At 66.6% G+C, this 55,004-nt stretch carries 51 protein-coding genes and 1 tRNA gene (2 of these 52 only partly in view); 24 read left to right on the plus strand and 28 right to left on the minus strand.

From position 1 onward, the window contains the following. Together ACSX1C_RS02485 and ACSX1C_RS02490 are read left to right on the plus strand one after the other, a co-directional pair. Positions 1-150 carry the final stretch of a class II glutamine amidotransferase gene (locus tag ACSX1C_RS02485; RefSeq protein ID WP_318642257.1) on the plus strand. It extends 624 nt beyond the left edge of the window, so the window shows 150 of its 774 coding nt (coding positions 625-774); its start codon lies off the left edge, out of view; its stop codon occupies positions 148-150. A 30-nt stretch (positions 151-180) separates the two neighbouring features. After that, positions 181-705, plus strand: a complete 525-nt coding sequence (locus ACSX1C_RS02490) for a DUF2937 family protein (protein ID WP_439888090.1) — start codon at positions 181-183, stop codon at positions 703-705. Between the two features lie 10 nt (positions 706-715). On the opposite strand, the gene ACSX1C_RS02495 is transcribed toward ACSX1C_RS02490, so the two are convergent. The 6 genes from ACSX1C_RS02495 to ACSX1C_RS02520 form a co-directional block, all read right to left on the minus strand. Further along, positions 716-2,047, minus strand: a complete 1,332-nt coding sequence (locus ACSX1C_RS02495) for a TolC family outer membrane protein (RefSeq protein WP_439888091.1) — start codon at positions 2,045-2,047, stop codon at positions 716-718. 1 nt (position 2,048) lies between these two features. Beyond that, entirely contained in the window at positions 2,049-3,392 is a 1,344-nt protein-coding gene (locus tag ACSX1C_RS02500) for an HlyD family type I secretion periplasmic adaptor subunit (RefSeq protein WP_439888092.1), read from the minus strand. 6 nt (positions 3,393-3,398) lie between these two features. Further along, positions 3,399-5,138, minus strand: coding sequence for a type I secretion system permease/ATPase (locus ACSX1C_RS02505; protein ID WP_439888093.1), 1,740 nt, complete (start codon positions 5,136-5,138; stop codon positions 3,399-3,401). A gap of 481 nt (positions 5,139-5,619) precedes the next feature. Further along, on the minus strand, positions 5,620-6,798 hold the full coding sequence (locus ACSX1C_RS02510) for a vWA domain-containing protein (RefSeq protein ID WP_439888094.1): 1,179 nt from the start codon (positions 6,796-6,798) through the stop codon (positions 5,620-5,622). Positions 6,799-6,812: 14 nt separating this feature from the next. Beyond that, positions 6,813-7,220 carry a GFA family protein gene (locus ACSX1C_RS02515; RefSeq protein ID WP_439888095.1) on the minus strand — a complete coding sequence of 136 codons (408 nt, stop codon included), beginning with the start codon at positions 7,218-7,220 and terminating at the stop codon, positions 6,813-6,815. Positions 7,221-7,244: 24 nt separating this feature from the next. After that, positions 7,245-8,090, minus strand: a complete 846-nt coding sequence (locus tag ACSX1C_RS02520) for an AAA family ATPase (RefSeq protein WP_318642242.1) — start codon at positions 8,088-8,090, stop codon at positions 7,245-7,247. A 257-nt stretch (positions 8,091-8,347) separates the two neighbouring features. On the opposite strand from ACSX1C_RS02520, the gene cysK reads away from it, so the two are divergent. Then, positions 8,348-9,322 (plus strand): cysteine synthase A, encoded by a 975-nt coding sequence (cysK, locus tag ACSX1C_RS02525; RefSeq protein ID WP_439888096.1) that lies wholly within the window; start codon positions 8,348-8,350, stop codon positions 9,320-9,322. A gap of 95 nt (positions 9,323-9,417) precedes the next feature. On the opposite strand, the gene rpoS is transcribed toward cysK, so the two are convergent. Beyond that, a complete protein-coding gene (gene rpoS, locus ACSX1C_RS02530; protein WP_439889357.1) occupies positions 9,418-10,356 on the minus strand; it encodes an RNA polymerase sigma factor RpoS in 939 nt (312 codons plus the stop codon). Between the two features lie 359 nt (positions 10,357-10,715). Between rpoS and ACSX1C_RS02535 the strand changes: the two genes are divergently transcribed. Beyond that, entirely contained in the window at positions 10,716-11,426 is a 711-nt protein-coding gene (locus ACSX1C_RS02535; protein ID WP_439888097.1) for a response regulator, read from the plus strand. 7 nt (positions 11,427-11,433) lie between these two features. Here ACSX1C_RS02535 and ACSX1C_RS02540 read toward each other — a convergent pair whose 3' ends face one another. After that, positions 11,434-12,945: a sensor histidine kinase gene (locus tag ACSX1C_RS02540; RefSeq protein WP_439888098.1), complete on the minus strand. Its 1,512-nt coding sequence runs from the start codon at positions 12,943-12,945 to the stop codon at positions 11,434-11,436. 357 nt (positions 12,946-13,302) lie between these two features. Between ACSX1C_RS02540 and ACSX1C_RS02545 the strand changes: the two genes are divergently transcribed. Beyond that, positions 13,303-14,250: an IS481 family transposase gene (locus ACSX1C_RS02545; RefSeq protein WP_439888099.1), complete on the plus strand. Its 948-nt coding sequence runs from the start codon at positions 13,303-13,305 to the stop codon at positions 14,248-14,250. Here the strand turns inward: ACSX1C_RS02545 and ACSX1C_RS02550 are convergent. The 3 genes from ACSX1C_RS02550 to ACSX1C_RS02560 form a co-directional block, all read right to left on the minus strand. After that, the gene (locus tag ACSX1C_RS02550) at positions 14,247-15,155 is read right to left on the minus strand and encodes a DMT family transporter (RefSeq protein WP_439888100.1); all 909 of its coding nucleotides are present in this window, start codon (positions 15,153-15,155) and stop codon (positions 14,247-14,249) included. The genes ACSX1C_RS02545 and ACSX1C_RS02550 overlap by 4 nt on opposite strands. 89 nt (positions 15,156-15,244) lie before the next feature. After that, positions 15,245-15,985: a TorF family putative porin gene (locus tag ACSX1C_RS02555; protein ID WP_439888101.1), complete on the minus strand. Its 741-nt coding sequence runs from the start codon at positions 15,983-15,985 to the stop codon at positions 15,245-15,247. Between the two features lie 104 nt (positions 15,986-16,089). Beyond that, positions 16,090-17,832 (minus strand): amidohydrolase, encoded by a 1,743-nt coding sequence (locus ACSX1C_RS02560; protein ID WP_439888102.1) that lies wholly within the window; start codon positions 17,830-17,832, stop codon positions 16,090-16,092. Positions 17,833-17,935: 103 nt separating this feature from the next. Here ACSX1C_RS02560 and ACSX1C_RS02565 point away from each other — a divergent pair, with 103 nt between their 5' ends. The 3 genes from ACSX1C_RS02565 (at position 17,936) to ACSX1C_RS02575 (ending at position 20,956) form a co-directional block, all read left to right on the plus strand. After that, the gene (locus tag ACSX1C_RS02565) at positions 17,936-18,850 is read left to right on the plus strand and encodes a LysR family transcriptional regulator (protein WP_439888103.1); all 915 of its coding nucleotides are present in this window, start codon (positions 17,936-17,938) and stop codon (positions 18,848-18,850) included. A 71-nt stretch (positions 18,851-18,921) separates the two neighbouring features. Further along, positions 18,922-20,643, plus strand: a complete 1,722-nt coding sequence (gene aceK, locus ACSX1C_RS02570) for a bifunctional isocitrate dehydrogenase kinase/phosphatase (protein ID WP_439888104.1) — start codon at positions 18,922-18,924, stop codon at positions 20,641-20,643. A gap of 178 nt (positions 20,644-20,821) precedes the next feature. Further along, a complete protein-coding gene (locus ACSX1C_RS02575; protein WP_439888105.1) occupies positions 20,822-20,956 on the plus strand; it encodes a PA1414 family protein in 135 nt (44 codons plus the stop codon). 10 nt (positions 20,957-20,966) lie between these two features. Here ACSX1C_RS02575 and ACSX1C_RS02580 read toward each other — a convergent pair whose 3' ends face one another. The 4 genes from ACSX1C_RS02580 to speB form a co-directional block, all read right to left on the minus strand. After that, positions 20,967-21,692, minus strand: coding sequence for an MBL fold metallo-hydrolase (locus tag ACSX1C_RS02580; protein ID WP_439888106.1), 726 nt, complete (start codon positions 21,690-21,692; stop codon positions 20,967-20,969). Between the two features lie 108 nt (positions 21,693-21,800). Continuing rightward, positions 21,801-23,402 (minus strand): 5-guanidino-2-oxopentanoate decarboxylase, encoded by a 1,602-nt coding sequence (locus tag ACSX1C_RS02585; protein ID WP_439888107.1) that lies wholly within the window; start codon positions 23,400-23,402, stop codon positions 21,801-21,803. A gap of 58 nt (positions 23,403-23,460) precedes the next feature. After that, complete coding sequence (locus ACSX1C_RS02590) at positions 23,461-24,855, minus strand: YjiH family protein (RefSeq protein WP_439888108.1); 1,395 nt, start codon at positions 24,853-24,855, stop codon at positions 23,461-23,463. Positions 24,856-24,930: 75 nt separating this feature from the next. Then, positions 24,931-25,890, minus strand: a complete 960-nt coding sequence (gene speB / locus ACSX1C_RS02595) for an agmatinase (RefSeq protein WP_439888109.1) — start codon at positions 25,888-25,890, stop codon at positions 24,931-24,933. Between the two features lie 224 nt (positions 25,891-26,114). Between speB and ACSX1C_RS02600 the strand changes: the two genes are divergently transcribed. The 3 genes from ACSX1C_RS02600 to ACSX1C_RS02610 all read left to right on the plus strand — a co-directional run bounded on the left by ACSX1C_RS02600 (position 26,115) and on the right by ACSX1C_RS02610 (position 29,406). Next, the gene (locus ACSX1C_RS02600) at positions 26,115-27,008 is read left to right on the plus strand and encodes a LysR family transcriptional regulator (RefSeq protein WP_439888110.1); all 894 of its coding nucleotides are present in this window, start codon (positions 26,115-26,117) and stop codon (positions 27,006-27,008) included. 133 nt (positions 27,009-27,141) lie between these two features. Further along, positions 27,142-28,707, plus strand: coding sequence for a methyl-accepting chemotaxis protein (locus ACSX1C_RS02605; RefSeq protein ID WP_439888111.1), 1,566 nt, complete (start codon positions 27,142-27,144; stop codon positions 28,705-28,707). 96 nt (positions 28,708-28,803) lie between these two features. Next, positions 28,804-29,406: a tRNA-uridine aminocarboxypropyltransferase gene (locus tag ACSX1C_RS02610; protein ID WP_439888112.1), complete on the plus strand. Its 603-nt coding sequence runs from the start codon at positions 28,804-28,806 to the stop codon at positions 29,404-29,406. A 30-nt stretch (positions 29,407-29,436) separates the two neighbouring features. Here ACSX1C_RS02610 and ACSX1C_RS02615 read toward each other — a convergent pair whose 3' ends face one another. The 4 genes from ACSX1C_RS02615 to ACSX1C_RS02630 form a co-directional block, all read right to left on the minus strand. Then, a complete protein-coding gene (locus ACSX1C_RS02615; protein ID WP_439888113.1) occupies positions 29,437-30,030 on the minus strand; it encodes a DUF5666 domain-containing protein in 594 nt (197 codons plus the stop codon). A 92-nt stretch (positions 30,031-30,122) separates the two neighbouring features. After that, positions 30,123-30,461: a hypothetical protein gene (locus tag ACSX1C_RS02620; RefSeq protein WP_439888114.1), complete on the minus strand. Its 339-nt coding sequence runs from the start codon at positions 30,459-30,461 to the stop codon at positions 30,123-30,125. After that, the gene (locus ACSX1C_RS02625; protein WP_439888115.1) at positions 30,458-30,853 is read right to left on the minus strand and encodes a phage holin family protein; all 396 of its coding nucleotides are present in this window, start codon (positions 30,851-30,853) and stop codon (positions 30,458-30,460) included. The genes ACSX1C_RS02620 and ACSX1C_RS02625 overlap by 4 nt, the downstream gene beginning before the upstream one ends. Further along, complete coding sequence (locus tag ACSX1C_RS02630; RefSeq protein ID WP_318642209.1) at positions 30,853-31,170, minus strand: DUF883 family protein; 318 nt, start codon at positions 31,168-31,170, stop codon at positions 30,853-30,855. The genes ACSX1C_RS02625 and ACSX1C_RS02630 overlap by 1 nt, the downstream gene beginning before the upstream one ends. Positions 31,171-31,518: 348 nt before the next feature. Here ACSX1C_RS02630 and ACSX1C_RS02635 point away from each other — a divergent pair, with 348 nt between their 5' ends. Beyond that, on the plus strand, positions 31,519-32,727 hold the full coding sequence (locus ACSX1C_RS02635) for an ammonium transporter (RefSeq protein WP_439888116.1): 1,209 nt from the start codon (positions 31,519-31,521) through the stop codon (positions 32,725-32,727). Between the two features lie 104 nt (positions 32,728-32,831). On the opposite strand, the gene ACSX1C_RS02640 is transcribed toward ACSX1C_RS02635, so the two are convergent. Further along, positions 32,832-34,100, minus strand: coding sequence for an OprD family porin (locus ACSX1C_RS02640; protein WP_439888117.1), 1,269 nt, complete (start codon positions 34,098-34,100; stop codon positions 32,832-32,834). A 320-nt stretch (positions 34,101-34,420) separates the two neighbouring features. Between ACSX1C_RS02640 and ACSX1C_RS02645 the strand changes: the two genes are divergently transcribed. Next, complete coding sequence (locus ACSX1C_RS02645) at positions 34,421-34,657, plus strand: glutaredoxin family protein (protein WP_439888118.1); 237 nt, start codon at positions 34,421-34,423, stop codon at positions 34,655-34,657. 101 nt (positions 34,658-34,758) lie between these two features. Here the strand turns inward: ACSX1C_RS02645 and ACSX1C_RS02650 are convergent. The 3 genes from ACSX1C_RS02650 to mobA form a co-directional block, all read right to left on the minus strand. Beyond that, positions 34,759-34,835, minus strand: a tRNA-Pro gene (locus tag ACSX1C_RS02650). Positions 34,836-34,983: 148 nt separating this feature from the next. Continuing rightward, positions 34,984-35,205, minus strand: coding sequence for a YgdI/YgdR family lipoprotein (locus ACSX1C_RS02655; RefSeq protein WP_318642201.1), 222 nt, complete (start codon positions 35,203-35,205; stop codon positions 34,984-34,986). 76 nt (positions 35,206-35,281) lie between these two features. Continuing rightward, entirely contained in the window at positions 35,282-35,854 is a 573-nt protein-coding gene (gene mobA, locus ACSX1C_RS02660) for a molybdenum cofactor guanylyltransferase MobA (RefSeq protein ID WP_439888119.1), read from the minus strand. A gap of 68 nt (positions 35,855-35,922) precedes the next feature. On the opposite strand from mobA, the gene moaB reads away from it, so the two are divergent. Then, positions 35,923-36,462, plus strand: coding sequence for a molybdenum cofactor biosynthesis protein B (moaB, locus tag ACSX1C_RS02665; protein WP_439888120.1), 540 nt, complete (start codon positions 35,923-35,925; stop codon positions 36,460-36,462). Next, positions 36,459-37,673, plus strand: a complete 1,215-nt coding sequence (locus tag ACSX1C_RS02670; RefSeq protein WP_439888121.1) for a molybdopterin molybdotransferase MoeA — start codon at positions 36,459-36,461, stop codon at positions 37,671-37,673. Before moaB ends, ACSX1C_RS02670 begins: the two co-directional genes overlap by 4 nt. Before the next feature lie 39 nt (positions 37,674-37,712). Here the strand turns inward: ACSX1C_RS02670 and gliR are convergent, their stop codons facing one another. After that, positions 37,713-38,750 carry an AraC family transcriptional regulator GliR gene (gene gliR / locus ACSX1C_RS02675; RefSeq protein WP_439888122.1) on the minus strand — a complete coding sequence of 346 codons (1,038 nt, stop codon included), beginning with the start codon at positions 38,748-38,750 and terminating at the stop codon, positions 37,713-37,715. A 123-nt stretch (positions 38,751-38,873) separates the two neighbouring features. Between gliR and ACSX1C_RS02680 the strand changes: the two genes are divergently transcribed. From ACSX1C_RS02680 to ACSX1C_RS02695, 4 genes are all read left to right on the plus strand, one after another. After that, a complete protein-coding gene (locus ACSX1C_RS02680; protein WP_439888123.1) occupies positions 38,874-40,469 on the plus strand; it encodes an FAD-binding oxidoreductase in 1,596 nt (531 codons plus the stop codon). 2 nt (positions 40,470-40,471) lie between these two features. Continuing rightward, the gene (locus tag ACSX1C_RS02685) at positions 40,472-42,073 is read left to right on the plus strand and encodes a glycerol-3-phosphate dehydrogenase/oxidase (protein WP_439888124.1); all 1,602 of its coding nucleotides are present in this window, start codon (positions 40,472-40,474) and stop codon (positions 42,071-42,073) included. 16 nt (positions 42,074-42,089) lie between these two features. Continuing rightward, a complete protein-coding gene (locus tag ACSX1C_RS02690; protein WP_439888125.1) occupies positions 42,090-43,649 on the plus strand; it encodes an FGGY-family carbohydrate kinase in 1,560 nt (519 codons plus the stop codon). Positions 43,650-43,881: 232 nt separating this feature from the next. After that, positions 43,882-44,817: a chemotaxis protein CheV gene (locus tag ACSX1C_RS02695; RefSeq protein ID WP_439888126.1), complete on the plus strand. Its 936-nt coding sequence runs from the start codon at positions 43,882-43,884 to the stop codon at positions 44,815-44,817. Here the strand turns inward: ACSX1C_RS02695 and ACSX1C_RS02700 are convergent. Further along, positions 44,814-45,212: a DUF1499 domain-containing protein gene (locus ACSX1C_RS02700; RefSeq protein ID WP_439888127.1), complete on the minus strand. Its 399-nt coding sequence runs from the start codon at positions 45,210-45,212 to the stop codon at positions 44,814-44,816. The two genes, ACSX1C_RS02695 and ACSX1C_RS02700, sit on opposite strands and share 4 nt — an antisense overlap. 82 nt (positions 45,213-45,294) lie before the next feature. Here ACSX1C_RS02700 and ACSX1C_RS02705 point away from each other — a divergent pair, with 82 nt between their 5' ends. Next, positions 45,295-46,101 carry an MOSC domain-containing protein gene (locus ACSX1C_RS02705; RefSeq protein ID WP_439888128.1) on the plus strand — a complete coding sequence of 269 codons (807 nt, stop codon included), beginning with the start codon at positions 45,295-45,297 and terminating at the stop codon, positions 46,099-46,101. A gap of 16 nt (positions 46,102-46,117) precedes the next feature. On the opposite strand, the gene ACSX1C_RS02710 is transcribed toward ACSX1C_RS02705, so the two are convergent. Continuing rightward, complete coding sequence (locus ACSX1C_RS02710) at positions 46,118-48,046, minus strand: transglycosylase SLT domain-containing protein (RefSeq protein WP_439888129.1); 1,929 nt, start codon at positions 48,044-48,046, stop codon at positions 46,118-46,120. Between the two features lie 300 nt (positions 48,047-48,346). On the opposite strand from ACSX1C_RS02710, the gene ACSX1C_RS02715 reads away from it, so the two are divergent. After that, a complete protein-coding gene (locus ACSX1C_RS02715) occupies positions 48,347-50,266 on the plus strand; it encodes an ATP-binding cassette domain-containing protein (protein WP_439888130.1) in 1,920 nt (639 codons plus the stop codon). Between the two features lie 63 nt (positions 50,267-50,329). After that, complete coding sequence (locus ACSX1C_RS02720) at positions 50,330-51,016, plus strand: DUF6901 family protein (RefSeq protein WP_439888131.1); 687 nt, start codon at positions 50,330-50,332, stop codon at positions 51,014-51,016. 45 nt (positions 51,017-51,061) lie between these two features. Here ACSX1C_RS02720 and ACSX1C_RS02725 read toward each other — a convergent pair whose 3' ends face one another. Further along, positions 51,062-51,502 carry a universal stress protein gene (locus tag ACSX1C_RS02725; RefSeq protein ID WP_318642182.1) on the minus strand — a complete coding sequence of 147 codons (441 nt, stop codon included), beginning with the start codon at positions 51,500-51,502 and terminating at the stop codon, positions 51,062-51,064. Between the two features lie 88 nt (positions 51,503-51,590). On the opposite strand from ACSX1C_RS02725, the gene ACSX1C_RS02730 reads away from it, so the two are divergent. Beyond that, the gene (locus ACSX1C_RS02730) at positions 51,591-52,028 is read left to right on the plus strand and encodes a hypothetical protein (RefSeq protein WP_439888132.1); all 438 of its coding nucleotides are present in this window, start codon (positions 51,591-51,593) and stop codon (positions 52,026-52,028) included. Positions 52,029-52,109: 81 nt separating this feature from the next. Here the strand turns inward: ACSX1C_RS02730 and ACSX1C_RS02735 are convergent, their stop codons facing one another. Beyond that, positions 52,110-52,928 (minus strand): hypothetical protein, encoded by an 819-nt coding sequence (locus ACSX1C_RS02735; RefSeq protein WP_439888133.1) that lies wholly within the window; start codon positions 52,926-52,928, stop codon positions 52,110-52,112. 479 nt (positions 52,929-53,407) lie between these two features. Here ACSX1C_RS02735 and fadB point away from each other — a divergent pair, with 479 nt between their 5' ends. After that, on the plus strand, positions 53,408-55,004 hold the 5' portion of the coding sequence (gene fadB, locus ACSX1C_RS02740) for a fatty acid oxidation complex subunit alpha FadB (protein ID WP_439888134.1). Its footprint extends 551 nt past the window's final position; the window shows 1,597 of its 2,148 coding nt (coding positions 1-1,597); the start codon lies at positions 53,408-53,410; the stop codon falls past the right edge of the window.

Below are 55,004 nucleotides of genomic sequence, written 5' to 3' on the forward strand. Positions count from 1 at the left end.
GTGGATTTTCAGGCCGAAACCACGCCCAACGATGTGGTGACGGTGCTGGCCACCGAGCCGCTCACCGACAACGAGAATTGGGGCCGCTACCAGCCGGGCGAGTGGCGCCTGTGGCGGGCCGGCGAATGTCGGGCACAGGGCGTGGCCTGAGGCCGGAAGGATGGCAAGGAGGTTGGGGACATGCTGAGAAGTTATCTGCGTTTGGCGCTGTTCGCCCTGGGCCTGCTGGTCGGGGTGCAGGTGCCGGGCTTCATCGACGACTACGGCAAGCGCGTGGAGGCCCATCGCCTGGAGTCCGAGCAGGGCCTGAAGGGGTTCCGCGAAACCGCTCGGCGTTTCTTCAAGGACGACCTCCAGGCCCTGGTCGCGCATTATCGGGTGAGCGATGACCCGGTGATGCGCAGCGACGCCCGCAGCGTGGGCGATCTGGTCGAGCGCGCGCGCTTTCTCGAGCGGGAGCAGCGGGCGATGCACGGGGCCTGGTATGCGCAGGTCTGGCACCTGGCCACGGCGGCGGACGGCGAGTTGCTGGAGGAGACCTACCAGGCCTATCGCTATCAGGTGCTGCTGGCGCCGCAGGCCATTGCCTGGGGCATCGCCTGTGCCTTGTTGCTGGCCTGGCTGATCGAGGGCGGGCTGCTGATGCTCGCCTGGATGTTCGGCGCCGGCCAGGACAGCCGAGCGCGGCAGCGCCACTGGCGCTGAGCCGTTTGGCTCAGTAGTTGAGCACCAGTTCCGGCCCGAGGTAGGCGTTGGCCTGACGGATGTCGTCGTCGCCCAGCAGGCCCACGGCGGCGGCCAGTTGCAGACGTGAGATCAGGTAGCGCAGCTTGGCTTCCAGCAGGTCGCGCCGGGCGAGGAATACTTGTTCCTCGGCGTTGAGGATGTCGACGTTGGTGGCCGAGCCGGCGAGAAACCCCTTCTTCGCCGAGTCCTGAGCCCGCTCGCTGGAGGCCACGGCCTGCTGCAGCGCACTGATGCGCGCCGGGCCGCTCTGCACGCCGCGGAACTCGCGGGTGGTGGCCGAGAACACTTCCTCGCGGGTGGCGTTGAGGTCCTCGCCGGCCTGCTCGCGGCTGGCCGTGGCCTGGCGCACCCGGGCGCTGACCGCGCCGCCGGAGAACAGCGGCATGTTGAATTCCAGGCCGACCGAGGCGTAGCGGTTCTTCTGGTCGATGGTGGTGATGGAGTCGCTCTCGCTGTTGGTGTAGCCGAGGACGAAATCGAGGGTCGGCCAGTGGCCGCTGCTGGCACGGTTGACTTCCTCTTCCGCGACCCGGCGATTGTAGTGGCGCGCCCGTAGCGCCGGGTTGTTCGCCTGGGCCTTGCTCAGCCAGGCCTGCAGGTTGTTGGGGTGCAGGCCGGGGGTGGGGAAGTCGCCGCGCAGGGTGGCGACCTGCCGCGGCATCTCGCCGAGCATCTCCTGCAGCAGGCGCAGGGCGATCGCCAGGTTGTCCCGTGCCTCGATCTGCTCGGCCAGGGCGAGGTCGCGCCGGGCGGTGGCCTGGTCGACGTCGGTGATGGTGCCGTCGCCCAGGTCGAAGCGCCGCTTGGCGGCCGCCACCTGTTGCTCGAAGGCCTTGAGCTTGGCGTCGGCCAGGTCGATGGTTTCCCGGGTCAGCAGCACATCGAAATAGCGGCTGGCCAGACGTACCGCGACGTTCTGGGTCTTGGCATCGAACACCGCCTCGCTGTACTCGGCACGTTGCTTGCCCTGGCGGTACTCGGCCATCTTCTGGCGGTTGAACAGCGGCTGGCGCAGCTGTACCGCCAGGTTCTGCGAGTCGTAGTCCAGGTCGTTGTCCGCCGAGCTGCCGAGTTCCTGGGTGCCGTTGACCTTGCTTCTGCTGGCGCTGGCATTGATCTGTGGCAGCAGGCCGGCCCGGCCCAGGGCCCGGTTCTCGGCGCCGGCGTCGCGCTCATGGGCGGCGGAACGATATACCGGCCCCTGCAGGCGCAGGGTATTCCACGCCTCCTGCAGGTCCAGGGCCGCCGCGGGCAGGCTGGCCATCCCGGCCAGGCAAACGAGAGCTAAACGGATCGCCATATCACTGCTCCTTGAAGGCACTGTCGATCCGGTCAAGCATAGGCTTCATCAGGTAACTCATCAGGTTGCGTTCGCCGGTTTTTATCGTCACGGTGGCCGGCATGCCCGGGCGGATGCGATTGCTGCCGAGCTTGTCCATACCCTCCGGGGTCACCTCGACCTGCGCCAGGTAGTAGGGCTGCTTGTTGGCCTCATCGACCAGGCGGTCGGCCGAGACGGTCAGCACCCGCCCGGGAATGTTGGGCGTCTGGGCGTGGTTGAAGGCCGGGAAGGCGATATCCACCGGCAGCCCCGGGGCCATCTTGTCGATGGCCTGGACCGGCACCCTGGCGTCCACCTGCAGCGGCTCGTTGGCCGGCACCACGTCCATGATGGTCGAGCCCGGCTGAATCACCCCGCCGATGGTCGAGACGTTGAGCCCAAGCACCACGCCGTCTATCGGCGAGCGGATCACCGTGTTGGTGACCTCATGGTCCAGTGAGCGCAGACGGTCGGCCAGGGCCGAGGCCTCCTTCTGCGCGTCGGTCAGCTGCGACTGCACCTCCTTCTGGAAATTTTGCTCGAGTTGCAGGATGCGCAGCTTGAGTTCGGCGATCTGGTTGCGCACGCCGCCGACCTCGGCGATGTTCTGCGCCAGCTCTGCGTTCAGTTGCGCCGCGTTGCGCTCGAGCTCCAGCATGCGGTTGCGGGCGACATAGCCCTCGGCGGCCAGGCTGCGCACGCCGTCGAGTTCCTGGCGCAGGAACTTGATCTGCGCGTAGCGCGAGCCCTGCACCTGGCGCAGGCCCTTGAGCTGCTCCTCGGCGCCGCGAATGTTCTCCTGGAGGATGCCGGCCTCGCCGGTCAGGGCCGCTCGTCGGGTGATGAACAGACGCCGCTGCAGGGTGATCGAGGCGTCCAGGCGCGGGTCGCCGGCGAAGCGTTCGAGCAGCGCCGGATCGAAGGTCACCTCGGGCATGCCGTCGCGCTCGGCTTGCAGGCGGTTTTCGACGGATTTCATCACGATGTACTGGCCGCTGACCACGCCCTGTTCGGCGATGGCGCGGGTGGCGTCGAGCTCGACCAGGATCTGGCCGCGTTCGACCATCTGCCCTTCGCGTACCGCGATGGTCTTGATCCAGCCGCCGTCCAGGTGCTGGATGGTCTTGCGGTTGTCGGTGACGTTGACCGTGGCGTTGGCCACTACGCCGGCATCCAGGGGGGCGAGGATGGCCCACAGCACGAAGCCTCCGAAGCCGGCGAGCACCAGCCCCAGCCCCCAGCGCCCGGGGCGCCGGTCATCGACGTCGACGGCCTCCTGGTTGTCAGGGATGAGGCTCTTGCGTTCGAACTCTAGATTCGACATGACGCATCACTCCTTGGTCTTGACCGAGGCCAGGGTCGCGCCGCCCATGGTGGTGGGCATGACGCTGGCCTGGCGCAGGGCGTTGAAGACTTCGTCGCGGCTGCCGAACATGTGCACCGTGCCTTCGCGCAGTACCAGGACCTTGTCCACTATGTTCAGCACCGTCGGCCGATGCGAGATCAGCACCAGGGACTTGCCGCGGCTCTTGAGGTCGGCGAGGGCCTTGACCAGGGCGGCCTCGCCGATGTCGTCGAGGCTGGCGTTCGGCTCGTCGAGGACGATCAGCGAGGGGTCTCCGTAGAGCGCGCGGGCCAGGCCGATGCGTTGTTTCTGGCCGCCGGACAACGAGCCGCCGTCGGCGCTCAGGGGGCTGTCGTAGCCCTGCGGCAGGCGCAGGATCATGTCATGCACCCCGGCCTGCTGGGCGGCGAGGATGACCGCCTCGCCGTCGACCTCGCCGAAGCGCGCGATGTTCTCGGCGATGGTGCCTTCGAACAGCTCGACGTCCTGGGGCAGATAGCCGAGCCAGGGGCCCAGCTCGTCCTTGTTCCACTGGAAGATGTCGGCACCGTCCAGGCGCACCTTGCCGGCGTGGGCCGGCCAGACGCCGACCAGCAGGCGCGCCAGGGTCGATTTGCCCGAGGCCGAGGGGCCGATGATGCCCAGGGCTTCGCCGGGGGCGAGGTTGAAGCTGATGTTGCGCAGAATGGTCAGCGGGGTGCCGGGGGCGTTGGCGAATGCCCCTTCCACATTGACCTGACCGGCCGGCTTGGGCAGCGGCATGGAGGGCTTGCGTGCCGGGAAGTCGCTCAGCAAGGTGGACAGGCGGCCCCAGGCCGCGCGGCTGGTGAGCAGCTGCTTCCAGGTGGAAATCGCCAGTTCGACCGGGGCCAGGGCGCGCCCGGCGAGGATCGAGCAGGCGATCATCATGCCCGGGGTAATCTTGCCCTCGATCGCCAGCAGGGCACCGGTGCCGAGAATCAGCGACTGCAGGGTGACGCGCAGGAAGCGCGTGGTGCCGTTGATGTAGGCGGCCCGGTCGGAGGCCAGGGTCTGCTTCTCGAGAATCTGCTGATGGTTGCCGAACCAGCGTTCGCGGATGGCCGGCAACATGCCCATGGCCTCGATCACCTCGGCATTGCGCAGGTTGTTGTTGGCGAAGGTGCCGGAGGCCACCGAGGCCTGGTTGGCTTCGGCCAGCGGCTTGCGGGTGCTGACTTCGGTCAGGTAGGCCAGGGCGACCAGCAGCAGCGAGCCGATCAGGGTGATCAGGCCCAGCAGCGGGTGGACCAGATAGATGACGAACAGGTAGATCGGCGTCCAGGGCGAATCGAAGAAGGCGAACAGGCCGTTGCCGGTGAGAAACTGGCGGACCTGGGCCATGTCCTGCAGCGCCTGGGCCGGGTTGCCGCCGGCGCGGTTCAGGTTGCGTTCGAAGGCTGCGGTGAACACGCGCTTGTTGAGCATCATGTCCAGACGGTTGCCGACGCGGATCAGCACGGTCGAGCGAACCATCTCCAGCAGCCCCATCAGCACATAGAGGCCGACCACCAGGAGGGTCAGCATCAGCAGGGTGGTGACGTTGCTGCTGACCAGCGCCCGGTCATAGACCTGCAGCATGTACACCGCCGGCGTCAGCATCAGCAGGTTGATCACGCCGCTGAAGGCCGCCAGGGCGAGAAAGGTCCGGCGTAGACGGAACAACACTTCCGCCAGTTCGGAGCGGGGAGACTTCAAGGTGTCCATGGAATTCCTCCAGTACTGCTGCTCGCTGATCGCTCAGCCGTGGCTGATGCCCGTTTAGCGTCCGTCCTTGGAGGTGAAATTCCTGTGCAAAAAAATCCTCGCCACAAGCAAAAGGGGGCCTTGTCATCTAGGTATAGGTGCAGTGCCGCGTTTCACGCAAGGCACGTTTTTGGTACAGCGGTGCCGCTTGACGCTTGAATAATTCTCTTTTGTAGCAGTGACTTATGATTTTTAAGGGCTTTTTGTCGGTGGGTAGCCGGGTTCTTGACAGGTGCAGATCGTGAGACTTAAGTCTTACTCAGGCGTGAAGCCTGACGAGCCGAACGGCGCAGGAGAGGGCGCGGTGACAGCCGTGGCGATCCGCCGGGAAGTGAGGGAAAAGCAGGGTCTGCGCTAGGGCATGTGCAGCAGCAAGACGCCGCGTCTACCGAAAGGCAGACGCGGCGTCTTTTTCTGTGGGCCTGCGCCTAGCGGCGGGGCGCTATTTCGACAGGAACCGCATGCCGTCTTCCAGGCCCTGCAGGGTCAGCGGGTACATCTGCTCCTCGACCAGTTCGCGGATGAGGTTGGTCGAGGCGGTGTAGCCCCAGGTGTCCTTGGGATAGGGGTTGATCCAGATGAGCTTCTTGTACTTCTCCATGAAGCGTTTGATCCAGACGTAGCCCGGCTCCTCGTTCCAGTGCTCGACGCTGCCGCCGGCCTGGGTGATCTCGTAGGGCGCCATGGCCGCGTCGCCGACGAACACCACCTTGTAGTCCGGGCCGTACTTGTGCAGCAGGTCGTGGGTGGCGAAGCGCTCGGAGGTGCGGCGCAGGTTGTTCTTCCACACCGACTCGTACACGCAGTTGTGGAAGTAGTAGTACTCCAGGTGCTTGAACTCGGTCTTGCAGGCGGAGAACAGCTCCTCGCAGACCTTGACGTGGGCGTCCATGGAGCCGCCGATGTCGAACAGGATCAGCAACTTGACCGCGTTGCGCCGCTCCGGACGCATCTGGATGTTGAGCAGGCCGCCGTCCTTGGCGGTGTGGTCGATGGTGCCGTCCAGGTCCAGTTCGTCCTGGGCGCCCTGGCGGGCGAACTTGCGCAGGCGGCGCAGGGCGATCTTGATGTTGCGCGTGCCCAGTTCGACCTGGTCGTCGAGGTTCTTGTACTCGCGCTGGTCCCACACCTTGACTGCGCGGCCCTGACGCTTGCCGGCGTCGCCGACGCGGATGCCCTCGGGGTTGTAGCCGCCGGAGCCGAAGGGGCTGGTGCCGCCGGTGCCGATCCAGCGGTTGCCGCCGGCGTGGCGTTCCTTCTGCTCCTCCAGGCGCTTCTTGAACTCCTCGATCAGCTTGTCCAGGCCGCCGAGGGACTCGATCCTGGCGCGTTCCTCGTCGGTCAGCGAGCGCTCGAACTCCTTGCGCAGCCACTCGTCGGGGATCAGCGCCTCGATGTGCCGGTCGAGGTTCTCCAGCCCCTTGAAGTAGGCGCCGAAGGCCCGGTCGAACTTGTCGAAGTGGCGTTCGTCCTTGACCAGGATGGCGCGGGCGAGGAAGTAGAACTCGTCCATGTCGGCGAACGCCAGGTTGTGCTGCAATGCATTGATCAGGTCGAGCAGCTCGCGCACCGACACCGGCACCTTGGCCGCGCGCATTTCATTGAACAGGTTGAGCAGCATGGCTGCGCCCTCGTTTATTCGTCTGGTCCAGAGCGGTGCTCCTGGGGGAGCCCGTCGGCTATGGCGTACCAGTCGGCCTTGGACTCCACGTAGATGTGTTTCTGCGGTATCTCACCCAGCGGCGAGTCCAGCGTGCCCAGGGCTACCGATACCCAGTCGGGGTAGGGGTGATCGGCGAACCACTGCAGGTTGGAGCCGCACTGCCGGCAGAAGGTCCGGGTCACCCCGGGGGACGAGTGGAACTCGGCCACCGCGTCCAGCCCCGCGACAAAGTGGAAATGCACGCGACGCACATTGCCGTAGCTGGCGAACGCCGCCCCGTGGCCCTTGCGGCATTGGCCGCAGTGGCAATGGGTGGCGGACTCGATGGGCGCGTCGATCGCGTATTTCACCGTGCCGCACAGGCAGCTGCCGTTATGCATGGTCGGATACCTCGCTGGAAGGCTTCAGCGACTGGCGCGGCGGCTCATGAAGGCCAGGCGCTCGAGCAACTGCACATCCTGTTCGTTCTTCACCAGGGCCCCGGCCAGCGGCGGGATGGCCTTGGTCGGGTCGCGCTCGCGCAGTACCGCCTCGCCGATGTTGTCGGCCATCAGCAGCTTGAGCCAGTCCACCAGTTCGCTGGTCGAGGGCTTCTTCTTCAGGCCCGGCACCTTGCGCACGTCGAAGAACACGTCCAGCGCCTCGGCTACCAGGTCGCGCTTGATGCCGGGGTAGTGCACGTCGACGATCTTCTGCAGGGTGTCGCGGTCGGGGAAGGCGATGTAGTGGAAGAAGCAGCGGCGCAGGAAGGCGTCCGGCAGCTCCTTCTCGTTGTTCGAGGTGATGATGATGATCGGCCGCTGCTTGGCCTTGATGGTCTCGTCGGTCTCGTAGACGTAGAACTCCATCTTGTCGAGTTCCTGCAGCAGGTCGTTGGGGAACTCGATGTCGGCCTTGTCGATCTCGTCGATCAGCAGGATCACCCGTTCCTCGGACTCGAAGGCCTCCCACAGCTTGCCCTTCTTGATGTAGTTGCGCACATCGTGGACCTTGTCCGAGTCCAGCTGCGAGTCGCGCAGTCGGCTCACCGCGTCGTACTCGTACAGGCCCTGGTGGGCCTTGGTGGTGGACTTGATGTGCCAGGTGATCAGGCGGGCAGAGAAGGCCTCGGCCAGTTGCTCGGCGAGCATGGTCTTGCCGGTACCCGGTTCGCCCTTGACCAGCAGCGGGCGCTGCAGGGTGATGGCGGCGTTGACCGCGAGCTTGAGGTCGTCGGTGGCGACGTAGGACTGGGTGCCTTCGAACTTCATCGGAAAATCCTCGAACGGTAACGGCCGGGGCAGTACCCGCCGGTTCAGTATTGAGGCTCGACTATAACGCGGGGCCCCGTCGACTGTGAACGCAGACCCGTCATTCAGTCACTGAATGGCGGGTCATGCCGGCGCTGTTCCGGCCGTCCCCGCCCCGCCCCTGTTTCGCCGGGCAACGCAGTGCCGGGCTGGACGCCCGGCCGAACGGGTCTTAGGCTGGCAATCTTTTTCGGCAGAACTCGCACAAGGACCTCGCCATGAGCCGCATCTTCGCTGACAACGCGCAAACCATCGGCAATACCCCGCTGGTGATGATCAACCGCCTGGGGCCGGCCGGGGTGACCCTCCTGGCCAAGATCGAGGGACGCAACCCGGCCTATTCGGTGAAGTGCCGGATCGGTGCCAGCATGGTCTGGGATGCCGAGGAACGCGGCGTGCTCAAGCCGGGCATGACCCTGGTCGAGCCCACCTCCGGCAACACCGGCATCGGCCTGGCGTTCGTCGCCGCCGCCCGTGGCTACAAGCTGTTGCTGACCATGCCGGCCTCGATGAGTCTGGAGCGGCGCAAGGTGCTCAAGGCCCTGGGCGCCGAGTTGGTGCTGACCGAGCCGGCCAAGGGCATGAAGGGGGCCATCGACAAGGCGGCGGAGATCGCCGCTTCCGACCCCGCCACCTACTATATGCCGCAGCAGTTCGATAACCCGGCCAATCCGGCGATTCACGAGAAGACCACCGGTCCGGAGATCTGGAAGGACACCGAAGGCGGCATCGACGTGCTGGTCTCGGGCGTCGGCACCGGCGGCACCATCACCGGGGTGTCGCGCTACATCAAGCGGACCTGCGGCAAGCCGATACTCTCGGTGGCGGTGGAACCGGTCGGTTCACCGGTGATCAGTCAGACTCTCGCCGGTGCCGAGGTCAAGCCCAGCCCGCACAAGATCCAGGGCATCGGTGCCGGCTTCGTGCCGAAGAACCTCGACCTGGAGCTGGTCGACCGGGTCGAGCAGGTGAGCGACGAGGAGGCCAAGGCCATGGCCCTGCGCCTGATGCGCGAGGAAGGGATTCTCTGCGGCATTTCCTGCGGCGCGGCCATGGCGGTGGCCGTGCGTCTGGCCGAGCAGCCGGAGATGCAGGGCAAGACCCTGGTGGTGATACTGCCGGACTCCGGCGAGCGTTACCTGTCGAGCATGCTGTTCAGCGATCTGTTCAGCGAGCAGGAGCTGGTGCAGTAAATCCGGCAAGGACCCCGGTCAGCATGCGAGAGGACATGATGCAGCCCAGGTGCGAGCGGTCGCACCTGGGCTGAGGGTCACCCGGCGTCGTTGGCCTACTCGAGCAGGGTGTCGCTGGAGAGGCCATTCTTCTCGAGAATACGGCGCAGGCGCTTGAGCGCCTCGGCCTGGATCTGCCTGACCCGTTCGCGGGTCAGTCCGATGGATCGGCCCATTTCCTCCAGGGTGCAGCCTTCCTCGCCTTGCAAGCCGAAGCGGCGGATCACCACTTCGCTCTGCCGCTCGGTGAGCTCCGCCAGCCATTCCCGAATGCTATGTGCCAGTTCGCTGTCCTGCAGCAGCTCGCAGGGGTCGTTCGGCTGTTCGTCGGTGATGGAGTCCATCAGGCTTCTGTCGGAGTCCTGGCCGTAGGTGTGATCCAGGGAGGTCACCCGCACATTCAGGTCGCGCAGGCGTTCCACCTCGCTCACGTCCTTCTCCAGCAGCGAGGCGATTTCCTCGCTCGACGGGTCGTGGTCGAGCTTGCGCGTCAACTCCCGGGCCGCGGTCAGGTAGCCGTTGAGTTTCTTCACCACGTGGATGGGCAGGCGGATGGTGCGGGTCTGATTCATCAGCGCCCGTTCGATGGTTTCGCGAATCCACCAGGTGCCATAGGTCGAGAAACGGTAGCCCAGCTCCGGATCGAACTTGTCCACGGCGCGGATCAGGCCGAGGTTGCCTTCCTCGACCAGGTCCAGCAGCGACAGGCCACGGTTGAGGTAGCCGCGGGCGATCTTCACCACCAGACGCAGGTTGCTCTCGATCATGCGCTTGCGGGCCAGGGCGTCTCCCTGGATGGTCAGGCGCGCGAAGTGCAGTTCCTCCTCCCTGGACAGCAGCGGTGAAAAACCGATTTCGTTCAGGTACAGACGCGTGGCATCCAGTGCCTGAGAGTAATCGGTGGACTTATGCTGCTTCGCCACGTTGGCCGGGGTTGATGCCTCGGGCTTGCCCTTCGCCTCGGGAGGCGGGGTAACGGACTGGGCCACCTTCAGAACCTGTCGGATAGCTGTCTCAACTTTGTCGTCAATATTTTGGCTTTTGTTTTGAGCAAGGTTGGAGCGGAATGCGTAAGTCATAGTCACTGCTCGGAAAGTCCTATGAGGCCTACAGGATCAGGCGCTTCTCTGTGAAGTCAAAGAGGCAGAGGTCTAGCGCAATTGCGCCACTATGGTCTTAAGCGTGAGGTGGACTTTGGTCCGATTTCGGCCAGCCCGGCATTCTAAATAGGTCTTAAAAAAGCCCTTGATTTTCTGTGGCAAGGCCTTGCCTTTACTACACTGAACAGACTTTAGAGTGGCCTGATCGAGGCGCTCGCGTCGTTTAGGCGCCAGAGGGAGGGGAGGGACCGGGCATGAGTGACAGCATCAGGATAGGCATAGTCGACGATCACCCGCTGCTGAGGCAGGGGGTCGCCGCAGCGCTCAAGCGCATAGCCGACTTCGAGGTGGTCGAGCAGGGCGGCTCGGCCGAAGAGGCGGAGTGCATCGCGGCGGAGTATCGGCCGGATGTGATGCTGATGGACGTGCATATGCCGGGCGACAGTTTCTCGGCGGTGCGGGCCATCGTCTTGGCCAACCCCGCGATCAAGGTGCTGATGCTGACCGTGTCGGAGTCCGAGGACGATGCCTATGCCGCGTTGGAGGCCGGGGCCAAGGGCTATGTGCTCAAGGGCGTGAGCGGCCCGGAGCTGGCGCAGGCGATCAGGAACGTGGCACTGGGGCAGACCTTCATCACGCCGGGTTTTGCCGGCAAGTTGATCAGCAACTTGCAGAAGCACAACGAGGACGAGAAGACGGTGGACGAGCTCACTCACCGTGAGGAGCAGATTATCCGGGAGGTGGCCAACGGGCTGACCAACCGGGAGGTTGCCGACAAGCTGTCCCTGAGCGAGAAGACCGTCAAGCACTACATGACCAGCATCATGCAGAAGCTCCAGGTGCGTAACCGGGTGGAAGCGGTTACCGCGGTCATGGAGTATTGGCGCAATCGCCACTCCGCGCATATCAGGCAGCAGCTTTCGGGGCAGCGGGGCTCGGGGACGTCGAGTTTCGGAACCGACTGACCCGCCTTCACAGCTTGAACTTGGCGCTCACCGTAGTGCCTTCGTCTGGGCCGGACTCGATGTGAAACTGCCCGCCCAGTGACTCCACCCGGTAGCGCATGCCCGCCAGTCCCAGGCGGGCTCTTTGTCGATGATTGGCGGCTACCAGGTGTTCGGTGTCGAAGCCATCGCCGTCGTCGCACACCCGTATTTCCAGAAGCCCTTGGTCATAGACTGCGCTGACCGCCTGTCCCTTGCCATCGGCATGGTGGTAGGCATTGTTCAGCGCCTCCTGAATGAAGCGATAGATGCAGGTCTTGTGTGCCAGGGGCACGTTATCCGGCAGGTTCTCGCACTTGAGCTTCACCCGGGTATCGGTGCGCAGCTCATGGCGTTGTACCACCAGCTCCAGCTCTTGCCGCAGGGGCATACCGTTGATCTCCGGCAAGGCCAGGCCGCGCGAGATGTCGCGGATCTCTCCCAGGGCGTCCTTGGCGGCGTGGCGCAGGGACTCGAGCGCGTCGATCTCGAACTCGCCGCCGTTCTGTTTGTAGCGCTCCTGCAGCACGGCAAGCTCGTCGAGGCGAACCAGGATCAGGGTCAGCAGTTGCGCCGGGCCGTCGTGCAGGTCGGCGCCGAGGCGGCGCAGGATGAGCTCGTTGACGCGGGAGAAGGACTGGTTGGCGCTGGTGATCTTGCGTTGCAGGTTGATGTTCTGCGAGCTCAGCCGCGCCTGCTCCTGCATCTGCCGGCTGAGGGCCAGCTGCTGTTTCAGGATGATGCGCTCGCCACGGCGAACGATGGCGAACAACAGCAGCAACATCGACAGGGTCCCCGTGCCGACGATGATCCACACCTCCTCACGGATGCAATCGATCTCGTTCTGCAGCATCTCGGCTCTTTCGTAGAACTCGCCGACGGCGAGGATGCGATCCGTGCCGAATTCGCGCAGGGGCGCGTAGATTTCATACAGCGGGATGCCCAGGCTGGCCTCGTAGGCGTTCTCCTCGGCCGTCAGCTCGCCCCACTCGGTGACGATCTGGCCTTGCAGGGCCAGGGTCAGGTCGTCGGCCGGAAACGACTTGCCGACAATGTCCTTGTTGGTGCTATAGATGATGGTGCCATCGGGACTCCAGATCTTCGCCGAGACCACATGGGCGTTGAGGCTGGCGCTGGTCATCAGGCGATCGATGGCCTCGGCGGTCTTGACCGACAGGCGCTGGCCAGTGCTGAGCTCCTGGACATAGGGCTCGAGGAAGGTGGCCATGTACAGCGCGCCGGCGTTTGCCGCGGACTGCACGGCCGAGCGCTCGATGGTCTTGCTGACCAGGTTGCCGACGAAGGTCATGGTCAGGCCCAGAATGACCGCGGCGGCGATCACGAACTGGGTCGAGCGGCTCAACCGACACAGTGGCTGGAGCGCCTTGCGCCACCAGGTCGGCCGTGGCCGCGACGACGATGGCGTGGCTGCTGCAGACGCTCCACCAGGCGGACTGTGCGGGCCCTCGGCAGGCGAGTCGATCTTGGCCTCTGTGTTCATCCGTGCTCCTGGGGCTTGCGCTGGTCTGGGCGACACATGCGCGTAGCGGATGGCTCACGCCGGGATGATCGAGACGGGTCGTGGTCGAATTCGCCGCCAGCGGGGCAGAGGGGCGAGAGGCCCGCTCGACTGCCCTCCGGCGCTCGATTTCCCGCGTAACTCACAAGTCTAGTTCAGTTGCACAAGAAGGCAGGTCGAGCGGCGCCGACCGACCGCGCCGGACGGCAGGTGCGGCATCCGGCGTCAGCACTCGGGACGAGCTGTCCCGGCCTAGGTGTGATCTCTCAGTAGGTTGTTCATCCGGGGCATTCCCGGAATTCTGGAAGTGCGACCAACCAAGCCTTCCAGGAGCCCCGGATGAACCTGCATAAACATGCCCGTCTTACCCCTCGCGGTCGAGCCCTTTTGGTTCAGCGCATTCAGCGCGGCCTGCGGGTCGAGGAAGCGGCCCAGGCCGCCGGTGTGAGCGTGCGAACCGCCTACAAATGGCTGCAGCGCTTTCGCGAGGAAGGCGAGGCCGGCTTGAAGGATCGCTCGTCACGTCCGCAGCACTGTCCCCATGCAACGCCCGATGCGCTAGTGGAGCGAGTGATCGAGCAGCGTCGTGCCCGTCATACCTATCAGCAGATAGCGATCCAATTGGGCTTGGCTGTCAGCACTGTGGCTCGCCGTCTGCAACGGCTCGGCTTGAATCGGCTGGCCGAACTGGAACCGGCGCCACCTGTGGTGCGCTACCAATACCCGACGCCTGGTGATCTGCTGCACCTGGATATCAAGAAGCTGGGACGCTTCAGAAAGCCAGGCCACCGGGTCACCGGTGACCGCCAGCAAAACTCCAGCGGTGCGGGCTGGGAGTTCGTCCATGTGGCCATCGACGATGCCAGTCGTATCGCTTTCAGTAGTTTGCATCCTGATGAGCGTGGCCGCAGTGCGTGTCAGGCTTTAATTCAAGCGCTGCGTTACTACCGTAGCCTGGGCATTCACTTCACCCGCATCATGACCGACAACGGCAGCTGTTATGGCTCACGCAAGTTCCGGCGCCTGGTCAGACGATTGGGGCTGCGCCACCTGCGCACCAAACCTTATACGCCACGCACCAACGGCAAGGCCGAGCGCTTCATCCAGACCAGCCTGCGCGAGTGGGCCTATGCCCGTAGCTACGAAAGTTCAGCACAGCGAGCACAGCACCTGATGCCCTGGCTGCATCACTACAATTGGCACCGCCCACATGCCAGCCTCGGGTACAACCCGCCCATCAGCCGCGCGCCACTTCCACTGAACAACGTACTGGGTTTACACACCTAGGTCGCGGCCTTTGGCTGCACGACCGGAGTGGTGGGGCGTACCACCAGCCACAGCGCCACGGCGATCAGGGCGCCGCCGTACAGGTAGGCCGAGGATAGCGGCTCGTCCAGCAGCAGCGCGCCCCACAGCACGCCGAAGGGCGGGATCAGGAAGGTGGTGGTCGAGGCCTTGACCGGGCCGATGTCGTTCAGCAGGCGGAAATACAGCACGTAGGCGAAGGCGGTGCAGAGCAGGCCCAGGCCGGCCAGCGACAACCAGACCTCGGCTCCGCCCCAGCTGGCGGGCGGCTGCAGCAGCAGCGAGCCGCCGAACCAGGGCAGGAGGAACAGGCTGGCGCCGCACAGGCTGCTGAACGCGGTCAGGCGGTTGTCCAGGCCGCCCTGTTCGGCGATCCAGCGCCGCGCGAGGAAGCCGGCGAAGCCGTAGCAGGCGGTGGCGATCAGGCAGGCGGCGGCGCCCAGCAGCAATTCCAGGTCGAACTGCACCGGCCCGGTGCGGGTCAGCACGGCCACGCCGAACAGCCCGATTGCCACGCCGGCGGCCTTGCTCGCGGTCAGCGCCTCGGCGAAGAACAGCGCACCGATCAACACCCCCATCATCGGTGTGGTGGCATTGAGGATCGCCGAGTAGCCGGCCGGCAGCACCTGGGCCGCCAGGCAGTACATGGCCGACGGCAGGCCGGCGTTGATCACCCCGAGGACCAGGCACTGCCTGAGCTTGCCGCGAAAGTCCCAGCGCACGCGCATCAGCAGCAGTATCGCGAGCAGGCCGATGGCGCCGAGGCTGGCGCGGAAGAAGGCGGTGGGCATGCTGCCGAGCACCGGGGCGATGATCCGCATGAACAGGAAGCTGGCGCCCCAGATGGCGGCGAGCAGCAGCAGGCGTAGCAGGTCGGCGGGTCTCATCGGTGCGGCTCCGGGGAGGAAACCGTAGAGCTTACGCCGCCCGGGCGGCGGCGCAATCCACAACTGGCTTTCAAATCTCCGGCACAGTTTCAGAAGCTCTTGCTGACGCTGGCCACCAGGGTGGCGCCGCACAGGTCGTCGTAGCCGTACCAGCTGGTGCATTCGCTGCGCGACAGGTCGGTGTCGACGTAGCTCAGTCCCCAGGTCACCCCGGCCAGCTCGCGGCTCAGCTTGACCTGCCACTCGCGGTAGGCCTCGCGGCTGGCGCCGCTGTGCGACCAGAACGCCGGGTCCTTGATGTCGTTGCGTCCGTAGCGCAGCTCCAAGTCGATCTCGGCGGGCAGCCGGGTGCGGTAGCCGAGGTAGCTGTACAGGGTGTCCTGGTCCTTGCCGAAGAAGTTCGGCGCATCGTTCGAGTAGTAGAGGCCGAGCAGCACGCCGTAGGCGTCGAGCAGGGCGTAGAGCTCGCTCTGGTTGAACTGGCCTTCCTGCGGATAGCTGTACTTGATGTAGCCGAGGTCGAGGCTGATGGCGTCGGTGGCCTGCCAGTAGTAGCCGGCGTAATAGTCCAGTTCCTGGCGGGTCTTGAAGTCGAAGCCGTAGTCGACGTTGGAGGTCCAGACGCCGAGGTACGGGCCGCTGGCATGGGCCAGTGTGGCGCCGGCCTGCAGCGCCGGGTCGCCGAGGGTCTGGGAGATGCCGCGGTTGCGGTAGTCGCTGGTGGCGGCCAGGTCGATCAGCACGGCGAATTCATCGTCGAGCGGCAGCGCCTGCGAGTAGAGCGGGGCGAGACTGATGCTGGCGAGGCAGGCAAAGGCGAGGCGGTTCATCGGGGTTCCTCAGTGTTGTAATTGTTGTGGGCTGAGTGCGGGCGACATTCGCCCAGGCGCCGCCCGCCCCGGGCGACGCGGGCAGGGCGAGCGGGGAGCGCTGCTCAGGAGGCGGGCGCGTAGACCTGCCGGCCGGCGAAGAAGGTGCGCAGCACCTGGGTGTCGAACAACTCCTGATCGCTGACCTCGAACACGTCGCGGTCGAGGACGATCAGGTCGGCCTGCTTGCCGGGCGCCAGGGAGCCGATCTGCCGGTCCAGGCGCAGGGCCTTGGCGGCGTTCAGCGTGTAGGCGCGGAACATGGTCTGGCGGTCGATGCTTTCTGCGGCGTTGAGTACCCCGAGCGGCCCCTGGCGAGTGCTCGCCTGGGCGATGGCGTGCCAGGGGTTGGGGCTGGACACCGGCCAGTCGCTGGCCCCGGCGAGGGTCGCCCCGGCCCGATGCAGCGAGCGTGCCGGGTACTGATGGCGGTAGGCGAAGGCGCTGACGTAGGGCTTGACCAGCTCCTCGGTATAGCTCTCCGCGGTGGCCCAGAGCAGCTGCATGGAGGCGATCACCCCGAGCTGCTTGAAGCGCGGAAATTCCCTGGGGTTGACCAGCTGCAGGTGGGTGATGCTGTGCGGCACCGGCTCGGGGGCCAGCCGGCGGGCCTGTTCGATGCCGTTCAGCGCTTCGCGCACCGCGCGGTCGCCCACCGCATGGGTGTGGACTATCCAGCCACGCCGCTCGGCCGCCGCCACCAGTTCGCCGAAGCCGACCGGGTCGATCAGCAGTTGGCCCTGCTTGAGGCTGTTGCTGTAGGGATCGATCAGCGCCGCGGTCTGCCCGGGGAATTCGAGCACGCCGTCGGCGAACACCTTGATGCCGGGGAAGCTCAGGTTGGGCACGCCCCGGAACTTCTGCATGACCTCGTCCAGCACCGCGAGGTCGGCCGGCTGGCTCTGCGGGTGGGCGAGCAGCAGCGCCGCGACGTGGGCGCTCAGCTCGCCGTTCTCGGCCAACCTCCGGTACAGCGGCAGCACGCCCAGGTCGTCTGCTGTGGGGCGCATCTCGAACAGCGACTGGTCGCCGCCGCCGTTGGCCGCGGCGTCCATCCAGGCGGTGACGCCGACCCGGTTGTTGATCCGCACCGCCTCGCGCGCGGCCTTCAGCAGCAGCTCCTTGGAGGGCTCCGGGAGCCGGCTGCGCACCCGGTCCCAGCCGGTCTCGGCGAGGAAGCCGGTAGGCCTCAGGTCGGCGTCGTGCTCGATGTAGCCGGCCTCCTTGACGTCCAGGCTGGCGACCAGCCGGGCGTCGATGCCCAGGCGCGCGAGCATCGCCCGGTTGGCCCAGCCGGTGTGGCCGTCGATGCCGTCGAGCACCAGCGGCTGGCTGGCCCAGCGGCCGCGGTTGAAACGCTCGGCCAGCGCGCGACTCTGCTGCCAGTAGGCCGAGCTGACCCCGGAGATCAGCAGGATGTCGTCCATCCGTGCGCGACCGGCGCGCTCCTCCTCGACTATCCACTGCTCCAGCTCGGCGAGCGGCTTGACCTCGTCCTGGAGATTGGCACGCAGGCTGGCCAGGGCGCCCATCACCGGGTGGCTGTGGCTATCGATCAGCCCGGGCATCAGCACCTTGCCGGCCAAGTCGAGGCGCCGTGTGTTGGCGTCGGCCAGGGCGAGGATCTCGGCATCGGCGCCGACCGCGAGGATCTTGCCGCCTTCCACCGCGACCGCCTGGGCCAGCGGCTGGCCGGGCTCGGCGGTGAAGACCTTGGCATTGAACAGCACCAGATCGGCGGCGGCCTGCGATTCCAGCGAGGAAAAAGCCAGCGCGGCGGCGATCAGTCCGGGTGCGAAGCGTTTCATGGGTGCCCCTTGTTTTTATTGGTTTGTGGGCGAGACTAGCCAAGCATGCGGTTCGGCAGAACGCCGCTTTCGTGCAAAACATTTTTGCCTAAGAGGAAAAGCCATGGACAAGCTCGGTGCCCTGCGCATGTTCGTTGCCACCGCCGAACACGGCAGCTTCAGCCGCGCAGCCGAGCAGCTCGGCAAGACCCCTTCGGCGTTGACCAAGGCGGTCAGCCACCTGGAGACCGAGCTGGGCGCCCGGCTGTTCGAGCGCAGCACTCGACGCACCGCGCTGACCGAGGCCGGCCGGCTCTATCTGGAGACCGCCCGCCTGGTGCTGCAGCGCCTGCACGACGCCGGGGAGGAGATCGGCCAGTTGCAGCACGGCCTGCACGGCAGCTTGCGGGTGACCGCGCCGCTGGCCTTCGGCCGGGCTTTTCTCGACGGGGCCTGCGCGACCTTTCTCCTGGCCCACCCCCATATCAGGCTGCGGGTGGACCTGTCCGATGCTTTCATCGAACTGGCCGAGAGCGGTTATGACCTGGCATTGCGCGAGGGCCGCAGCGATCAGCCGGGGCTGATCGCCAAATCCTTGGCGCACAACCGCATCGTCCTGTGTGCCAGTCCGGCCTACCTGGCCGCCCACCCTGCGCCGGTGTGCCCGGAGAATTTCGCTCGCCACCAGTGGCTGATCTATCGCCATCCGGCCCTGGATTCGAACCACTGGTGGTTATCGCTGGACGGCCGGCGCCTGCGCCTGCCGCAACCGCAGCCGCGCCTGGAGAGCGACAACTACGACCTGCTGCTGGCCAATACCCTGGGCGGCGCCGGGTTACACGCCTGTCCGACCTGGAGCGTGCAGCCCTACCTGGAGAGCGGCCAGCTGTGCCAGTTGATGAGCGAGTACGAGTTCGACCCGGACGCCTTCGGTCACTCGATACTCGCCGTCTACCCCAGCCACCGCCGGGCGACCCGCAAGGTCCAGGCGTTTATCGAGCACTTGGCCGGCTGCCTCGTCGCCCGCGGGCTCGCATGAGGCTTTCCCGGGCGTCGGCCACTGGCTAAGCTCGCCACTCGACTCCTATTTCTGCCAGCAGAGGATTGCCCATGGCGCAGCAATGGCCGGCCGCCGAGATCGCCCAACGGATACTCGACGGCTTCGACGTCTACCGCGAGCATTTCCGCCAGATCACCGAGGGCGCCCGCGAGCGCTTCGAGCAGGCGCTCTGGCAGGAGGCGCAGCAGGCCTCGGCGGCGCGGATCAATCTGTACGAGGAGCAGGTCGGCGCGGTGGTCGAGCGCCTGCAGCACCACTTCGGCGACGAACTGTGCGAGGTGAGCCAGTGGCCCCTGGTGAAGAGCGCCTATATCGCCCTGATCGACCTGCGTGACGACGATGAGCTGGCCGAGACCTGGTACAACTCGATCTTCTGCGGGCTGTTCAGCCATGACCTGATCAGCGATGGCTGCATGTTCATCCACACCACCCGGCCGTCGCCGCACAGCCGCCAGCGGGCGGTGCAGACCCGCAGTTACCGGCCAGTCGGCGGGCTGTCGGGCATGCTCGAGGCGATCGTCGAGGATTACCGCTTCGGCGTGGCCTTCGAGGACCTGCCGCGGGATCTCAAGCGCCTGGAGGCGCAGCTGCGCGAAAGCCTGCCGGACTGGGTGTGCAAGGACCCGGCGCTGTGCATCGAGCTGTTTTCCTCGGTGCTCTACCGCAACAAGGGCGCCTACCTGGTCGGGCGCATCTTCACCCGCGACGAGCAATGGCCGCTGGTGATCCCGCTGCTCCATCGCGAGGGGCAAGGCATCCAGATCGATGCGCTGATCACCGACGAGGCCGAGGTGTCGATCATCTTCTCCTTCACCCGTTCCTATTTCATGGTGCGGGTGGACATTCCGGCCGACTTCATCGGCTTCCTGCGGCGTATCCTGCCGGGCAAGCACATCGCCGAGCTGTACACCTCGATCGGTTTCTACAAGCACGGCAAGTCGGAGTTCTACCGGGCGTTGATCGACCACCTGGCGGGCAGCGACGACCGCTTCATCATGGCGCCCGGGGTGCGCGGCATGGTCATGAGCGTGTTCACCCTGCCGGGCTTCAACACCGTGTTCAAGATCATCAAGGACCGTTTCTCGCCGGTGAAGAGCGTCGACCGGGGCACTGTGATCCAGAAGTACCGCCTGGTGAAGAGCGTCGACCGGGTCGGGCGCATGGCCGATACCCAGGAGTTCGCCGATTTTCGCTTCCCCAAGGCCAAGTTCGATCCGGAGTGCCTGGCCGAGTTGCTGGAGGTGGCTCCCTCCACCGTGGTGCTGGAGGGCGACACCGTACTGATCCGCCACTGCTGGACCGAACGGCGCATGACCCCGCTCAACCTCTATGTGGAGAGCGCCAGCGAGGCCCAGGTGCGCGAGGCCCTGGACGACTACGGCCTGGCGATCAAGCAGCTGGCGGCGGCGAACATCTTTCCCGGCGACATGCTGCTGAAGAACTTCGGTGTCACCCGTCACGGCCGCGTGGTGTTCTACGACTACGACGAGATCTGTTTCCTCACCGAGGTGAATTTCCGCCACATCCCGCCGCCGCGCTACCCGGAGGACGAGATGGCCTCCGAGCCCTGGTACTCGGTGTCGCCCATGGATGTGTTCCCCGAGGAGTTTCCGCCCTTCCTGTTCGCCGATATCAGGCAGCGCCGGCTGTTCAGCCAGTTGCATGGCGAGCTGTACGACGCCGACTACTGGAAGGGCCTGCAGCAGGCGATCCGCGACGGCAAGGTGATCGACGTGTTCCCCTACCGGCGCAGGGGCGATCCCGCCGCCTGAGTCCGCAGCGGCGATGCCGTGACGGCCTGCAGCCGATCAGAATCCATCCGCAAGGTCGCAGCCGGGTCTAGTCTGTAGCTAAGGGCAGTGGCACGCAGGCAGCGTTGCCCACTGCCCGCCGAGGGTGGCCGCGTGCTGTGGTCATCCGCTCTGGGTAGACGGATGGAGGGGCTGGTCCATGAACGCTTGGCTCAACCTGAGGGTGTGGAAACTGCTCGTCGCGCTGGGGCTGGTGAAGCCCGCGCATCTGCAACCTGTGGCGATTCGCCATGAGGATAGGGCCCGACTCACGGGGCCCGGCCGCCGCCGCTGAGCACGGAGCGCTAGGGGTGCCTGGCGAACCAGCTGTCGATCAGCTCGCGCATGCGCTCTCCGGAAAAGCTCGGGAAGTGTCCGCCATGCACGCAGCGCACCGGTAGGCGGCGCAGGCGTGCCAGGCTGCGGGCGTAATCGTCCAGGTTGGAGTGATAGGCATCCTCGACCAGCGGCCCGTCGTAGAGGATGTCGCCGGAGAACAGGATCTGGGTCGCCGCTTCCCACAGGCTGATGCCGCCGGGCGAGTGGCCCGGGGTGTGCAGCACCTCCAGCGCCCGGTCCCCCAGGTCCAGCACATCGCCTTCCTCGATCAGCCGCGTCGCCGGCGCCGCCTCGATGCGGTACTCGGCGTAGCACAGCGGGCAATCCGGATGGGCCTCGAACATGGCATCGCCGATGCAGTCCGCCGCCAGGGTGCTCTCCCGGGTCGGCGCGGCGAGGATGGCCGCCTCGGCCGGGTGGCACAGGCGCTCGGCGAATTCGTGATGGCCGGCGATATGGTCGAAGTGGGTATGGCTGGCCACCGCCAGCAGCGGCCTGTCGGTCAGCCAGGGCAGCTGTTCGCGCAGGCTGACCAGGCCGGAGCCTGAGTCGATCAGGGCATCGCGGGTGCGGCCCTGTACATGCCACATGTTGCAGCGATAGAAGGGGCGGATATAGGGTTCGTGGATGAGGCTGATGCCGTCCTGGCGCTGGGCTACCTCGAACCAGCGGTCGCGGCTGACGATCTGCATGGCGCTGTCCCTCGGGGCTGGCACTGACTCCAGCCTACTCCACTGCGGACGGAGCGCGGGGGCTGGGTTCTACCCCTGGTCCGGGAGTCGGGGCCAGGGGCAGGGCGCTCAGGGATGGAAGGGGGCGCTCTCCAGCACTTCGATGACCAGCGGACGATCGGCCGGTGCGCCGCGCAGCAGTTCGGCCAGGTGGACGTGGTCGCGGGCCCGCTCGGCGGCGCAGCCGTAGCCCCGGGCGATGGCGATCAGGTCCGGGGTATAGATGTCCACGCCTATGGGGGGGATGTCCCGGCGCTCCATATAGCGCTTGATCTCGCCGTAGCCCGCGTTGTTCCACAGCAGCACGATGATGCCGACGCCGGCCTCCACCGCGCTGGCCAGCTCGGGCAGGGTGAACTGGATGCCGCCGTCGCCGATCAGGCACACCACCGGGCGCACCGGTTCGCCCAGCTTGGCGCCGATGGCCGCCGGCAGGCCGTAGCCCAGGGTGCCGTAGCCGGTGGAGGAGTTGAACCAGCGCCGGGCGCCGTCCAGCTCGACCAGGTGGTTGCCGCTGTACACCGTCTGCGTCGAGTCGCCGACGAAGCGCGCATCCGGCAGCACCTCCAGCACGGTGGCGAACAGCTGGCGATAGTGCCCCCAGCCGCCGAAGTCCTCGGCCAGCTGCGCCTGTACCGCCGCGGTGCGCCGGGCGCCGGGGCTGTCCGCGCGCAGCTCGCCGCTCGGCAGCTCATCGAGCAGCAGGCGCATGGCCAGGCGCGCGTCGCTCTGGATCGCCAGGCTCGGCATGTGGTTGCGCAGCAGCTGCTGGGCGTCGATGTCGATGCGGATCAGCTCGCCGCCGAGCTTGAAGTTGCCGTCGAACACCACGTCGTAGTCGGTCTCGCCCAGCTCGGTGCCGATGGCCAGGACCACGTCGGCCTCCAGGGCCAGCTGGCGTACCGGCACCAGCGACTGGTTGCTGCCCAGCAGCAGCGGGTGGCCCGGCGGCAACAGGCCCTTGGCGTTGATGGTCAGGGCGGTCGGCGCGTCCAGGGCGGCGGCCAGGGCGCGGGCCTCGGCCTGGGCCTCGACGCAGCCGCCGCCGAGCAGCAGCAGCGGGCGCTTGGCCCCGCGCAACTTGGCCGCCGCCTCGCGCAGCTGGGCCACGGCCGGGGCCGGGCGGGACACGCTGGGCTTGGCCTGCAAGCGCATGTGGGCGGCCGGGGCGGTGATGATGTCCAGCGGCAACTCGATGTGCACCGGACGCGGCCGCTCGCCCTCGAACACGGCGAAGGCGCGGGCCAGCACGCCAGGCAGCTCCTCGACGCTCATCAGGGTATGGCTGAAGGCGCTGACGCCGGCCACCAGCTCCCGCTGGTTCGGCAGCTCGTGCAGGTAGCCCTTGCCCAGGCCGAGGCGCTCGCGCTCGTTGACGCTGGAGATCACCAGCATCGGGATCGAGTCGGCGTAGGCCTGGGCCATGGCGGTGAGGATATTGGTCATCCCCGGGCCGGTGATGATGAAGCACACCCCGGGCTTGCCGGTGCTGCGCGCGTAGCCGTCGGCCATGAAGCCGGCGCCCTGCTCGTGGCGCGGGGTGACGTGGCGGATGCCGCTGTGCGGCAGGCCGCGGTACAGCTCGACGGTGTGCACGCCGGGAATGCCGAACACGGTGTCGACACCCCAGGCCTCGAGTTGCTTGACGAGAAATTCGCCGCAGGTGGTCATGGTCTTTCCTTCAGTTCAGACAGCGAGTCCCTCTCCCGTAAGGGGAGAGGGCGCGGCTTCAGCCGACGATCCAGTGCGCCATCAGGGCGATGATCGGCAGGGTGATCAGGGTGCGGATGATGAAGATGACGAACAGCTCCAGCAGGTTCAGCGGCAGCTTGGCCTTGATGATCAGTACGCCCACCTCGGACATGTAGATCAGCTGGGTCAGCGACACGCAGGCCACCACGAAGCGGGTCAGCTCGCTCTCGATGCCCTTGCCCAGCACCGCCGGCAGGAACATGTCGGCGAAGCCCACCAGCATGGCCGGCGCCGCCTTGGCCGCCTCCGGCAGCTGCAGCGCCTCGAGCAGCGGCACGATCGGGTAGGACAGCCAGTTGAACACCGGGGTGAACTCGGCGATGGCCAGGGAGACGGTGCCGATGGCCATCACCAGCGGCAGCAGGCCCAGCCAGATGTCCACCACGTTGTGCACGCCGACCTTGACCATCTGCGCCGGCGAGGGGTTGGCGTTGGCGCGCTTGACCGCCTGGGTGACGCCCCAGCGCAGCAGCGAGGTGCCGGCCGGCACGTCTTCCTTGATCTGCTTGCCGACGCCGGCGACGTACTCGTCCTTCTTCCACGACAGCGGCGGGATGCGCGGGGTGATGATGGCGGCGGCCAGACCGGCGACCACCACGGTCAGGTAGAAGGGCACGAACAGGTGGTCGAGCTTCATGAAGCTGGTGATCAGCAGGCTAAAGGCGATCGAGGCGATGGAGAAGTTGGTGGCGATCACCGCCGCTTCCCGGGCGCTGTAGAAGCCCTTCTGGTACTGCTGGGCGGTGATCAGCACGCCCACGGTGCCCGAGCCCAGCCAACTGGCGATGGCGTCGATGGCCGAGCGGCCCGGCAGGCCGAAGATCTTGCGGAATACGTTGCGCACCAGGGTGCCGCAGAATTCCATCAGGCCGTAGTCGGTGAGCAGCGGCAGGATCAGCCCGGCCACCAGGAAGAAGGTGATCAGCACCGGTGCCAGGTCCTTGAGCACCACGCCGCCGGTGTTGGCGTTCCAGATCCACTCCGGGCCGAACTGCCAGAAGGTCATGGCGGCGAAGACCGCGCCGAGCACCCGCAGGCCCAGCCACAGCGGGTGCAGGTTGAACAGCTCGTTGAGGGCGCGGCGCTCGGTGAGCCAGCGCGGCTTGAACAGGCTGGCCAGCAGGCCGAGCGCGGCGGAGAACAGCAGCAGGCCGGTGGCGATGGCCGGCAGCCAGGCCGCCAGTGCCGCTTTCAGCGTGTCGGCCATGACCCCGAGGCCGATGGTCACCTTGCCTTCGTAGACGATGGGGGTGAGGAACAGCAGCACGCCGAGCAGCGAGGGGATCAGGAAGATCAGCAGCTGGCGCAGGTTGAAGGAGGTGTCTGCCGGTGGCTGATCGTCCAGCAGCGGCATGGTTTCGTCATGATTCATATCAGCACCTTAATTGTTGTTGTGCAGTGCCTGGGCACCGTTCGGCGCCCAGTGTTGAATAAAAGGCCCGAGCGTTCAGCGACGCTGCACGCCGGGCAACACGCAGAGCATTTCGTACAGCAGGTTGGCGCCGAGCAACGAGGTGTTGCCGGTGGTGTCGTAGGGCGGCGAGACCTCCACCAGGTCGCCGCCGATCAGGTCCAGGCCCTGGCAGCCGCGGATGATCTCCATGGCCTGGATGGTGGTCAGGCCGCCGATCTCCGGGGTGCCTGTGCCCGGCGCCCAGGCCGGGTCGATGCCGTCGATGTCGAAGGACAGGTACACCGGGCCGCCGCCGACCTTCTCGCGCACCTCGGCCATCAGCGGCTCCAGCGACTGGTGCCAGCACTCTTCGGCCTGGACCACGCGGAAGCCTTGCTTGCGGCTCCAGTTGAAATCCTCGGCGGTATAGCCCTGGGCGCGCAGGCCGATCTGCACCACCCGGTCGCAGTCCAGCAGGTCCTCTTCCACCGCGCGGCGGAAGGTGGTGCCGTGGGCGATCTTCTCGCCGAACATATGGTCGTTGACGTCGGCATGGGCGTCGATATGCACCAGGCCGATCTTGCCGTGCTTCTTCTTCAGCGCGCGCAGGATCGGCAGGGTGATGGTGTGGTCGCCGCCCAGGGTCAGCGGCTTGATGCCGTACTCGACGATCTCGTCGTAGGCCTGCTCGATGATGCGGATGGCTTCGGCCATGTTGAAGGTGTTGATCGCCACGTCGCCGATGTCGGCGATGTTCAGCGAGTCGAAGGGCGCGGCGCCGGTGGCCATGTTGTAGGGGCGGATCATCACCGACTGGGCGCGGATCTCGCGGGGGCCGAAGCGGGTGCCGGAGCGCAGCGAGGTGCCGATGTCCAGGGGCACGCCGACGAAGGCGACGTCCAGCTGGCGCTTGTCCTCGGCGCTCTGGATATGCGGCAGGCGCATCATGGTGGCGATGCCGCCGAAGCGGGGCATCTCGTTGCCGCCCAGGGGCTGGTGCAGGATCTTGTCCATGGGAAGGCCTCACGGTCGTTGTGGTTGTAGGAAGCGTTGGGCCGGATTGTTGGACAGGATGGCGAGGGGACAAATCGGCCAGGGCAAAAACTTAGTTCAGAGATTTCTAAACTAAAGGCGGTCTCTGTAGGATGGGTTAGCCGCATAGCGGCGTGACCCATCGCCTCGGCCGCATGGGCATCGCTGCACTCAACCCCTCCTTAGCCGCTGACTGGGAAGCCCCGATGAGCCAAGCCCTGCCGGATCTGAAACTGCTGCGCATCTTCGTCAGCGTGGTGCGTCATCAGGGCTTCGCCGCCGCGCAGCAGGAGCTGAACCTGTCGACCTCGGCGATCAGCACCTATATGAGCCAGCTGGAGGGCCAGCTGGGCATCACCCTGTGCCACCGCGGCCGCGGCGGTTTCAGCCTGACCAGCAAGGGCGAGCTGTTCTACCAGGAGACCCTGCGCCTGCTCGGCCAGTTGGAAGGCTTCGAACGCTATGCCGCGGAGCTCAAGGGCGAGCTGCGCGGCACCCTCAACCTGGGGGTGCTGGACACCACCGTCAGCGACCCGGCGCTGCCGCTGGCCGAGGTGATCGGCGCCTACAGCCAGGAGCATCCTGCGGTGCACCTGCACCTCTCGGTGATGAGCCCCTACGAGCTGCAGCTGGCGGTGCTGGAGAACCGCCTGGACCTGGCCATCAGCGCCTGCCCCACGCGGATGAACGGCCTGGTCTACCAGCCGCTGTACCGCGAGCAGCACTGGCTGTACTGCAGCGACCGCCACCCACTGTTTCCCGAACGGCGCATACCGGAGGAACTGGTGACCCAGCAGCGCATGGTCGGCCGTGGCTACTGGAGCCAGTCGGAGCTGGCGCGGCACGGCTTCAAGCACAGCGCGGCGACCGTGGAGTCGATGGAGGCGCAGCTGATCCTGGTGCTGTCGGGCGCCTACATCGGCTACCTGCCGGAACACTACACCCAGCATTGGGTCGGCCAGGGCCGCCTGCGCGTGCTGCTGCCGACCGTCTTCGGCTACCAGGCGCCGTTCTCCCTGATCCTGCGCCGCGGCCGTTCGCGCGAGCCGTTGATCCAGACCTTCCGCGACCTGCTCAAGGCCCAGCTCAACGCTATCTAGGCGCGCTCATTCGGTCGGTTGGTGATCGGCGACACTCTCCGACGGTAGGTCAGGCGCCGCCTGGCCACTGTGCTAGACCTAAGCGATGTAAAGCACGGAAGTACCGAGTTGATCAACGACAGGGACCGTACCGATGCGCCAGAACCTCCCAGTGACTCAGCGGGAAAGAACCTTTCCCGAGCAGCAGCGGTTGATCTCCACCACCGACCTGAGCAGCAAGATCACCTACTGCAACGATGCCTTCGTCGCCATCAGCGGCTTCACCCGCGAGGAGTTGATCGGCCAGCCGCACAACCTGGTGCGTCATCCGGACATGCCGCCGGCGGTATTCGGCCACATGTGGCAGACCATCAAGCAGGGCAAGCCCTGGATGGGCATCGTCAAGAACCGGGCGAAGAACGGCGATTTCTACTGGGTCAGCGCCTACGTGACGCCCATCTACGAGAACGGCCGGATGGCCGGCTACGAATCGGTGCGCTCGTTGCCCAGCGAAGCGCAGAAGCGTCGGGCCGAGGCGCTCTACGCGCGGCTGCGGGCGGGCAAGCCGGCGGTGCCCAGGCTGGACGACTGGACCTACGAGCTGCTGCGCGCCTGGCCGTTGCTCTGTGCGGCGATCGCCATCCTGGGCGTCCACTTCCTGCTCGCCGGCCCTTGGCTCCTGGCCTTCATCGCCGCGGTGCTGTGCGCCCTCGGCGTCTACCAGTTGCACAGCCGCCGGCAAGCGATTCGCCAGACCCTGGCCCAGCACCCGAAAGCCTTCACCGACAGCCTGGTGGCCCTGACCTACAGCGACAACCGCGGCGCCCAGGCCTTGCTCGACCTGGCCATGATCAGCGAGGAGGCGCGCCTGCAGACCGCCCTGACGCGCCTGGAGGATGCCGGGGTCAGAGTCAAGGAGCGGGCGTCCCAGGCCGCGGACCTGTCGCGCTCCGGGGCCGAGATGCTCGACCAGCAGCGCAGCGAGACCGATCAGTCGGCCACCGCTATCAACCAGATGACCGCCACCATCCAGGAGGTCACCCACAATGTGCAGAACACCGCCCATGCCGCCGAGGAGGCCGAGCGCCTGGCCCAGCAAGGCCGGCAGTTGGCCGGCGGCAGTCTGGAGTCGATGTCGCAGATGGCCCAGTCCGTGGTGGATATCGGCCTGGCGGTCAGCGAGCTGGCCGATGCAACCCAGTCGATCGGCAGCGTCGCCGATGTGATCACCTCGATCGCCGAGCAGACCAACCTGCTGGCCCTCAACGCCGCCATCGAGGCGGCGCGGGCCGGCGAACAAGGGCGGGGCTTCGCGGTGGTCGCCGACGAGGTGCGGGCGTTGGCCGGGCGCACCCGCGAGTCGACCGAGCAGATTCACGGCATCATCGCCACCCTGCGTGCCGGCGCCGACCGTGCGGTCGCCACGGCCGGCCGGGGCGAAGATATCTCCCGGACCAGCGTGGAGAGCGTCGAGGCGGTGCGCAGCGCGCTGGACGGCATCAGCGAGTCGGTCAGTCGCATCACCGGTATGAGTCAGCAGATGGCCGCGGCGTCCGAGCAGCAGAGCCAGGTGGCCGAGGACATCAACCGGCAAATAACCCGGATCGCCCAGCTTTCCGATCGCAGCGCCGAGCAGGCGCATCGGGGGGCGGCCATCGGCAAGGAACTCGAAGACATGGCCGAGTACCTGCACAGCCTGGCCGAGCGCTTCAACCGCTAAGGGCGTCAGAGCGTGCTCGTCCGGCAGGGGCGGCCAAGCCCGCCGGGCGATGTGGGACGCGGGCGTGTGGCACACTGCGCGGCAGAGGAGAAACCGATGCCACGCCCCCACTGTCCACGCTGCTGCCGCCCGCTCGATCATTGCCTGTGCGCCCTGATTCCCCGACTCGACAGCCATACCCGCGTACTTATCCTGCAGCACCCGAGCGAAGTCGGGCATGCCTTGAATACCGCGCGTTTGGCTGCGCTGGGTTTGGCCAATGCCGAGTTGCGGGTGGGCGAGGTGCTCGAGGGTTTGCCGCAGCTGCTCGCTCAGCCCGGCTACCGGCCCTGCCTGCTGTTTCCCGGGGAGGGCGCGCAGCCCCTGGCGCAGTTCGCGGAGGCAGGGCAGGGCGCGCCGCCGCTGCTGGTGGTGCCCGACGGCACCTGGCGCAAGGCACGCAAGCTGCTGCACTTGAATCCGGCGCTGGCGGTCTTGCCGAGAGTGGCGCTGCCGCAGGGGCTGTCCTCGCGCTATCGCCTGCGCAAGGCACCGATGCCGGGTGCCTTGTCCAGCATCGAGGCGATTGTCCAGGCCCTGGACATCCTCGAGGCGCCGGCGCGTTTCGACGCCTTGCTCAGGCCCTTCGAGGCACTGATCGAGGGGCAGATAGCGGCCATGGGCGAGGAGACCTTCAGGCGCAATCACCTGCGCGACTGAAATGGGCCCGTGCAACGAGGGCTGGCGGCGTCAGCGCCGGCGGATGCGCTCGACCAGCAGGCTGCCGTCCTCCAGCAGGCGGCCGCGGACCTGGACATAGTCGCCCGGTTGAGGCGAGTCCTCGACGCGGGTCGCTCCGGTGATCTGCAACGCCAGTCCGTCCAGCCGCCAGTTCGCTTCCAGTCTGCCGTGCAGGCGCAGCCTGGCCCCGCGTGGAACCGGCGCCGGTTTGCCCTGGGCGTCGCGGGCGCCCTGGTCGATCCAGGCGACGATCAGGGCTATCTCCTCCTCGGCGAGAAAGGGCGGGCCGTCGAAGGGCATGCGCGGCCGCGCCTGGCCGCGAATACGCCGCACCAGTTCGCTGGCCTCTGCCGAGCCGGGCACCACGCGCGCGCGTTCGCCCTGGGCCAGGCTCGACGCATAGTCGACCAGCGAGTAGCCCTCCGGCGCCGGCCCCATGATGCCGTGGGGGGCGTGGCATTTGGCGCAGCGGCCGATGAGGATCGGCTGGACATCGCGGTAGTTCACGGTCAGCTCGGACGCGGGCCGTTGCCCGGCCGCCCCGACCGCGGGCAGCGCGAGCAGCAGGGCGAAAACCAGCAGGCGAGCGGGGTAAGTGGGCATGATCCGAACCTCATGGACGACCTGCGGATACCCCGAAGCCTAGTCGGCGGGGCCGTAGCGTGAGGCCGTGCGCCGACCAGTCGACTGGCTTGTTAGTCGTGCTCGGACTGCCCCCTGGCAGGGGCGCGCGGCGGGCGCCGGCGCAGCAGCGGGAAGGCCAGCAGCGCGATGCGCAGCCAGCGCCGCCAGTGGCCGCGGCGCATGCCCAGGGTCGCCAACAGCAGTGCGCCGCCGGCGGCCCAGAGCGGTGCGTTGCTGCCACCTAGCGTTTCGCGCCATTGCCGGCCGAGGTCTTGCGCCTGGTGCAGCGGTTGCAGCAGGCGCAGGGTTTCGTGACGCAGCTCCTGGCGATGCATTTCCAGGCGCATGCGCAGCAAGGCCTTGCGCAGCTCGCTGCGCGAGGCCTTGGCGGGCAGTTCCGGTGGGTTCATGGCAGCAATTGCTCGCGGTCGCGGGCCAGCTCTTCGAGGCTGGCGCTGAAGGGGGCGGGGGCCGTGCGCAGGCGATGCAGCAGGGCGAGCAGGCAAACCAGCAGCCCGACGCCGTAGAGTGCGCACAGGGCGATGATCACGCCGAGGCGATGACTGTCCCAGAAGGCGATCAGCACTGCGGCCGACAGGCCGATCAGCAGCAGCAGGCCAAACAGCAGGCTCAGGCCGCTGAGCACCAGCAGGCGCAGGGTGTGGCTGCGCTGCTCGCTCAGCTCCTCGCCGAACAGGGCCAGATGGCCATGCAGCAATCCCAGCAGGGCGCCGCCCATGCGGCGCGGCGAAGGACCGCGCATCTGCGTGGCGGTCTGTGGGGTGGTGTTCTCCTCACTCATCAGCGGCGACTGATCAGCATGCCGAGGAGCAGGCCGATGGCGGCGGCGATTCCCAGCGTCTGCCAGGGGTGGCTCTGCACGTAGCCTTCGGTCGCCTGGACCGCGGCCTTGCCCCGCTCGCGCAGCGAGTCTTCGGCATTGTGCAGGGTGCTGCGTGCGCGACCCAGGCTGGTGCGAATCTGCTCGCGCAACTCTTCTGCCTGTTCGCCGGCCAGGCTGGCCGAGTGTTGCAGGAGCTTCTCGGTGTCGCGCACCAGGGCCTGGAACTCCTCGAGCAGTTCGTCCTGGCTGGATGCGTTTGCACTCTTGCGGGGCATGGGGCTCTCCTTCGACTGTTGAATGGATGGGGGCGAGTCCTGAGCGAGGGGGCGAGTCTCTTTCTCACCTGCCTGGTACAACGCTTGCAGTCTGTTGGTGCGTACCCTCGGCTCGATGCTCTTTTATGGGGCTGTTCAGGACTTGTCAGAGATGCCGTGGTGCGTAGATAACTATTTGATAAATAAAGAATAAGTACCCTCATTGTGTTTCGGAAGAGCCCTGTTTCGGGGCTGTCCGAGGCCGCTGCGACTGGAGCGGGGTGCCGGGTGTGCCGCTAAATGGTGCGCCTTGCATGCTGGCTGGTCCAGTTTGGTGCTTTTTCCCTAACCTCGGAGTGTTCTTCGCTGATGGAAGACATCAACAGTGCGGTGGAAACCCTGATTCACGGCTCCAATACCCTGTTCATCCTGCTCGGCGCGGTGATGGTGCTGGCCATGCATGCCGGCTTCGCCTTCCTCGAGGTCGGCACGGTGCGGCAGAAGAACCAGGTCAATGCCTTGTCGAAGATCCTCTCCGATTTCGCCGTGTCGGCCTTGGCCTACTTCTTCATCGGCTACTGGGTCGCCTACGGGGTGACCTTCCTCGAGCCGGCGAGCGTGCTGACCGAGGAGAACGGCTATGCCCTGGTCAAGTTCTTCTTCCTGTTGACCTTCGCCGCGGCGATTCCGGCGATCATCTCAGGCGGTATCGCCGAGCGTGCCAAGTTCGGTCCTCAGCTGTGTGCCACCCTATTGATCGTAGCCTTCGTTTACCCATTCTTCGAGGGCATGATCTGGAACGGCAACTACGGCCTGCAGGCCTGGCTGGAGGCACAGTACGGCGCCAGCTTCCATGATTTCGCCGGCTCGGTGGTGGTGCACGCGGTGGGCGGCTGGCTGGCTTTCGGCGCCGTGATCCTGCTGGGGCGCCGTGATGGCCGCTACCGCGATGGCCGTCTGGTGGCGTTCGCACCGTCGAATATCCCGTTTCTGGCCCTGGGGTCGTGGATACTGATCATCGGCTGGTTCGGCTTCAACGTGATGAGCGCTCAGACCCTGGGCAGCGTCAGCGGCCTGGTGGCGGTCAATACCCTGATGGCGATGGTCGGCGGCACCGTGGCGGCGCTGCTGGTCGGTCGCAACGACCCGGGCTTCCTGCACAACGGCCCCCTGGCCGGCCTGGTGGCGGTGTGCGCCGGTTCCGATCTGATGCATCCGGTCGGCGCCCTGATCACCGGCGCCGTGGCCGGCGCCCTGTTCGTCTGGGCCTTCACTGCCACCCAGGTCAAGTGGAAGGTCGACGACGTGCTCGGCGTCTGGCCGCTGCACGGCCTGTGCGGCGTGTGGGGCGGCATCGCCTGCGGCATCTTCGGCCAGCAGGCCCTCGGCGGCCTGGGCGGCGTCAGCCTGAGCAGCCAGCTGATCGGCACGGCGCTCGGTGTGGCGGTGGCCCTGGTCGGCGGCTTCCTGGTCTACGGCCTGCTCAAGGTCTTGCTGGGCATTCGCCTGAGCCAGGAGGAGGAGTACTACGGCGCCGACCTCTCGGTGCACAAGATCGGTGCGGTCAGCCAGGACTGAAGCGCGCTCCTGCATGGAAAAAGCCCGCCGACCGGCGGGCTTTTTCGTGCCTCGTCACGGCCGGGCAGGATGCAACTACCCGGTCGTGTTCAGCGGGGCGCTGCTCAGAGCAACGGCAGGCTGTAGCTGACGATGAAGCGGTTCTCGTCCAGGTCATTGCCGATGTTCGAGCGTACGGTGGCGTTGCGCAGGCGCAGGCCGAGGTTCTTCAGCGGGCCATCCTGGATCACGTACATCAGCTCGCTGTTGCGCTCCCACTCCTTGCCTTCGCCGGCGGCGTTCAGGCGGTCGATGTTGTCGCCGTTGAGGTAGCGGGTCATGAAAGTCAGGCCGGGAATGCCCAGGCCGGCGAAGTTGTAGTCGTAGCGCAGCTGATAGGACTGCTCGTCCTTGTTGGCGAAGTCGCCGATCTGCACGTAGTTGACCAGAAAGGGGTCGGTGCCGTTGATATAGGCGTAGCCGGTGTCGCCGCTCATCTTCTGGTAGCCCAGGCTGAAGCTGTGGAAGCCCAGGGCATAGGTGAACAGGGCGCCGAAGGCCTTGTTGTCGACGTTGCTCGAACCGTCGTCGGTGGAGCGGGCGTAGCGCAGATCGGTCTTGAAACTCTGCTTGTCGGCGATCGGCAGCACGTGCACGACGTTGAAGATATGTTGCTTGTACAGCTGCTCCAGTTCGCCGTAATGGTAGGCACCGGTGAGGTTGTCGGTCAGCTTGTAGCTCAGGCCGGCGAAGTTGAAATCGTCGCCCTGGTTGCCCTTGCCGGTGAACGTGAAGTTGCGCTTGGCGCCGGCGTTCAGGCTGAGGTCCTGGAAGTCGGTGGAATCGCGCTGGTTCAACTCGCGCAGCTGGCCGGCGTCGAGGGTCAGGCCGTCGATCTCCTGGCTGTTGATATGGCCGCCGAGGAAGGTCTGCGGCAGCAGGCGCGAGTCGTTGGCGGCCACGGTCGGCAGTTTGGGCATCAGTCCACCAATCTTGGCCAGGGTCTTGGATGCCTTGACCTTGAGCGTCGCGGTGGCCTCCGAGTATTCGTCCGGGCCTTCGTCGCCGAAACTGTTGGGCAGCAGGTTGGTGCCGGCGCGCTCGTCGGAGGAGTCGAGCTTCAGGCCCAGGCCGGCGTAGGCGTCCAGGCCAAAACCGACGGTGCCTTCGGTGAAGCCGGACTCGGCCTTGAAGATGAAGCCTTGGGCCCACTCTTCGCGCTTGGACTGCTGAGCCGCGGTGGTGTCGCGCAGGTCACGGTTGAAGTAGAAGTTGCGCAGGTCCAGGCTGGCCTTGCTGTCCTCGATGAACTCGGCGTGGGCCAGGGACGGCAGGGCGAGGCTGGTGCCCAATGCGGCGAATGCGACAGCGCGGGCAAGAGGGGTCATGCTCATTGTTGTTGTTTCCTCATGGTGGGTCGGCAAATGACCGGTCGGTTATGGCGCTGTGAAATAAACCATGGTCGTAATCAGCTAGCCTTTAGACTTTGGTAGTCCCCGCTTCCTTTACCCGGGAGAGCTGGTGATTACTGGGGGCGGCCGGGGGGAATGGCCCAGTTTCTGCTGTCGTCGGCGATCTATATGACACTGCAGGTGCAGGGCTGGCGTGCTCTATCGAGCCGTGCCGCTGGCTCGGCGACCTGGGGGACCTGTCTGCGGGCGAGGTGGCCTGATGGTGCTAGACTGCTCTCCTCGTTGTTTGCGGAGGCGCGCGAATGCTCCCTGAATGCCAACTGTTCGGCACCCTCGGCTGTCACCTATGCGAAGTGGCCGAAGCCTTGTTGATGCCGTTCGTCGAGCACGGCTTGCTGGTCGAGCTGGTGGATATCGCCGATCAGGAGGACTGGGTCGAGCAGTACGGCTTGCGCATTCCGGTGCTACGCCGCTGCGACACCGGCGCCGAACTGGACTGGCCATTCGATGGCGAGCAGGTCGTGGCTTTTTTACGCTGAGGTTGAGCTGTGTCGCTCGGAAGGAGTAGACACAAAAAAACCCGCGCTAGGCGGGCTTTTTTGTGTCTCACGACTGCAGCAGCAATCGTGAAACTGGGATTTGGTCGGAGAGACAGGATTCGAACCTGCGACCTTCTCGTCCCGAACGAGACGCGCTACCAAGCTGCGCTACACTCCGAATAAGTCGAAATTGTACTGAAAAAGTTTTGTTGCACAAGGGGTTAGGCTGATTTTTTTCGTGCGGCCTGGCGAAATGACCGACGGCTTCGGTGTCGTAGCCCTCCGGGCGGCTCGCACGAGGCATGCCGCACGGGGGCAGGCGCCACTCAGAGTTCGTGGATGGTCTGCACCTGATCCTTGTTCACCTTGGCGCGGGTGCCGTCGAGTTGTTCGAATTCGTAGAAGCCGGAGGCCTCGTCGTAGCGAGGCTGGTCCAGAGTCTGCAACTCACGGCCATCGTTCAGGGTAATCACGGACGGCGAGGCGCAACCGGCCAGCGTCACCAGGCTCAGGGTTAGCAGTATTGCCGGGATGGTCCGTCGCGTCATGGCGTGTCTCCTTACATGGATGAAGTCTACCCACCCTCAGACGGAGATTTGCCGCACTGGTTCCGTAACCGCTGTGTTAGCCGAGCAGTGCGGGGGTATTCATGTTGGCCAGCCGCGGGTCGCCGGGAGGGCAGTCGACGGCCAGTGGCGCCAGCTCGCGCAGCCAACGCTGCGGGCTGCGTTCGCCGGCGCGCCAGGCCTGTTCCAGGGAGGCGCCGAGGGCGGTGGGGAGCAGGCAGAACAGGGGTTCCCAGTAACCGTCCTGACGGACCATGACCGGATGCGTACTGGCTTTATCTAACAGCGCCTCGAGCAGGGCACGGTCCAGGCAGGGGGCGTCGCACGGCAGCACCAGAAGCTGGGAATGACGGGCCACTTGCAGCCCAGCGCGAATGCCGGCCAGCGGTCCCTGGAAGTCCCGATCGTCGTCCTGCACCAGCCGGTCGGCGAAGGGCGCGTAGCGCTCGGCATTGCGGTTGCACGAGATGATTAGATCGTCTGTCAGGGGCCGCACCAGATCGTGTAGCCAGGCGATCAGCGGGCGCCCATGCCAGTCGAGCAGGCCCTTGTCGCGCCCGCCCATGCGTTGTCCGCGGCCACCGGCCAGCAGCAGCACGGAGCAGGGCGGCGAAACGGTGACGGCGGGCATGGCGGAGCCTCCTGGGGCGGGCCTGTGATATAACTCCGGGCATTATCCCCGATAACTGGAAGCCTGCCATGAACCACAAGGCCGAGGCGGTGTTCGTGCCGCTGAGCATCGCCGTGCTGACCGTCAGCGACACCCGCAATCTGGACACCGACACCTCCGGGCAACTCTTCGTCGACCGTCTGCAGGAGGCCGGGCATCGGCTGGCCGCCCGCCAGCTGCTGAAGGACGACCTGTACAAGATCCGCGCTCAGGTCGCCACCTGGATCGCCGACGACCAGGTGCAGGTGGTGCTGATCACCGGCGGCACCGGCTTCACCGGGCGCGACAGCACCCCGGAGGCGGTCGGCTGCCTGCTGGACAAGCAGGTGGACGGCTTCGGCGAGCTGTTCCGGCAGATATCGGTGGCCGACATCGGCACTTCCACCGTGCAGTCCCGCGCCCTGGCCGGCCTCGCCAACGGCACCCTGGTGTGCTGCCTGCCGGGCTCGACCAACGCCTGCCGCACCGCCTGGGACGGCATCCTCGCCGAGCAGTTGGATGCGCGCCACCGGCCCTGCAACTTCGTCGCCCACCTGAAGCAGGCCGAAGCCTGCGAGAGCCGCGGATGATGGGGGGCGAGCAGCCCGGCCTGCTGCCGGTCGAGGAGGCGCTGGCACGGCTGATGAGCCTGGCCGAGGCGGCGCCGATCGGCGAGACCGAGCGAGTCGCCCTGGCCGATGCCGATGGCCGGGTATTGGCCGAACCGCTGGTTGCCGCCCTCGACCTGCCGCCTTGGGCCAACAGCGCCATGGACGGCTACGCCCTGCGCCTGGGCGACTGGCAGGGCGCGCCGCTGCCGGTCAGTCAGCGCATCCTCGCCGGCAGCGCGCCGGGGCCGCTGCAGCCGGGCAGCTGCGCGCGCATCTTCACCGGCGCGCCGCTGCCGGCCGGCGCCGATACCGTGGAGATGCAGGAAAACGTCGAGCTCGAAGGGGACGGCAGGGTACGTTTCTGCGAGCCCCTGAAGCCCGGACAGAACGTCCGCCCCCAGGGCCAGGAAACCCGTACCGGCGACCAGGTGCTGGCGGCCGGCACCCGCCTGGGGCCGATCGAGCTGGGCCTGGCCGCCTCGCTTGGGGTGGCCGAACTGGCGGTGCGGCGGCGGCCGCGGGTGGCCGTGCTGTCCACCGGCGACGAGCTGGTCGAGCCGGGCCTGCCCCTGGGCCCTGGGCAGATCTATAACAGTAACCGCCGCCTGCTGATCGCCTGGTTGCAGCGCCTGGGCTGCGCGGTGGTGGACGGCGGCATCCTCGCCGACGACCTCGAGCAGACCCGCGCCGCCCTGGCGGCCCTGGGCAATGTCGACCTGATTTTGTCCACCGGCGGGGTGTCGGTGGGCGAGGCGGACTTCCTCGGCCTGGTCCTGCGCGAGGAGGGCGAGCTGAGCCTGTGGAAGCTGGCGATCAAGCCGGGCAAGCCGCTGACCTTCGGACGTTACCGCGGCGTGCCGGTGCTCGGCCTGCCGGGCAACCCGGCCTCCACCCTGGTCACCTTCGGCCTGCTGGCGCGCCCCTATCTGTTGCGCCGTCTGGGCGTGCAACGGGTCGCGCCGCTGGGCTTCGCCATGCCGGCGGGGTTCGCCTGGAGCAAACCGGGCAAGCGCCGCGAGTACCTGCGCGCGCGGCTGGAAAACGGCCGGGTGGTGCCCTATCCGAACCAGAGCTCCGGGGTGCTGCGCAGCGCAGCCTGGGCCGAGGGCATCGCCGAGGTACTGGAGGGCACGACCCTGGCCGAGGGCGATAGCCTGCGCTTTATCCCGCTGAGCGAAATACTCGGCTAGCACGGGGCGCTGCTGGGTTGCGCGGCTGCGCGGCCCCGCCTAGGGCTGAGGCGTAGCCGCCTGGCGTCTGGTCTCGCGGAACTCGCCGGGGGTCTGTCCGGTCCAGCCCTTGAAGCTGCGGTGGAAGGAGCGCGCCTCGGTGAAGCCCAGGTAGCAGGCGATGTCCTGGATCGCCAGGTCGCTGCGCAGCAGGTAGTGCTCGGCCAGTTCCTGGCGCAGTTGGTCGAGGATCTGCTGGTAGCTGGTGCCGGCCTGTTGCAGGTGGCGCTGCAGGGTGCGCACCGTCATGTTGAACTTCTCCGCCACCCGCTCCTTGCGCGGCAGGCCATCCCTGAGCAGCAGGCGCAGGGCATTCTTCACTCGCTGCGGCAGTGGTTCGTCCTCGTCCAGTCCGGCCATCAGGGTCAGGGCATGCTCTTCCAGGGTGCGCAGCAGGTTGGCGTCGGCCTGGCGCAGGGGCACGCCGAGGTATTCCTGCGGCACGATGAGGGCGTTGCAGGGGCGTTCGAAGTGCACCGGACAAGCGAATACCGCTTCGTACTCGGCCTGCTCGACGCCGTCCGGCAGGGCATGCTCGAACCACACCTCGCGCGGCGCGTGATCCGATTCGGCGATCCAGCGGGCGTACAGCAGCCAGGAGGCCAGCACGCTCTCCACCATGTGCCGGCGGATCTGCGCGCCCTGGTGGCGGCAGCTCCAGATCAGGCGGACATCATCGGCGGCGGTCTCGATGCGGCTTACGCCCATGTCGCCCACCAGCCTCTCGTAGGGCACGATGCGGCTCATGGCCTCGCCCAGGGTGGCGCAGTTCATGGCGATGTAGCCGAGCACGCTCCAGGAGCCGGGTTGTACGAAGCGCGCCGAGCGTAGGCCGAACAGCGGGTCGCCGGAGGCTTGCAGCAGGTGCGCCAGCAGCCGCTCGTGCGCTTCGCCCGGCAGGCGCTTGGCGTTGTCGCGCAGGTCTTCGGCGCCGATGCCGGCAGCCGCCAGCGCCGCGTCAATGTCCAGGCCGAGCCGTTCGGCGTGACGCAGGTATTTGAGCAGGGCGGGGATCGAGGTGTAGCCGAGGTTGTCCATGGCGCGTTCTGGTGGTGACTGTCTTGATTGGCGACAGGGCCTGTCCCGATTCGACAGTGACCCCTGGCGGCGGCTGGCTAGTATAGGCAGCCATCGACAATGATCGGAACAGGGGAGAGGCGCATGCGACGTTGGAATGGCTGGGGCGAGGAAACCACCGAGGTGCAGCTGCCGGCCCATGGCGAGGCGTTTCTCGCCGAACGGGTCGGCCCGGGTCAGGTGCTCGTCGATGCCAGTTTGGCGCAGGTGCTGGCCAAGGTGCCGCACTCGCGCCTGGTCGCCCATCCGCTGGTCAGCCTGGACGCCGAGACCCGCCTGCGTCACGCCCGCGGGCAGAGCCTGCCGGACTGGCTGGCGATGCGCTCCGGCGAGTTCGGCCAGTTTCCCGACGGCGTCGCCTTCCCGGAAAGCGCCGAGCAGATCCGCGAGCTGCTGGTCTGGGCGCGGCAGCAGAACGCACTGCTGATTCCCTACGGCGGCGGCACCTCGGTGGCCGGGCACATCAACCCGCAGGCCGGCGAGCGGCCGGTGTTGACCCTGTCGCTAGCGCGCATGAGCCGGCTGATCGAGATCGACGAGGACAGCCTGATCGCCACCTTCGGCCCCGGCGCCAACGGTCCCCAGGTGGAGAGCCAGCTGCGCGCGCGCGGCTATACCCTCGGCCACTTCCCGCAGTCCTGGGAGCTGTCGACCCTCGGCGGTTGGGTGGCCAGCCGCTCCAGTGGCCAGCAGTCGCTGCGCTACGGGCGCATCGAGCAGCTGTTCGCCGGCGGCACGCTGGAGACCTTCGCCGGTACCCTGGAGCTGCCGAGCTTTCCGGCTTCGGCCGCCGGCCCGGACCTGCGCGAGATGGTGATGGGCTCCGAGGGGCGCTTCGGCATCATCTCCGAGGTCAAGGTGCGCATCACTCGCCTGGCCGAGCAGGAGCGTTTCTATGCGGTGTTCATGCCCAGCTGGGCGCAGGCGCTGCAGGCTATCCGCACCCTGGTCCAGGCCCGGGTGCCGCTGTCCATGCTGCGTCTGTCCAACGCCATCGAGACCGAAACCCAGCTGGCCCTGGCCGGCCATCCGCGGCAGATCGCCTGGCTGGAGAAGTACCTGGCGCTGCGCGGGGCGGGCGAGGGCAAGTGCATGCTGACCTTCGGGGTCACCGGCGCGCGGGCGCAGAACGCCGCCTCGCTGAAACAGACCAGGCGCCTGCTCAAGGGCTTCGGCGGGGTGTTCACCGGCACCCTGCTGGGCAAGAAATGGGCCGAAAATCGCTTTCGCTTTCCCTACCTGCGCCATGGGCTGTGGGCCGCCGGCTATGCGGTGGACACCCTGGAGACCGCCACCGACTGGAGCAACGTCGACAGCCTGCTGAACAAGATCGAGGCCAGACTGTGTCAGGGCCTGGCCGCCGAGGGCGAACGGGTGCACGTGTTCACCCACCTGTCCCACGTCTATGGCGAGGGCTCGAGCATCTACACCACCTATGTGTTCCGCCCCGGCGGCAGCTATGAGCAGGCCCTGGACCGCTGGCAACGGCTCAAGCAGGCGGCCAGCCGCACCATCGCCGAGAATCGCGGCACCATCAGCCACCAGCACGGCGTCGGCCGCGACCACGCGCCCTACCTGGCGACGGAGAAGGGCGAGCTGGGCATGGCGGCGTTGCAGGCACTGGCCGCGCACTTCGACCCGGAGCGCCGCCTGGCGCCCGGCGTGCTGCTCGAGGAGTGAACATGGACGGCTGGAATGCCGCCTGGCGCGAGCGCGCGCTGCCGGAGCTGGTGGGGTGCGACTGGGACCTGATCGTGGTCGGCGGCGGTATCTGCGGTGCCGGCATCCTTCGCGAGGCGGCGCGGCGCGGCTGGAAATGCCTGCTGCTGGAACAGCGCGATTTCGCCTGGGGCACCTCCAGCCGCTCCTCGAAGATGGTCCACGGCGGCTTGCGCTATATCGCCAAGGGCCAGCTCGGCCTGACCCGTGACTCGGTGCGCGAGCGTCAGCGCCTGCTGGCCGAGGCGCCGGGCCTGGTGGAGCCGCTGAGCTTCCTGATGGCGCATTACCGGGGGCGGTTTCCAGGACCGAAGGTGTTCGGCGGGTTGCTGGCGCTGTATGACGCCCTGGCCGGCCGGCGCAACCATCTCTATTACCCGTTGCAGCAGCTGCGCTACCTGGCGCCCGGGCTCAAGGAGGAGGGGCTGCTCGGCGGCACGCGCTTCTTCGATGCGGTGACCGACGATGCCCGCCTGGTCATGCGTGTGCTCGGCGAGGCCCGCGGCGATGGCGCCGAGGCGTTCAACGGCGTGCGCGTGGTGGAGTTGCTGCGCGAGGACGGGCGGGTGGCCGGCCTGCTCGCCGAGGACCGGGAAAGCGGCCGCCGCTATCGCCTGCGCAGCCGCGCGGTGGCTCAGGCCACCGGGGCCTGGGCCGATCGCCTGCGTTGTGGCGGCGGCGCACAGGTCCGCCCACTGCGCGGCAGCCACCTGCTACTGCCGGCCTGGCGGCTGCCGGTGGCCCATGCCTTCAGCTTCATGCACGGGGAGGACGGGCGGCCGGTGTTCGTCTTCCCCTGGGAGGGCGCCACCGTGGTCGGCACCACCGACCTGGATCATCGCGAGCCGCTGGATCAGGAGGCCTGCATCAGTGGCGCGGAGTTCGACTACCTGCTGGCCGCCTGCGCCCAGCAGTTTCCCGCGGCGCGGATCGAGGCCGGCGACGTGCTCTCGACCTGGGCCGGGGTGCGTCCGGTGGTGAGCGACGGCGAGGCCGGTCGCAGACCTTCCGACGAGACCCGCGAGCATGCGCTGTGGGTCGAGCCCGGTTGCGTGACCCTGGCCGGCGGCAAGCTGACCACCTTCCGTCTGCTGGCCCTGGAGGTGCTGCGGGCCTGTGCCGGTTTCGTCGGGCGGGAGGTGGCAGACCTGGGCGCGCCGACCTTCAGCCCAGGGGCCGAACCGGTCCTGGCGCAGCTGAGCCCGGCGCGGCAGAAGCGCCTGGCCGGGCGCTATGGGCGCGAGTTGCCGGGGCTGCTGGCCTTGTTGGCCGAGGTCGGCGGCCAGGTCGTGGACGGCAGCGAGACGCTCTGGGTCGAGCTGGCCTGGGCGGCGCAGCACGAACTGGTGCTGCACCTGGACGATCTGCTGCTGCGCCGCACCCGGATCGGCCTGCTGCTGCCCGGCGGGGGGCAGGCGCAGTTGCCGCGCATCCGCGCGCTGTGCCAGGCCCGCCTGGGCTGGAGCGATGCGCGCTGGGGCCAGGAGCAGCGGGACTACCTGGCGCTCTGGCGGCGCTGCTATGGCGTGCCGGCCGCTGCCGCACCCCATCGACTGGACGAATGACAAGAAGGATTGCGCTTTGAGCGAGACAAGCTATCTGCTGGCCATCGACAACGGCACCCAGAGCGTGCGCGCCCTGCTGTTCGACCTGCAGGGCAACCTGGTCGGCAAGGGCAAGGTGGAGCTCGAGGCCTACTATTCCCAGCAGCCCGGCTGGGCCGAGCAGGACCCGGACTACTACTGGGCCAGTGTCGCCGAGGCCTGCCAGCGGCTGTGGCGGCAGCTGGACATCGATCGCCGCCTGATCAAAGGCGTGTCGTTGACCACCCAGCGCGGCAGCCTGATCCATGTCGATGCGACCGGTAAGCCGCTGCGTCCGGCGATTCTCTGGCTCGATCAGCGCCGCGCCGAGGTGGTGGCGCCGATCAAGGGGCGCTGGGGCTGGCTGCTCAAGCTGGTCGGTGCCGGTGAGGCGGTGGCGCATTTTCGCGCCCAGGCCGAGGTCAATTGGGTGGCCCAGCAGCAGCCGGAGGTGCACCGGCAGACCCACAAGGTGTTGCTGCTCTCGGGCTTTCTCACCCACCGCCTGTGCGGCCGCTTCGTCGATTCGCTGACCAGCTGCGTGGCCTATTTGCCGTTCGACTACAAGCGCCTGCAGTGGGCGGCGCCCGGCGACTGGAAGTGGCAGGCGCTGGCGGTGCGCCGCGAGCAGCTGCCCGAGCTGTATCGGCCGGGGGAGCTGCTCGGGCACATCTCGGCCGAGGCCAGCCGGCACACCGGCATTCCCGAAGGGCTGCCGCTGATCGCCGCCGGTGCCGACAAAGCCTGCGAGGTGCTCGGCGCCGGGTGCGTGGAGCCGCATGTCGCCAGCCTGTCCTACGGCACCACGGCGACCATCAACACCACCCGCCGCCGGTATCTGGAGACCACCCGGCTGATTCCGCCTTATCCGGCGGCGATACCCGGGCATTTCAACACCGAGGTGATGATCTTCCGCGGATTCTGGATGGTCAGCTGGTTCAAGCAGGAGTTCGGCCTGCACGAGACGCAGCGGGCCGACGAGCTCGGGGTCGCCCCCGAGACGCTGTTCGACGAGCTGGTCAACTCGGTGCCGCCCGGCTCCATGGGGCTGATGCTGCAACCCTACTGGTCGCCGGGGATTCGCGAGCCGGGGCTGGAGGCCAAGGGCTCGATCATCGGCTTCGGCGACGTGCACACCCGGGCGCACCTGTACCGCGCCATTCTCGAGGGCCTGGCCTATGCCCTGCGCCAGGGCAAGGAGCGTATCGAGAAGCGTTCGGGCACCAGGATCACCCGCCTGCGCGTGTCCGGCGGCGGTTCCCAGAGCGATGCGGCCATGCAGCTGACCGCCGATATCTTCGGCCTGCCGGCCGAGCGGCCGCACACCTACGAGACCTCCGGGCTGGGCGCGGCCATCGACTGCGCGGTGGGGCTGGGGCTGTATCCGGACTTTCCCGCGGCGATCGCCGCCATGACCCGGGTCGGCCGCGTCTTCCAGCCCAACCCGCAGGCGCAGCAGACCTATCGCGCCCTGTACCGCGAGGTCTATCTGTGCATGTATCGGCAACTCAAGCCGCTGTACCGGCGTATTCGGGCCATCACCGGCTACCCGGCCTAGGCGCCGGGGCTAGGCGGGCGGTCATGGCGTGCGTCGATCCAACGACTGCAGCGCCCGGGGCATGTATTGGCGCTGATGCTCCTTCGGTGGCTGCTGGGTTGGCCTGGGCCGGGCACTCTGGTTTCGCCGCGGTGGCTCGGGCATCATGCCATCCGGCAAGGCCGCTTCAGTTTTGCCGCGTACAGCCGATAGCTCAGCCGTAGCTAGGCTCGACAACCCATAGGAGTACGCAATGGCCGGCATTCTCGACTCGGTCGATCAACGCACCCAGTTGGTGGGCGAGAACCGCCTGGAAATCCTGATGTTCCGCCTGGCCGGCCGGCAACTATTCGCGATCAACGTGTTCAAGGTGCAGGAAGTCCTGCAGATGCCCAGGTTGACCCTGATACCGCAGCGCCATCGCTGCGTTTGCGGGGTGGTCAACCTGCGTGGCCAGACCTTGCCGGTGATCGATCTGTCCCAGGCCATCGGCATGCGCCCGCTGGTGCCGGACGAACGCAGCACCATCATCGTCACCGAGTACAACCGCTCGGTACAGGCCTTCCTGGTGGGGGGGGTCGAGCGCATCCTCAACCTCAATTGGGAGTCGATACTGCCGCCCCCCGGCGGGGCCGGGCGTCAGCATTATCTGACCGCGATCACCAAGATCGAGGATCAGCTGGTGGAAATCATCGACGTGGAGAAGGTGCTGGCCGAGATCGTGCCTTACAACACCCGGATCTCCAGCGAGCGCCTGAACGATCCACTGCTGGCCCGGGCCCGCGGCCGCGAGGTGCTGCTGGTGGACGACTCCAGCGTGGCCCTGTCCCAGCTGCGCGATACCCTGTCGCAGCTGGGCATGAAGATGCATGTGGCCACCGACGGCCTCAAGGGCCTGCGCCTGCTCAAACAGTGGGCCGATGCGGGGGAAGTGCTGAGCGACAAGCTGCTGATGGTCTTCACCGATGCGGAAATGCCGGAGATGGACGGCTACCGCCTGACCACCGAGATTCGCCAGGACCCGCGCCTGAAAGACCTCTATGTGGTGCTGCACACCTCGTTGTCGGGCAGCTTCAACGAGGCCATGGTGAAGAAGGTCGGTTGCGATGGTTTCCTGTCCAAGTTCCAGCCGGACAAGCTGGTCGAGGTGATTCGCCAGCGCCTGCTGCGCGACGAGCCCGCTGGCTAAGGTTGCTCGGCCAGGCGCCGGCGCAACCGTTCGATGCGCCGGCGGTTGACGCCGAAATCCGAGTGGCCCAGGCGTGAGGCCGAGCGCACCTCGACCGCCTGCTCGCCGATGAGAAACTCCACGTCGTCGACGAAGCGCAGCCAGCGGCTGCTGAACTCCGCACGCAGGTAGCGATCTTCTTGTGCCACCAGCCTGGCCCGCGGCTCGTGCTCGAGCAGGGCGATCAGCCGTGCCCTGGTCTGTTGCGGGCTTCCTGGCAGCGCCAGCGGTGCGACCCGATGTTCGGCGTCCTTGGCCTGGCTGCTGACGCAGTTGGGCGAGTCCGGGCAGGGCGCCAGTTGGCCGTCCTGCACCCCCAGATGGTCGGGTGGGTGGCCGCCGCAGGCGCCCAGCATAGCCAGCGCGAGCCACAGGCCAGGCTTGTGGGCCGGGCGGCATACTCGTATAAGGGCCTTTTGCCGAAGGGAAAGCTGGCTCATGTTGCGTCTCTCTGGGTTGTATCGTTATCCGCTGAAATCGGCCATGGCCGAGCCGCTGCGCGAGGCGCAGCTGGACGCCTTGGGAGTCGCCGGGGATCGTCGTTGGATGGTAGTGGATGCGGCCAGTGGACGCTTCCTGACGCAGCGCCTGCTGCCGCAGATGACCCAGCTGCAGGCGCGCTGGCAGGGCGCCGAGCAACTGCGCCTGAGTGCCCCGGGCATGGCCGACCTGCTGGTCGCGGTGCCGGGTGAGCAGGCCGAACTGCGCGGGGTGACCATCTGGCGCGACAGCCTGCGGGTGCCGGATGCCGGCGAGGCGGCGGCCCGCTGGCTGAGCCAGGCGCTCGGGCGTGACTGCCGTCTGGTGCAGGTCTGCGAGGCCCGCGCGCGGCAGGTCGACACCGCCTATGCCGAGGTCGGCGACAAGGTGGCCTTCGCCGACGGCTTTCCCTTGCTGCTGATCGGCCAGGGTTCGCTGGACGACCTGTCCCGCCGGGTCGGCCGGCCTCTGGAGATGCTGCGCTTTCGCCCCAACCTGGTGGTCGAGGGGGCGGCGCCCTATGCCGAAGACGACTGGAAGCGCATTCGCGTCGGCACCCTGGAGTTTCGCGTGGCCAAGGGCTGTTCCCGCTGCATCATGACCACCCTCGATCCGCAGACCGGCGAACGCAGTGCCGACCGCGAGCCGCTGACGACCCTGCGCGATTATCGCCAGCGCGAGGGCGAGGTGTATTTCGGTCAGAACCTGATCGCCTGCGGCAGCGGCGAGCTGGCCCTGGGCATGCCGGTCGAGGTCCTCGAGTAGCCGGCGCCGCGCCGGCTCACTGGTCGTCGAAGTAGCGCTCGTGCCAGCCGATCAGCGGCTGCGGTGCGTTGAGCTTCTGCCCGTAGATCACCGCGTAGGACAGCACGTTCTGCACGTATTGGCGGGTTTCGTCGAACGGGATGTTCTCGATCCACACGTCGTAGGCCAGGTGGTCGGCGCCGCGCAGCCACTGGCGTACGCGGCCGGGGCCGGCGTTGTAGGCGGCGGAGGCGAGCACCCGGTTGCCGTTGAACTGGCCGTAGATCTGGCTCAGGTAGGCGGCGCCCAACTGGATGTTGACCTCCGGCCGGTAGGCCAGCCGCGGCGATGACAGGGGGATGCCGAAGCGCCGCGCGGTTTCCTTGGCCGTGGCAGGCATCAGTTGCATCAGGCCCATGGCGCCGACGGGCGAGCGGGCGTCGGCCATGAAGGCGCTCTCCTGGCGGGTGATGGCGAACACCCAGCTGGAGTGGATGCCGCGTTTCTTCGCCTCGCGGGTCAGCTCCGAGCGATGGGCCATGGGGAAGCGCACGTCGAGGTCGTCCCAGTACTGCGCCTGGCTGATGGTGCGGATGGCCGGGAAGTACCAGCCCTGGTCATAGGCCAGGCGGGCCTGGGCGACCAGCTCTTCGCGACTGAACAAGCGGCTGACGTGGTACCACTCGCGGCGCCCGTCGACGATCTGGCCGCGGGCATGGAACTCCAGGGCGCGGCGGATGCCGGCGGCGTTGCGCACCTTCTGCAGCGTGTTGCGATCCAGCGCCAGGGGCTTGTTGTTCAGCTGGTAGGGTGCCTTGACCTGGTCGGCGGCCATGAAACCGTAGAAGTCGCGCTCCTTGGCCAGGCCCTGGTAGAGGGGCTGGTGGCCGTTGCCGTTGGGTTGGGCCAGCTGCAGGCTGCGTGCCTGCCAGTAGCGCCAGCGGCTGGACTGCGCCAGGTCGGCGGGCATCTGTCGGGTCAACCGGTGGGCCTCGTCCCAGCGCCCTAGGCGCAGCAGCAGGCGCGCACGCCACTCGCTGACGGTGTTGTCACGCAGCTCGGGGTCGTACTTGGCCATCACCGCCAGGGCGCGGGCGTCGAAGCGTTTGGCCAGGGTCAGGCCGATCTCGCGGGCGATCGCCACCTGTTCCTCGCTGGAAAACCTCATGCGCTGGGCATAGCCGTCGAGCAGGCTCAGGGCCTTCTCCGGATCCTGGCGGGCCAGGCGGCGCAGGCCCAGGCCGACCACGTCGGCCATGGCGGCGTCGGCCGGCGCGAAGCGCGCGGTCTGGGCGAGCAGCAGCGGCTTCTGTGCCACCTCGACCAGCAATTGACCCTGTCTGCCCAGGGTCGGCAGGCTCTTGATCAGGTATTTGGCCAGGCCATAGTTGCGCGCTTCGGCGGCCAGCTTGGCTCTCTGCCAGCGCTTCTGTTCGGTGAGCTGGCCGGCGGCTGTCCAGCGCTCGAACAGTCTGTCGCAGGCCTCCGGCTGGGATTTGCCGACCAACCAGAGCTTCTCCGCGGTGGCATAGCCCTCGGCGGTCAGGCCGTGGCCGAGCTGGTACTGGCCGTACAGGCAGTCCAGCTCGGTGAAGTTCAGTGCCGGGTCGTAGTGGTTGACGAAGCGCTGCCACTCGCCGCGTTCGGCCAGCCAGCGCAGCCAGCGCAGCTTCATCCAGCCGGCCTGGGGCAGGTCGCCGTGCTCGGCGAGGAATTTCTCTATCTCGTCATTGCTGGCCGATTTCAGACGGGCGGTCAGTTCGTCGTAGGCCAGATAAGGTTCCAGGGGGTAATCGCGCAAGGCACTGGCATAGCGCCGATAGGGCTCGCTGTTGCCCTTGGCCAGGGCCCGCTTGGCCTCGTCGTAGTATTGGCGCTGTTGATCCAGGCTGGCGGCCTGGGCCGAGGCGAGCGTGGCGGCTAAGAGGCAGAGGCAGGACAGCAGGGGGAACAGGCGACCGCGCATGACACTTCCAGGCTTGGCAGATGAGTGGGCGCCGGCATGGCCGGCGCGGAATTCACCTAGCTTAGCCTTTTGCCCGGGGGCGACGAAAGCGCGGCACCGGCTGGAGCGCGCATGAAATTGGCCGCAAACCTCAGGCCTATCTCGGTTAGAATGCGCGCCCAGTTTTTGTCGCGGCCCTTGGGCTTCGACTAATCAGTTTCTGTGCTGATCACGGACGGAAAGTCGGGAGCCTCTGCGCAATCGGCGCATGTTCCCAGACCTTGTCCGCCGGTTCAGTGCCTGTCGTATTCGAGGCGTGCCATGACCCTGCTCAAGTTCACCGATGTTTCCCTGGCCTACGGCGCCATGCCGCTGCTGGACCGGGTGTCCTGGCAGATCGCCCGGGGCGAGCGGGTGTGCATCATCGGCCGCAACGGCACCGGCAAGTCCAGCCTGTTGCGCCTGGTCAAGGGCGATCGGCAGGCCGACGATGGCGAGATCTGGCGGGCGCCGGGACTTAAGATCGGCGAGTTGCCCCAGGAACTGCCGCGTGCCGATGAGCGCACGGTGTTCGATGTGGTCGCCGAGGGCCTGGAGGGAGTCGGCGCCCTGCTCGCCGAATACCACCACTTGAGCCAGAACATCCACAGCGATGCCGATCTGGACAAGCTGATGCACGTCCAGCAGGAGCTCGAGGCGCGCGACGGCTGGCGCCTGCAGCAACTGGTCGAAAGCACCCTGAGCCGCCTGCAGCTGCCGGCCGACAAGACCCTGGCCGAACTGTCCGGGGGCTGGCGCCGGCGCGTGCTGCTGGCCCAGGCACTGGTTTCCGAGCCGGACCTGCTGCTGCTGGACGAGCCGACCAACCATCTCGACATCGGGGCCATCGCCTGGCTGGAAGAGGCGCTGTTGGGCTTCGGCGGTGCGGTACTGTTCATCACCCACGACCGGGCCTTCCTGCAGAACCTGGCCACGCGCATCCTCGAGCTGGACCGTGGCGGCCTGATCGACTGGAACGGCGACTACGCCAGCTTTCTGGTGCACAAGGAGCAGCAGCTGGCGGCCGAAGAGACCGCCAATGCGCTGTTCGACAAGCGCCTGGCCCAGGAAGAGGTGTGGATTCGTCAGGGCATCAAGGCCCGGCGTACCCGCAACGAGGGCCGCGTGCGTGCGCTCAAGGCCATGCGCGCCGAGCGCAGCGAGCGCCGCGAGCGTCAGGGCAAGGCGAGCATCCAGCTGGAGGCCGCGGAGAAGTCCGGCAAACAGGTGATGGTGGTCGAGCATGTGGGCTTCGCCCACCCGGGCGGGCCGAAGCTGGTCGATGATTTCTCCATGGTCCTGCAGCGCTCCGACCGTATCGGCCTGCTCGGCGCCAACGGCACCGGCAAGACCACCCTGCTCAAGCTGTTGCTCGGCGATCTGCAGCCCACCGAAGGCAGGATCGAGGTCGGCACCAGGCTGGAGGTGGCCTACTTCGACCAGCTACGCCATCAGCTCGAGCCGGAGAAGACGGTGATCGACAACGTCGCCGAGGGTCGCGACTTCATCAGCATCGACGGGCAGAATCGCCATGTGCTGAGCTACCTGGGCGACTTCCTGTTCAGCCCGCAGCGCGCCCGCACGCCGGTCAAGGCCCTGTCCGGCGGCGAGCGGGCCCGTCTGTTGCTGGCCAAGCTGTTCAGCAAGCCGGCCAACCTGCTGGTGCTGGACGAGCCGACCAACGACCTGGACGTGGAAACCCTGGAGTTGCTGGAGGAGGTGCTGTTGACCTTCCCCGGCACCGTACTGATGGTCAGCCACGACCGCGCCTTTCTCGACAATGTGGTCACCAGCACCCTGGTGTTCGAGGGCGAGGGACGGGTGCGCGAGTATGTCGGCGGTTATCAGGACTGGCTGCGCCAGGGCGGTTCGGCACGCCTGTTGGGCGTCGGCGAGAGCAAGGGGGGCAAGGCCGAGCTGGCTTCCGCAGTGGTCGCGCCGACGCCGCCGCCTGCCGCGTCCGAACCTGCCGCGGCTCCCGGGAAGAAGAAGCTGAGTTACAAGCTGCAGCGCGAGCTGGAGGCGATCCCCGGGCAGATCGATGGGCTGGAGGCGCAGATCGCCGCCTTGCAGGAGCAGGTCGGCGACCCTGCGTTCTACCAGCAGCCGGCCGAGGAAACTGCCGCGGCCCTGGCGCGGCTGCAGGCGCTGCAGGATGAACTGGATCAGCTTTTGGAGCGTTGGGCCGAACTCGAAGGCTAAAACCGTCGACAACTCGTTCGAAAACCCTCAAACAGGACACTTGGAAGTCTGGCGGAGCAAGGCATGGCCATCGAGTACCGGTTCACTCTCGACGACGAACATCAGTTCACCTATCACATCGAGCTGGAGCGCGCCTATGACCCGGCGCAGGCCCAGGTCGCGCCGAAATGGACCCGCCTGGAGCATCAGCAGTGCAGCAACTGCCCCTTGAGCCGCGACACCTTCAGCCATTGCCCGGCGGCTGTCGACCTGCATCGCGTGATCGAGGATTTTCAGGGCCTGCCGGCCTTCAAGAAAGCCCTGGTCTGGGTGCGCACGCCGGAGCGTGAGTACACCAAGCAGGTCGGGCTGGAGGAGGGCTTGCGGGCGCTGCTCGGGGTCATCATGGCGACCAGCGCCTGTCCGGTGCTGGGCAAGCTGCGGCCGATGGCGCAGAACCACCTGCCGTTCGCCAGCAATCAGGAATTCATCCTGCGGACCTTCTCCTTGTATCTGGCGCGCCAGTATTTCAACCATCGCGAGGGGCGCCATGCCGATTGGGAGCTGAAGGGGCTGGTGCGCATGTTCCAGCAGTTGCAGCTGGTCAATCAGGCGTTTTGGCAACGCATCCACGACACCTGCGAGGGCGACTCGAACCTGAAGGCGTTTTTGACCTTCTTCTCGATGGCGTCGAGCATGACGGTGTCGCTGGAAACCCAGTTGCAGAAGATCCGCCCGCTGGTGATGAGCGCCGGCGACAGTTTCGAATGACAGGCTGACGAATGGCGCCGGGTGCGCCATTCGCCAAGCGGCGGTTTACTCGGGCTTGTTCAGGCGTACGGCCAGCACGTCGCACGGGGCGCCGTGCAGCACGTCGTTGGCGGTGGAGCCCAGCAGGAGGGCCAGGCCATGGCGGCCGTGGCTGCCGACCATGATCAGGTCGCAGCCCTGCTCCTCGGCCAGGCGGTGAATTTCCTGGCGCGGCTGGCCGTAAGCCAGGTGGCGCTGGTCGGCGCTGAGTTTCGGGTATTTTCCGGCGAAGCTGTCCAGGCGCTCGCGGGCCTGATCGAACTGCTGCTGCTGCAGCATCGACAGGTCCATCGGCACATCACCGCCAAAGGCCATGGCCATGGGTTCGACGACGTGCACCACGGACAGCTTGGCATGGCTGCTGGCAGCCAGTTTCTGCGCACGCTGCATGACCGGGTCGCATTCCTCGGTCAGGTCGACGGCAACCAGGATGTGCTCATAGGGCATGGGGTAACTCCTCGGATGGGCAAGCGATGAGAGTAAGTATGACTGCATTGAAGGCTGACGACAGGCTTTTGCCTGCGAGACGGTACTTATGACCCTGTGGATAGTGTTGTTGCTCCTGGCTTGCGTGCTCAGTCCGCTGGCCTGGCTGATCCCGTCGCGGGCCCAGCGTGGGCAGATGGACGTGCGTCTGCAGGCCCGGCGCATGGGCCTGGCGATGCAGTTGTCGCGCCAGGAGTGGCCGCACTGGCTGGAGACACAGCCGCCGAGCGCTTGTGCCCAGTATCACCTGGGGCGGCGTCGCGGCCAGGTGGACAGCTGGTGCTATTGGCAGGTCGAGCCCGGCAGATGGCTGAATCAGTGGCGTGAGCCCTGCGCCGAGGCGTCCCTGGCCGAGCAGTTGGCGCGGTTGCCGGCCGATGTGTTCAAGGTCGAAGCCACGCCGCAGATGGTGGCCCTGTGTTGGGGCGAGCGGGGGCAGGGCGATGCGCTGCAGAATGTCTACGACTTCCTGCGGGCGCGCGCCTAGGGAACAAGGAGCGGCCCGACCCAAGGGGCGGGCCGCAGGGGTGGCCAGGCAGGCCGGAAAGGTCGTGGGCGGCACGCGGAGTTATGGCTGCTTGGCCGCATACTGGGCGGATACACGCTCCAGTCCTTCGATGATGCTGTCCGAGTACTTGTTGACGAGGAAAGGCACGCTGTTCTCGTTGTAGTTCATCAGCGATTTTTCGATATAGCGCCACTTGGTGGCGACAGAGTCGAGGGTCTGCTTGAGCTGAGCGCTGTTCTGCGTGGCCTGTTCCAGGCTCGCCAGGCGCTCGGCGAACTGGCTGACCATCTCTTCGATGGGGCGGACTTCGCCGCCGCCAATGAATGTCGCCCCCACCGAGGCGCTACGGGAGGCGTAGTCCACGGCGATGGCCTGCATCAACAGGCTCTGCTCGCGGCTCTGCTGGGTCAGGGCGGCCGTCCTGTGGCCGCTTTCCTGCTGGATCTTGCTGTACAGCTCGTTACTCAGGGCCAACAACTGTTGGTTGCTGGCGCTCAGGTCGGCCACTGGCTGCAGGTCGGTGTAACCCCGCTGCCTCAATGCCTTGATCAGTCGGTTGAGTTCGCTCTGGTAGTCCTGCCATTGCTGCGCGAGCTGGGTGAGCAGGACTTTCGAGCCTTCGCCCGGCATGTCCGTCAGGGCCTGCAGGTGTTCGTTGGCCTGGCCCAGTGACTGCTCGATCATGCGCGCATAGCGTTGATCACCTTCCATGCCGTTGTACATGTAGAAGTCGCCCAGGGTTTTCTGCGCGACCAGGCGCAGCTGGTGCAGGTGGAGCAGGTTGCTGGCGGCGTCGGCGGCCTGGCTGGCGGCGCTGAACAGCGCGAGACCGGTGGCGAGCAGGGTGCTCAGGGAAATGGCAAGCAGTCGGCTCGACATGGGAACTCCGTGTGCCCCTCTGGGGGTATTTGTTGTTTTTGTTGTTCCGCCCAAGCCATGCGCGAGCGGACTGGTACGACTGTACCCGGAGGAAAATCTTTTTGCTAGGCATGCGCTGGTTCACAGTCTGCGCTGCAGGGAACCGTCGAATGCCGCGCAATCGATGCCGTTGCTCGCGCGTTTGCCGCCGTATGCCCGGGCACCCAGGGCTTTCTGGACCCGACGGGAGTCATCGGGGAGGGCGGAGTACGCTCGGCAATTGACAAGCCGAGGCTTTTCCCCGAAGGTGTGCACACCCAAATCAAACGGGCGTATGAATTGAGCGTTTGCCTGAATCGGCAGCGCCTTTACAGTCCGAATATCGCGTCGGCGGGTGTGCCAGGCTGCTTGGGGCTATTCTCGACGGCAGTGCCGTGGGACAAGCTCACTGGTTGGCTCCGATGTGTACTGTTCAGCTTCCATACCGTGGAGATCAGTTGATGATTTACGAAGGTAAAGCCATCACGGTTAAGGCTCTTGAGAGTGGCATCGTCGAACTGAAATTCGACCTCAAGGGTGAATCCGTCAACAAGTTCAACCGTCTAGCCCTGAACGAACTGCGTCAGGCGGTTGATGCGATCAAGGCCGATGACTCGATCAAGGGCGTGATTGTCAGCAGTGGCAAGGACGTGTTCATCGTCGGCGCCGATATCACCGAGTTCGTCGACAACTTCAAGTTGCCTGACGAGGAACTGGTGGCCGGCAACCTGGAAGCCAACAAGATCTTCAGCGACTTCGAAGACCTCGGCGTGCCGACTGTCGCGGTCATCAACGGCATCGCCCTGGGCGGCGGCTTCGAGATGTGCCTGGCGGCGGATTACCGCGTCATGGCCGACAGCGCCAAGGTAGGCCTGCCGGAAGTCAAGCTGGGCATCTACCCGGGCTTCGGCGGCACCGTGCGCCTGCCGCGCCTGATCGGTACCGACAATGCGGTGGAGTGGATCGCCGCCGGCAAGGAAAATCGCGCAGACGACGCCCTGAAAGTAGGGGCCGTCGATGTCGTGGTCGCCGCCGACAAGCTCCAGGCAGCAGCCCTGGACCTGGTCAAGCGCGCCATCTCCGGTGAGCTGGACCACAAGGCCAAGCGTCAACCGAAACTGGACAAGCTCAAGCTCAACGCCATCGAGCAGATGATGTGCTTCGAGACCGCCAAGGGCTTCGTCGCAGGGCAAGCCGGCCCGAACTACCCGGCACCGGTCGAGGCGATCAAGACCATCCAGAAGGCCGCCAACTTCACCCGCGACAAGGCCCTGGAAGTCGAGGCCGCCGGCTTCGTCAAGCTGGCCAAGACCTCGGTGGCCGAGAGCCTGATCGGCCTGTTCCTCAACGATCAGGAACTGAAGAAGAAGGCCAAGCACCACGACGAGATCGCCCAGGACGTGAAACTGGCCGCCGTGCTCGGCGCCGGCATCATGGGCGGCGGTATCGCCTACCAGTCGGCGGTCAAAGGCACGCCGATCCTGATGAAGGATATCCGCGAAGAGGGTATCCAGATGGGCCTGAACGAGGCCTCCAAGCTGCTCGGCAAGCGCGTCGAGAAGGGCCGCCTGACCCCGGCGAAGATGGCCGAGGCGCTCAACGCCATTCGCCCGACCATGTCCTACGGCGATTTCGGCAACGTCGACATCGTCGTCGAAGCCGTGGTCGAGAACCCCAAGGTCAAGCAGGCCGTGCTGGCCGAGGTGGAAGCTGCAGTCGGTGAGAATGCGATTCTCGCCTCCAACACCTCGACCATCTCCATCAGCTTGCTGGCCAAGGCGCTCAAGCGTCCGGAAAACTTCGTCGGCATGCACTTCTTCAACCCGGTGCACATGATGCCGCTGGTCGAAGTCATCCGTGGCGAGAAGTCCAGCGAAGTGGCCGTGGCCACCACCGTGGCCTACGCCAAGAAGATGGGCAAGACCCCGGTCGTGGTCAACGACTGCCCGGGCTTCCTGGTCAACCGCGTGCTGTTCCCTTACTTCGGCGGCTTCTCCAAGCTGCTCGAGCTGGGCGTCGACTTTGTGCGCATCGACAAAATCATGGAGAAGTTCGGCT

The sequence above is a fragment of the Pseudomonas sp. MBLB4123 genome, from assembly GCF_051904775.1.
GTDB classification, from domain to species: Bacteria; Pseudomonadota; Gammaproteobacteria; order Pseudomonadales; family Pseudomonadaceae; genus Aquipseudomonas; species Aquipseudomonas benzenivorans_B.

Bases quoted from the DNA above. Each gene is read 5' to 3' on its own strand.
- ACSX1C_RS02505 (WP_439888093.1), bottom strand. From the start codon at position 5,138: ATGGACACCTTGAAGTCTCCCCGCTCCGAACTGGCGGAAGTGTTGTTC.
- ACSX1C_RS02625 (WP_439888115.1), bottom strand. From the start codon at position 30,853: ATGAGTGAGGAGAACACCACCCCACAGACCGCCACGCAGATGCGCGGT.
- ACSX1C_RS02520 (WP_318642242.1), bottom strand. From the start codon at position 8,090: ATGAAGTTCGAAGGCACCCAGTCCTACGTCGCCACCGACGACCTCAAG.
- ACSX1C_RS02730 (WP_439888132.1), top strand. From the start codon at position 51,591: ATGACCCTGTGGATAGTGTTGTTGCTCCTGGCTTGCGTGCTCAGTCCG.
- ACSX1C_RS02700 (WP_439888127.1), bottom strand. From the start codon at position 45,212: ATGCTGGGCGCCTGCGGCGGCCACCCACCCGACCATCTGGGGGTGCAG.
- ACSX1C_RS02640 (WP_439888117.1), bottom strand. From the start codon at position 34,100: ATGAGCATGACCCCTCTTGCCCGCGCTGTCGCATTCGCCGCATTGGGC.
- ACSX1C_RS02715 (WP_439888130.1), top strand. From the start codon at position 48,347: ATGACCCTGCTCAAGTTCACCGATGTTTCCCTGGCCTACGGCGCCATG.
- ACSX1C_RS02645 (WP_439888118.1), top strand. From the start codon at position 34,421: ATGCTCCCTGAATGCCAACTGTTCGGCACCCTCGGCTGTCACCTATGC.
- ACSX1C_RS02735 (WP_439888133.1), bottom strand. From the start codon at position 52,928: ATGTCGAGCCGACTGCTTGCCATTTCCCTGAGCACCCTGCTCGCCACC.
- ACSX1C_RS02610 (WP_439888112.1), top strand. From the start codon at position 28,804: ATGCCACGCCCCCACTGTCCACGCTGCTGCCGCCCGCTCGATCATTGC.
- ACSX1C_RS02495 (WP_439888091.1), bottom strand. From the start codon at position 2,047: ATGGCGATCCGTTTAGCTCTCGTTTGCCTGGCCGGGATGGCCAGCCTG.
- ACSX1C_RS02515 (WP_439888095.1), bottom strand. From the start codon at position 7,220: ATGCATAACGGCAGCTGCCTGTGCGGCACGGTGAAATACGCGATCGAC.
- ACSX1C_RS02725 (WP_318642182.1), bottom strand. From the start codon at position 51,502: ATGCCCTATGAGCACATCCTGGTTGCCGTCGACCTGACCGAGGAATGC.
- ACSX1C_RS02580 (WP_439888106.1), bottom strand. From the start codon at position 21,692: ATGCAGATCGTCAGCCGCGACCGCTGGTTCGAGGTAGCCCAGCGCCAG.
- ACSX1C_RS02565 (WP_439888103.1), top strand. From the start codon at position 17,936: ATGGACAAGCTCGGTGCCCTGCGCATGTTCGTTGCCACCGCCGAACAC.
- ACSX1C_RS02705 (WP_439888128.1), top strand. From the start codon at position 45,295: ATGTTGCGTCTCTCTGGGTTGTATCGTTATCCGCTGAAATCGGCCATG.
- ACSX1C_RS02720 (WP_439888131.1), top strand. From the start codon at position 50,330: ATGGCCATCGAGTACCGGTTCACTCTCGACGACGAACATCAGTTCACC.
- ACSX1C_RS02620 (WP_439888114.1), bottom strand. From the start codon at position 30,461: ATGAACCCACCGGAACTGCCCGCCAAGGCCTCGCGCAGCGAGCTGCGC.
- aceK (WP_439888104.1), top strand. From the start codon at position 18,922: ATGGCGCAGCAATGGCCGGCCGCCGAGATCGCCCAACGGATACTCGAC.
- ACSX1C_RS02600 (WP_439888110.1), top strand. From the start codon at position 26,115: ATGAGCCAAGCCCTGCCGGATCTGAAACTGCTGCGCATCTTCGTCAGC.
- ACSX1C_RS02605 (WP_439888111.1), top strand. From the start codon at position 27,142: ATGCGCCAGAACCTCCCAGTGACTCAGCGGGAAAGAACCTTTCCCGAG.
- ACSX1C_RS02500 (WP_439888092.1), bottom strand. From the start codon at position 3,392: ATGTCGAATCTAGAGTTCGAACGCAAGAGCCTCATCCCTGACAACCAG.
- ACSX1C_RS02590 (WP_439888108.1), bottom strand. From the start codon at position 24,855: ATGAATCATGACGAAACCATGCCGCTGCTGGACGATCAGCCACCGGCA.
- ACSX1C_RS02695 (WP_439888126.1), top strand. From the start codon at position 43,882: ATGGCCGGCATTCTCGACTCGGTCGATCAACGCACCCAGTTGGTGGGC.
- moaB (WP_439888120.1), top strand. From the start codon at position 35,923: ATGAACCACAAGGCCGAGGCGGTGTTCGTGCCGCTGAGCATCGCCGTG.
- ACSX1C_RS02560 (WP_439888102.1), bottom strand. From the start codon at position 17,832: ATGAAACGCTTCGCACCCGGACTGATCGCCGCCGCGCTGGCTTTTTCC.
- ACSX1C_RS02545 (WP_439888099.1), top strand. From the start codon at position 13,303: ATGAACCTGCATAAACATGCCCGTCTTACCCCTCGCGGTCGAGCCCTT.
- ACSX1C_RS02585 (WP_439888107.1), bottom strand. From the start codon at position 23,402: ATGACCACCTGCGGCGAATTTCTCGTCAAGCAACTCGAGGCCTGGGGT.
- ACSX1C_RS02490 (WP_439888090.1), top strand. From the start codon at position 181: ATGCTGAGAAGTTATCTGCGTTTGGCGCTGTTCGCCCTGGGCCTGCTG.
- ACSX1C_RS02535 (WP_439888097.1), top strand. From the start codon at position 10,716: ATGAGTGACAGCATCAGGATAGGCATAGTCGACGATCACCCGCTGCTG.
- ACSX1C_RS02635 (WP_439888116.1), top strand. From the start codon at position 31,519: ATGGAAGACATCAACAGTGCGGTGGAAACCCTGATTCACGGCTCCAAT.
- cysK (WP_439888096.1), top strand. From the start codon at position 8,348: ATGAGCCGCATCTTCGCTGACAACGCGCAAACCATCGGCAATACCCCG.
- ACSX1C_RS02510 (WP_439888094.1), bottom strand. From the start codon at position 6,798: ATGCTGCTCAACCTGTTCAATGAAATGCGCGCGGCCAAGGTGCCGGTG.
- ACSX1C_RS02540 (WP_439888098.1), bottom strand. From the start codon at position 12,945: ATGAACACAGAGGCCAAGATCGACTCGCCTGCCGAGGGCCCGCACAGT.
- ACSX1C_RS02655 (WP_318642201.1), bottom strand. From the start codon at position 35,205: ATGACGCGACGGACCATCCCGGCAATACTGCTAACCCTGAGCCTGGTG.
- mobA (WP_439888119.1), bottom strand. From the start codon at position 35,854: ATGCCCGCCGTCACCGTTTCGCCGCCCTGCTCCGTGCTGCTGCTGGCC.
- ACSX1C_RS02685 (WP_439888124.1), top strand. From the start codon at position 40,472: ATGGACGGCTGGAATGCCGCCTGGCGCGAGCGCGCGCTGCCGGAGCTG.
- ACSX1C_RS02555 (WP_439888101.1), bottom strand. From the start codon at position 15,985: ATGAACCGCCTCGCCTTTGCCTGCCTCGCCAGCATCAGTCTCGCCCCG.
- speB (WP_439888109.1), bottom strand. From the start codon at position 25,890: ATGGACAAGATCCTGCACCAGCCCCTGGGCGGCAACGAGATGCCCCGC.
- ACSX1C_RS02670 (WP_439888121.1), top strand. From the start codon at position 36,459: ATGATGGGGGGCGAGCAGCCCGGCCTGCTGCCGGTCGAGGAGGCGCTG.
- gliR (WP_439888122.1), bottom strand. From the start codon at position 38,750: ATGGACAACCTCGGCTACACCTCGATCCCCGCCCTGCTCAAATACCTG.
- ACSX1C_RS02630 (WP_318642209.1), bottom strand. From the start codon at position 31,170: ATGCCCCGCAAGAGTGCAAACGCATCCAGCCAGGACGAACTGCTCGAG.
- ACSX1C_RS02615 (WP_439888113.1), bottom strand. From the start codon at position 30,030: ATGCCCACTTACCCCGCTCGCCTGCTGGTTTTCGCCCTGCTGCTCGCG.
- ACSX1C_RS02680 (WP_439888123.1), top strand. From the start codon at position 38,874: ATGCGACGTTGGAATGGCTGGGGCGAGGAAACCACCGAGGTGCAGCTG.
- ACSX1C_RS02575 (WP_439888105.1), top strand. From the start codon at position 20,822: ATGAACGCTTGGCTCAACCTGAGGGTGTGGAAACTGCTCGTCGCGCTG.
- ACSX1C_RS02710 (WP_439888129.1), bottom strand. From the start codon at position 48,046: ATGCGCGGTCGCCTGTTCCCCCTGCTGTCCTGCCTCTGCCTCTTAGCC.
- ACSX1C_RS02550 (WP_439888100.1), bottom strand. From the start codon at position 15,155: ATGAGACCCGCCGACCTGCTACGCCTGCTGCTGCTCGCCGCCATCTGG.